This is a genomic window from Bacillus spongiae (assembly GCF_037120725.1).
Lineage (GTDB): Bacteria > Bacillota > Bacilli > Bacillales > Bacillaceae_K > Bacillus_CI > Bacillus_CI spongiae.
Window position 1 is genome coordinate 230,685 of sequence record NZ_JBBAXC010000003.1, and the last position, 57,671, is coordinate 288,355.

Annotated in this window: 57 protein-coding genes and 1 other annotated feature (2 of these 58 cut by a window edge); of the genes, 35 read left to right on the forward strand and 22 right to left on the reverse strand. The window is 36.3% G+C overall.

All coding sequences use genetic code 11. The features are described 5' to 3' along the window. The 5 genes from lepB to WAK64_RS05375 form a co-directional block, all read left to right on the forward strand. Window positions 1-478, forward strand: the 3' portion of a protein-coding gene (gene lepB, locus WAK64_RS05355) for a signal peptidase I (protein ID WP_336585914.1). Its footprint begins 59 nt before the window's first position; the window shows 478 of its 537 coding nt (coding positions 60-537); its start codon lies off the left edge, out of view; the stop codon is at window positions 476-478. Window positions 479-677: 199 nt separating this feature from the next. Beyond that, on the forward strand, window positions 678-1,622 hold the full coding sequence (locus tag WAK64_RS05360) for a phosphotransferase (RefSeq protein ID WP_336586014.1): 945 nt from the start codon (window positions 678-680) through the stop codon (window positions 1,620-1,622). A 369-nt stretch (window positions 1,623-1,991) separates the two neighbouring features. Beyond that, the gene (addB, locus tag WAK64_RS05365; RefSeq protein ID WP_336585915.1) at window positions 1,992-5,471 is read left to right on the forward strand and encodes a helicase-exonuclease AddAB subunit AddB; all 3,480 of its coding nucleotides are present in this window, start codon (window positions 1,992-1,994) and stop codon (window positions 5,469-5,471) included. After that, window positions 5,464-9,195, forward strand: a complete 3,732-nt coding sequence (gene addA / locus WAK64_RS05370; protein WP_336585916.1) for a helicase-exonuclease AddAB subunit AddA — start codon at window positions 5,464-5,466, stop codon at window positions 9,193-9,195. Before addB ends, addA begins: the two co-directional genes overlap by 8 nt. A gap of 133 nt (window positions 9,196-9,328) precedes the next feature. Continuing rightward, on the forward strand, window positions 9,329-9,787 hold the full coding sequence (locus WAK64_RS05375) for a MarR family winged helix-turn-helix transcriptional regulator (RefSeq protein WP_336585917.1): 459 nt from the start codon (window positions 9,329-9,331) through the stop codon (window positions 9,785-9,787). A 96-nt stretch (window positions 9,788-9,883) separates the two neighbouring features. On the opposite strand, the gene WAK64_RS05380 is transcribed toward WAK64_RS05375, so the two are convergent. From WAK64_RS05380 to WAK64_RS05405, 6 genes are read right to left on the reverse strand one after another with little or no spacing between them, the layout of a single operon-like run. Continuing rightward, window positions 9,884-10,102: a spore germination protein gene (locus tag WAK64_RS05380; protein ID WP_336585918.1), complete on the reverse strand. Its 219-nt coding sequence runs from the start codon at window positions 10,100-10,102 to the stop codon at window positions 9,884-9,886. Between the two features lie 59 nt (window positions 10,103-10,161). Further along, window positions 10,162-10,536 (reverse strand): spore germination protein GerPE, encoded by a 375-nt coding sequence (locus WAK64_RS05385; protein ID WP_336585919.1) that lies wholly within the window; start codon window positions 10,534-10,536, stop codon window positions 10,162-10,164. Window positions 10,537-10,538: 2 nt separating this feature from the next. Continuing rightward, a complete protein-coding gene (locus WAK64_RS05390; protein WP_336585920.1) occupies window positions 10,539-10,718 on the reverse strand; it encodes a spore gernimation protein GerPD in 180 nt (59 codons plus the stop codon). Then, a complete protein-coding gene (gerPC, locus tag WAK64_RS05395) occupies window positions 10,693-11,325 on the reverse strand; it encodes a spore germination protein GerPC (protein WP_336585921.1) in 633 nt (210 codons plus the stop codon). The genes WAK64_RS05390 and gerPC overlap by 26 nt, the downstream gene beginning before the upstream one ends. Window positions 11,326-11,347: 22 nt before the next feature. Next, window positions 11,348-11,566 (reverse strand): spore germination protein GerPB, encoded by a 219-nt coding sequence (locus WAK64_RS05400; protein WP_336585922.1) that lies wholly within the window; start codon window positions 11,564-11,566, stop codon window positions 11,348-11,350. 12 nt (window positions 11,567-11,578) lie between these two features. Beyond that, window positions 11,579-11,800, reverse strand: coding sequence for a spore germination protein (locus WAK64_RS05405; protein ID WP_336586015.1), 222 nt, complete (start codon window positions 11,798-11,800; stop codon window positions 11,579-11,581). A 149-nt stretch (window positions 11,801-11,949) separates the two neighbouring features. Here WAK64_RS05405 and WAK64_RS05410 point away from each other — a divergent pair, with 149 nt between their 5' ends. The 3 genes from WAK64_RS05410 to WAK64_RS05420 all read left to right on the forward strand — a co-directional run bounded on the left by WAK64_RS05410 (window position 11,950) and on the right by WAK64_RS05420 (window position 14,489). Then, the gene (locus WAK64_RS05410) at window positions 11,950-13,134 is read left to right on the forward strand and encodes a DUF418 domain-containing protein (protein WP_336586016.1); all 1,185 of its coding nucleotides are present in this window, start codon (window positions 11,950-11,952) and stop codon (window positions 13,132-13,134) included. Between the two features lie 14 nt (window positions 13,135-13,148). Then, window positions 13,149-14,048 carry a fumarylacetoacetate hydrolase family protein gene (locus WAK64_RS05415; RefSeq protein ID WP_336585923.1) on the forward strand — a complete coding sequence of 300 codons (900 nt, stop codon included), beginning with the start codon at window positions 13,149-13,151 and terminating at the stop codon, window positions 14,046-14,048. Between the two features lie 81 nt (window positions 14,049-14,129). Beyond that, window positions 14,130-14,489, forward strand: a complete 360-nt coding sequence (locus WAK64_RS05420) for a YisL family protein (RefSeq protein WP_336585924.1) — start codon at window positions 14,130-14,132, stop codon at window positions 14,487-14,489. 30 nt (window positions 14,490-14,519) lie between these two features. Here the strand turns inward: WAK64_RS05420 and WAK64_RS05425 are convergent, their stop codons facing one another. Further along, the gene (locus WAK64_RS05425) at window positions 14,520-15,080 is read right to left on the reverse strand and encodes a DUF2777 domain-containing protein (protein ID WP_336585925.1); all 561 of its coding nucleotides are present in this window, start codon (window positions 15,078-15,080) and stop codon (window positions 14,520-14,522) included. A 320-nt stretch (window positions 15,081-15,400) separates the two neighbouring features. Here WAK64_RS05425 and asnB point away from each other — a divergent pair, with 320 nt between their 5' ends. Continuing rightward, window positions 15,401-17,251: an asparagine synthase (glutamine-hydrolyzing) gene (gene asnB / locus WAK64_RS05430; RefSeq protein WP_336585926.1), complete on the forward strand. Its 1,851-nt coding sequence runs from the start codon at window positions 15,401-15,403 to the stop codon at window positions 17,249-17,251. Window positions 17,252-17,403: 152 nt separating this feature from the next. Here asnB and WAK64_RS05435 read toward each other — a convergent pair whose 3' ends face one another. The 3 genes from WAK64_RS05435 to WAK64_RS05445 form a co-directional block, all read right to left on the reverse strand. After that, complete coding sequence (locus WAK64_RS05435; protein ID WP_336585927.1) at window positions 17,404-18,174, reverse strand: carbon-nitrogen hydrolase family protein; 771 nt, start codon at window positions 18,172-18,174, stop codon at window positions 17,404-17,406. Window positions 18,175-18,609: 435 nt separating this feature from the next. After that, the gene (locus tag WAK64_RS05440; protein WP_336585928.1) at window positions 18,610-19,986 is read right to left on the reverse strand and encodes an ammonium transporter; all 1,377 of its coding nucleotides are present in this window, start codon (window positions 19,984-19,986) and stop codon (window positions 18,610-18,612) included. A 13-nt stretch (window positions 19,987-19,999) separates the two neighbouring features. Beyond that, window positions 20,000-20,341 carry a P-II family nitrogen regulator gene (locus tag WAK64_RS05445; RefSeq protein WP_336585929.1) on the reverse strand — a complete coding sequence of 114 codons (342 nt, stop codon included), beginning with the start codon at window positions 20,339-20,341 and terminating at the stop codon, window positions 20,000-20,002. A gap of 233 nt (window positions 20,342-20,574) precedes the next feature. On the opposite strand from WAK64_RS05445, the gene WAK64_RS05450 reads away from it, so the two are divergent. Further along, the gene (locus WAK64_RS05450; RefSeq protein WP_336585930.1) at window positions 20,575-21,288 is read left to right on the forward strand and encodes a nucleotidyltransferase domain-containing protein; all 714 of its coding nucleotides are present in this window, start codon (window positions 20,575-20,577) and stop codon (window positions 21,286-21,288) included. A gap of 143 nt (window positions 21,289-21,431) precedes the next feature. On the opposite strand, the gene WAK64_RS05455 is transcribed toward WAK64_RS05450, so the two are convergent. Continuing rightward, window positions 21,432-23,216: an alpha-glycosidase gene (locus tag WAK64_RS05455; RefSeq protein ID WP_336585931.1), complete on the reverse strand. Its 1,785-nt coding sequence runs from the start codon at window positions 23,214-23,216 to the stop codon at window positions 21,432-21,434. Window positions 23,217-23,545: 329 nt separating this feature from the next. Here WAK64_RS05455 and WAK64_RS05460 point away from each other — a divergent pair, with 329 nt between their 5' ends. Then, complete coding sequence (locus WAK64_RS05460; protein ID WP_336585932.1) at window positions 23,546-25,060, forward strand: alpha-amylase family glycosyl hydrolase; 1,515 nt, start codon at window positions 23,546-23,548, stop codon at window positions 25,058-25,060. Window positions 25,061-25,316: 256 nt separating this feature from the next. After that, complete coding sequence (locus WAK64_RS05465; protein ID WP_336585933.1) at window positions 25,317-27,107, forward strand: S9 family peptidase; 1,791 nt, start codon at window positions 25,317-25,319, stop codon at window positions 27,105-27,107. Between the two features lie 151 nt (window positions 27,108-27,258). On the opposite strand, the gene WAK64_RS05470 is transcribed toward WAK64_RS05465, so the two are convergent. The 3 genes from WAK64_RS05470 to WAK64_RS05480 form a co-directional block, all read right to left on the reverse strand. After that, window positions 27,259-28,128, reverse strand: a complete 870-nt coding sequence (locus WAK64_RS05470; RefSeq protein ID WP_336585934.1) for an SDR family oxidoreductase — start codon at window positions 28,126-28,128, stop codon at window positions 27,259-27,261. A gap of 186 nt (window positions 28,129-28,314) precedes the next feature. Then, window positions 28,315-28,446 (reverse strand): DUF3941 domain-containing protein, encoded by a 132-nt coding sequence (locus WAK64_RS05475; protein ID WP_336585935.1) that lies wholly within the window; start codon window positions 28,444-28,446, stop codon window positions 28,315-28,317. A gap of 58 nt (window positions 28,447-28,504) precedes the next feature. Then, on the reverse strand, window positions 28,505-29,359 hold the full coding sequence (locus tag WAK64_RS05480; protein WP_336585936.1) for a DegV family protein: 855 nt from the start codon (window positions 29,357-29,359) through the stop codon (window positions 28,505-28,507). Window positions 29,360-29,590: 231 nt separating this feature from the next. Between WAK64_RS05480 and WAK64_RS05485 the strand changes: the two genes are divergently transcribed. Then, window positions 29,591-30,343, forward strand: a complete 753-nt coding sequence (locus WAK64_RS05485; RefSeq protein WP_336585937.1) for a BsuPI-related putative proteinase inhibitor — start codon at window positions 29,591-29,593, stop codon at window positions 30,341-30,343. A 33-nt stretch (window positions 30,344-30,376) separates the two neighbouring features. On the opposite strand, the gene WAK64_RS05490 is transcribed toward WAK64_RS05485, so the two are convergent. The 3 genes from WAK64_RS05490 to WAK64_RS05500 form a co-directional block, all read right to left on the reverse strand. Beyond that, window positions 30,377-30,574, reverse strand: coding sequence for a DUF3813 domain-containing protein (locus tag WAK64_RS05490; protein ID WP_336585938.1), 198 nt, complete (start codon window positions 30,572-30,574; stop codon window positions 30,377-30,379). Window position 30,575: 1 nt separating this feature from the next. Beyond that, a complete protein-coding gene (locus WAK64_RS05495) occupies window positions 30,576-30,728 on the reverse strand; it encodes a hypothetical protein (protein WP_336585939.1) in 153 nt (50 codons plus the stop codon). Between the two features lie 96 nt (window positions 30,729-30,824). Beyond that, window positions 30,825-31,637 (reverse strand): Cof-type HAD-IIB family hydrolase, encoded by an 813-nt coding sequence (locus WAK64_RS05500; RefSeq protein ID WP_336585940.1) that lies wholly within the window; start codon window positions 31,635-31,637, stop codon window positions 30,825-30,827. A gap of 278 nt (window positions 31,638-31,915) precedes the next feature. Between WAK64_RS05500 and WAK64_RS05505 the strand changes: the two genes are divergently transcribed. Further along, window positions 31,916-32,224: a metal-sulfur cluster assembly factor gene (locus WAK64_RS05505; protein WP_336585941.1), complete on the forward strand. Its 309-nt coding sequence runs from the start codon at window positions 31,916-31,918 to the stop codon at window positions 32,222-32,224. Window positions 32,225-32,319: 95 nt separating this feature from the next. On the opposite strand, the gene WAK64_RS05510 is transcribed toward WAK64_RS05505, so the two are convergent. Together WAK64_RS05510 and WAK64_RS05515 are read right to left on the reverse strand one after the other, a co-directional pair. Next, entirely contained in the window at window positions 32,320-33,012 is a 693-nt protein-coding gene (locus WAK64_RS05510; protein WP_336585942.1) for a Crp/Fnr family transcriptional regulator, read from the reverse strand. A gap of 64 nt (window positions 33,013-33,076) precedes the next feature. After that, window positions 33,077-33,898 (reverse strand): undecaprenyl-diphosphate phosphatase, encoded by an 822-nt coding sequence (locus WAK64_RS05515; RefSeq protein ID WP_336585943.1) that lies wholly within the window; start codon window positions 33,896-33,898, stop codon window positions 33,077-33,079. 173 nt (window positions 33,899-34,071) lie between these two features. Here WAK64_RS05515 and WAK64_RS05520 point away from each other — a divergent pair, with 173 nt between their 5' ends. Beyond that, the gene (locus WAK64_RS05520; RefSeq protein WP_336585944.1) at window positions 34,072-34,251 is read left to right on the forward strand and encodes a YjzC family protein; all 180 of its coding nucleotides are present in this window, start codon (window positions 34,072-34,074) and stop codon (window positions 34,249-34,251) included. A 204-nt stretch (window positions 34,252-34,455) separates the two neighbouring features. Here the strand turns inward: WAK64_RS05520 and WAK64_RS05525 are convergent, their stop codons facing one another. After that, window positions 34,456-34,638 carry a YjzD family protein gene (locus WAK64_RS05525; protein WP_336585945.1) on the reverse strand — a complete coding sequence of 61 codons (183 nt, stop codon included), beginning with the start codon at window positions 34,636-34,638 and terminating at the stop codon, window positions 34,456-34,458. A gap of 207 nt (window positions 34,639-34,845) precedes the next feature. Between WAK64_RS05525 and WAK64_RS05530 the strand changes: the two genes are divergently transcribed. From WAK64_RS05530 to WAK64_RS05565, 8 genes are all read left to right on the forward strand, one after another. After that, the gene (locus tag WAK64_RS05530; protein ID WP_336585946.1) at window positions 34,846-35,589 is read left to right on the forward strand and encodes a hydrolase; all 744 of its coding nucleotides are present in this window, start codon (window positions 34,846-34,848) and stop codon (window positions 35,587-35,589) included. Window positions 35,590-35,620: 31 nt separating this feature from the next. Then, complete coding sequence (locus WAK64_RS05535; RefSeq protein WP_336585947.1) at window positions 35,621-36,373, forward strand: hypothetical protein; 753 nt, start codon at window positions 35,621-35,623, stop codon at window positions 36,371-36,373. A gap of 299 nt (window positions 36,374-36,672) precedes the next feature. Then, window positions 36,673-36,864 carry a ComZ family protein gene (locus WAK64_RS05540; protein WP_336585948.1) on the forward strand — a complete coding sequence of 64 codons (192 nt, stop codon included), beginning with the start codon at window positions 36,673-36,675 and terminating at the stop codon, window positions 36,862-36,864. A gap of 257 nt (window positions 36,865-37,121) precedes the next feature. Continuing rightward, complete coding sequence (locus WAK64_RS05545) at window positions 37,122-38,057, forward strand: beta-ketoacyl-ACP synthase III (RefSeq protein WP_336585949.1); 936 nt, start codon at window positions 37,122-37,124, stop codon at window positions 38,055-38,057. A gap of 60 nt (window positions 38,058-38,117) precedes the next feature. Then, window positions 38,118-39,362 carry a beta-ketoacyl-ACP synthase II gene (gene fabF, locus WAK64_RS05550; RefSeq protein ID WP_336586017.1) on the forward strand — a complete coding sequence of 415 codons (1,245 nt, stop codon included), beginning with the start codon at window positions 38,118-38,120 and terminating at the stop codon, window positions 39,360-39,362. A gap of 126 nt (window positions 39,363-39,488) precedes the next feature. After that, entirely contained in the window at window positions 39,489-40,253 is a 765-nt protein-coding gene (locus WAK64_RS05555) for a DUF2268 domain-containing putative Zn-dependent protease (protein WP_336585950.1), read from the forward strand. Between the two features lie 156 nt (window positions 40,254-40,409). Then, window positions 40,410-40,628 (forward strand): YuzI family membrane protein, encoded by a 219-nt coding sequence (locus WAK64_RS05560; RefSeq protein ID WP_336585951.1) that lies wholly within the window; start codon window positions 40,410-40,412, stop codon window positions 40,626-40,628. An 88-nt stretch (window positions 40,629-40,716) separates the two neighbouring features. Then, window positions 40,717-41,457, forward strand: coding sequence for a YjbA family protein (locus WAK64_RS05565; protein WP_336585952.1), 741 nt, complete (start codon window positions 40,717-40,719; stop codon window positions 41,455-41,457). 87 nt (window positions 41,458-41,544) lie between these two features. Here WAK64_RS05565 and trpS read toward each other — a convergent pair whose 3' ends face one another. Together trpS and WAK64_RS05575 are read right to left on the reverse strand one after the other, a co-directional pair. Then, a complete protein-coding gene (trpS, locus tag WAK64_RS05570; RefSeq protein WP_336585953.1) occupies window positions 41,545-42,537 on the reverse strand; it encodes a tryptophan--tRNA ligase in 993 nt (330 codons plus the stop codon). Between the two features lie 62 nt (window positions 42,538-42,599). Continuing rightward, window positions 42,600-42,834 (reverse strand) — a binding site (T-box leader). Between the two features lie 40 nt (window positions 42,835-42,874). Continuing rightward, on the reverse strand, window positions 42,875-43,258 hold the full coding sequence (locus WAK64_RS05575; protein ID WP_336585954.1) for a DUF3899 domain-containing protein: 384 nt from the start codon (window positions 43,256-43,258) through the stop codon (window positions 42,875-42,877). A gap of 481 nt (window positions 43,259-43,739) precedes the next feature. Between WAK64_RS05575 and WAK64_RS05580 the strand changes: the two genes are divergently transcribed. The 12 genes from WAK64_RS05580 to pepF all read left to right on the forward strand — a co-directional run. Further along, window positions 43,740-45,389, forward strand: a complete 1,650-nt coding sequence (locus WAK64_RS05580) for a peptide ABC transporter substrate-binding protein (protein WP_336585955.1) — start codon at window positions 43,740-43,742, stop codon at window positions 45,387-45,389. 166 nt (window positions 45,390-45,555) lie between these two features. Then, the gene (gene opp3b, locus WAK64_RS05585) at window positions 45,556-46,485 is read left to right on the forward strand and encodes an oligopeptide ABC transporter permease (protein WP_336585956.1); all 930 of its coding nucleotides are present in this window, start codon (window positions 45,556-45,558) and stop codon (window positions 46,483-46,485) included. Beyond that, window positions 46,485-47,519 (forward strand): oligopeptide ABC transporter permease, encoded by a 1,035-nt coding sequence (gene opp3C / locus WAK64_RS05590; RefSeq protein WP_336585957.1) that lies wholly within the window; start codon window positions 46,485-46,487, stop codon window positions 47,517-47,519. Before opp3b ends, opp3C begins: the two co-directional genes overlap by 1 nt. 20 nt (window positions 47,520-47,539) lie before the next feature. Continuing rightward, window positions 47,540-48,613, forward strand: a complete 1,074-nt coding sequence (locus tag WAK64_RS05595) for an ABC transporter ATP-binding protein (protein ID WP_336585958.1) — start codon at window positions 47,540-47,542, stop codon at window positions 48,611-48,613. Continuing rightward, window positions 48,610-49,554 (forward strand): ABC transporter ATP-binding protein, encoded by a 945-nt coding sequence (locus tag WAK64_RS05600; protein ID WP_336585959.1) that lies wholly within the window; start codon window positions 48,610-48,612, stop codon window positions 49,552-49,554. The genes WAK64_RS05595 and WAK64_RS05600 overlap by 4 nt, the downstream gene beginning before the upstream one ends. Before the next feature lie 231 nt (window positions 49,555-49,785). Then, window positions 49,786-50,994: a putative glycoside hydrolase gene (locus tag WAK64_RS05605; RefSeq protein WP_419465894.1), complete on the forward strand. Its 1,209-nt coding sequence runs from the start codon at window positions 49,786-49,788 to the stop codon at window positions 50,992-50,994. 147 nt (window positions 50,995-51,141) lie between these two features. Next, window positions 51,142-51,717, forward strand: a complete 576-nt coding sequence (locus WAK64_RS05610) for a GNAT family N-acetyltransferase (RefSeq protein ID WP_336585960.1) — start codon at window positions 51,142-51,144, stop codon at window positions 51,715-51,717. A 212-nt stretch (window positions 51,718-51,929) separates the two neighbouring features. Beyond that, window positions 51,930-52,325: a transcriptional regulator SpxA gene (gene spxA, locus WAK64_RS05615; protein WP_336585961.1), complete on the forward strand. Its 396-nt coding sequence runs from the start codon at window positions 51,930-51,932 to the stop codon at window positions 52,323-52,325. Between the two features lie 291 nt (window positions 52,326-52,616). Continuing rightward, window positions 52,617-53,273, forward strand: a complete 657-nt coding sequence (gene mecA, locus WAK64_RS05620) for an adaptor protein MecA (RefSeq protein ID WP_336585962.1) — start codon at window positions 52,617-52,619, stop codon at window positions 53,271-53,273. 191 nt (window positions 53,274-53,464) lie between these two features. Next, window positions 53,465-54,982, forward strand: a complete 1,518-nt coding sequence (gene cls / locus WAK64_RS05625; RefSeq protein WP_336585963.1) for a cardiolipin synthase — start codon at window positions 53,465-53,467, stop codon at window positions 54,980-54,982. 201 nt (window positions 54,983-55,183) lie between these two features. After that, window positions 55,184-56,398 carry a competence protein CoiA gene (locus WAK64_RS05630; protein ID WP_336585964.1) on the forward strand — a complete coding sequence of 405 codons (1,215 nt, stop codon included), beginning with the start codon at window positions 55,184-55,186 and terminating at the stop codon, window positions 56,396-56,398. Window positions 56,399-56,472: 74 nt separating this feature from the next. Then, window positions 56,473-57,671, forward strand: partial view of an oligoendopeptidase F gene (gene pepF, locus WAK64_RS05635; RefSeq protein ID WP_336585965.1) — the 5' portion only. The gene runs 622 nt beyond the window's last position; 1,199 of the gene's 1,821 nt are visible here — the first part of the coding sequence; its start codon is at window positions 56,473-56,475; the stop codon falls past the right edge of the window.

Sequence of the window (57,671 nt, forward strand, 5' to 3'; positions counted from 1 at the left end):
CATTCTTTTTATCCTCATCCGCTTATTTTTATTCGATAATTATTCTGTGATTGGTCAATCAATGGTACCTACCATTCGTGATGGGAATAAGCTGATCGTGAATAAAATTGGCTATTTTATTGGAGATATTGACCGGTTTGATATTGTTGTATTTCATGCAAATGGAGAAGAGGATTATGTTAAAAGAGTCATCGGAGTTCCAGGCGATACAATCCAGTACCAAAATGATGTATTATACGTGAACGGTGAACCGCAAGATGAGCCTTATTTAGACCAGTCTAAAAAGCAATTATTGTTCGATAGACTAACCGGGGATTTAACAGTTGAAGTTCCTGAAGGGAAGCTTTTTGTTCTTGGAGATAATAGAAGGGGCAGTACAGATAGTCGCCATTTTGGGTTTGTAGATATTGACGATGTGGTAGGGGAAGTAGGTTTACGGTATTGGCCAATTGACGATTGGGAATTTAGTATAAAGTAGGAGGACTCGAGATTTGAGTTCTTTTTTCATTGAAAAAGCTAACTAGACGCTATATTACTTATACTTTCGTAGGCATTTATTAAAGCTGATCCTTGATATGTATTGCCCAAAGGGATGTAAAGTAGGTCCTGTTCGAAGTTCGAAAAGCTAACGGGACATAGATACAGTAATTCTTTGGAGGAGAAGAGTGGTGAATAAGATGAAGCTGACACTTGAAGCCGAAAGATGGATAAAGAGAGAAGTAGAAAATGTTAAGGCAATACCAACCGCTACAATGGAAGAGATAAAGGCAACCGATTTAACAGTCATCCAAAAAATATCCACGAATAAAGGAACTTTCTATTATAAAGACAGTGGAACAATAGCTAAATTTGAAGGGAAATTAGCGCACCATTTGCATTCGTTTTATTCAGATAAATCAGTTGAAGTAACAGCATTCCATCCGGCTAAACCGTGGTTGTTGATGAAGGAACTACAAGGGCAGCCATTACGAGAAGTGAAGGATAAGAAGGTATGGAAGCAAGCACTTCAAGAATATGCTGAGCTGCAGGTGAATGAAACGAAACATGTGGAACAGCTGATTCAACTAGGAGTTCCAGACCGCCGGTTACCAATACTTAAAAGAGAGATTCAATCAAATCTAAACGAGATGTGTCAAACCGGACTAAGTCATGAGAAAACGGTGACCATTATGAACATTCAAGAAGAGCTATTAGAGATGTGTGACAAGATAGAAGGAATTGTCCCCTGTTCTTTGGATCATGGAGATTTACATTCAGGGAATATTCAATTAGTGGAGGGAAAACCCATCTTTTTTGACTGGGGAGATGCAGCAGTAACACATCCATTTTTTAGTACAAGGGTATTTTGGAATGTTCTTCATGAGTGGGCTCAGTATGATTCAGAATGGCTAACGATTATAAATGAATTTAGACCGAGCTATTTAGAACCATGGACGAAATTTGCGCCGATGAAGGAGCTAGAAGAAATATTGAAGATTTCAGATCAACTAGCTTGTGTATACAGAGGATTAGGGTGGCTTCTATATATTAATCGATATAGAGCAAACATTGAAGAATCGGAGCAAAGGCCTGCACAGTGGCTAGAAGTTTTGTTAGAACATCGTGAATTAGTTAATAGTTAAAGAAGTCAATGTTCACGAAGTTTATATATGTAAGAGATAATAAGCGAAACTACCATTTATTTTGTCTCATTTAAATTGAATATGACTTCAAATGAGATTCCTTGTAGTGTAAAATCAAGGGATTAACTAGTATTGCATGTCATCTTTACTATGAACTTTGAAGTTATAGAACCTGCTGGTTGTATTCGTTTTTCAATGTACTAAAAGAAGCGGACGCAGAGTAGTAAGATGTGAAGCAGTATGGAAAATAAAATGAGCAATGATATTAGTAGAATCTTATAGAACGGTAGGAGCGTCCTTTTTATAGGGCGCCTTTGTTTCATATTTTATCGATTACACTATACATATGAAAGAAGAAGGAGTGAGAGGATGGCGGTTCAGTTTATTGTTGGCCGTTCCGGTAGTGGGAAAACATTTAAGATACTGGAAGAAGTTCGTCATAGTCTTAGAACAAACCCGAATGGAAAACCAATTATCTATTTGGTTCCTGATCAAATGACGTTTTTATCTGAGTATGCACTCGTAACATCCCCTGAGTTAAAAGGAATGATTCGGGCACAAGTGTATAGCTTTACTCGTCTAGCTTGGCGTATTCTACAAGAGACAGGTGGTATGGGGCGATATCATCTTACCAATGTAGGTTTAAATATGCTGATTCGAAAAATTATCGATGAAAAAAAGGATGAACTCACGCTATTTAAGAAGGCCTCAGATAAAATAGGCTTTGTTGGGCATGTTGAACAAATGGTAACCGAATTTCGTCGATATTGTATCTCACCTGAAGAGTTAGTTCAGAAAACCTCTACTGAATCAAGTAAAGCGTTACAGGATAAATTACATGATTTAGAGTTGATTTACAAAGCTTTTGAGGAGTCTGTTGTTGGTAAATATATTGATACAGAGGATTATTTTCAATTACTGTCTGAAGCCATCGATCAATCATCCTATATTCAATCAGCAGATGTTTACATAGATGGTTTCCATAGCTTTACTCCTCAAGAGTATATGGTCATACAGAAGCTAATGAAAAATTGTGAGAATGTAACGGTGGCGTTAACGATAGATCGGGCTACTCATCGAGCGGGTGGTCAAACGAAATCCCTTTTCCGAATGACAGAAGAGACATACGATGTACTTGACAATATAACGAAAGAATTAGGTATTACAAGACAAGATGATATCGTGTTAAAGGAATCTGAGCGATACAACCATCACAGTATTGAACATATTGAAGAGTATTGGGAAGACCGTCCAGCTGTTCCATTTATCGGAGAAACGGCCATCAAGTTAATTGAGGCCTCCAATCGACGTGCAGAAGTGGAGGGGGTCGCTAGAGAAATTCGCCGGCTAACTCGTGAGGAAGGTTATCGTTATAAAGAAATAACGGTCTTAGTCCGAAACAGTGCTGAATATCAAAGCATAATGGAAACAATATTCTATGATAATGAAATCCCATATTTCATTGATCAGAAACGAACAATGCTGAATCATCCATTAATTGAACTGATTCGTTCCACTCTAGATATTATGAATACGCATTGGCGTTATGAACCTGTATTTCGTGCTGTCAAAACAGACCTTCTATTTCCGCTTGACCGCAATGCCTCACAGCTTCGTGAGCAGATGGATCGCTTGGAGAATTATGTACTTGCCTATGGCATAAAAGGAGATGCGTGGTTAAAGAAGGATCGCTGGAAATACCGTCGCTTTCGTGGATTAGAGCTCACGTCGGTCGCTCAAACAGATGAAGAAAAACAAATTGAGCATGAAATTAATGAATTACGACTATTCATCGCTGCTCCAATTCTTCGCTTTTTCCGTCGCTTAAAGAAGAAGGCAACAGTGAGAGAATTGTGTGAGGTGCTCTATTTATACTTAGACGAGCTCGATATCCCTGATAAGTTGGAGCGACTTGCACAAAGGGCTGAAGAAAAAGGAAATCTTGTAGTCGCTCGTGAGCATAACCAGGCATGGAATGGGGTAATGGACTTGCTCGATCAGTATGTAGAAATTCTCGGGGAAGAAGAAGTCACGCTCAAAAAATTCACTTCCATTCTTGAAGCTGGAATTGAATCAATGAAATTCTCCCTCGTTCCACCAGCCATTGATCAAGTAATCGTTGCAAATTTAGAGCTTTCTCGTTTAGCGGATATTCGTACAGCTTTTGTGTTAGGTGTTAATGACGGTGTCCTTCCAGCAAAAATTCCAGAGGAAGGCGTGTTGTCTGACGAAGATCGTGAAGTGTTAATCTCTTCTGGAATGAACATCGCACCGAGTAGCAAAACGAAGCTTGAGGATGAGGAATTTATTGCTTACAAAGCGTTCACATCACCATCAGAACGATTATATGTATCTTATCCAATTGCAAACGAAGAAGGGAAAGCATTGTTACCGTCCCCATATATAAAAAAGTTTCAAGACATGTTCCCAGAGGTGAACAAAGAATTTCTCGTTCAAGAACCATCTGAGCTTACTGCAGAAGAGCAAATGCAATACATTTCTCACCCGAACGTCACCATTTCGTATTTGACTGCACAGTTGCAACTGAAGCTACGAGCGTACCCTGTTTCAGATATGTGGTGGGAAGTATACAATTATTACATGAAAGATAAGACTAGAAAGGTGAGTGCAAAGCATATTTTATCTAGTCTGTTTTATCAAAATCGTGTAAAACGATTAACGAAAGAAACGAGCGAAGCGCTATACGGTGAAACAATTTTAGCGTCTGTTTCACGCATGGAATTATTCCATAGCTGTCCATTTTCTCATTATGCTTCACACGGCTTAAAACTTCGTGAAAGAGAAGTTTTTCGTCTGGAAGCACCAGATATTGGTGAGATGTTTCATGGGGCTCTTAAATGGATTGCTGATGTCATTAACACGGAGAGAAAAGCATGGTCTGACTTATCAAAGGATGAATGTTTAAAGCTTGCAAAAGCAGCGGTCGAGTTTATTGCACCTAAGCTACAAAATCAAATATTATTAAGCTCGAATCGTCATCATTATATTAAAAGAAAATTAGAAAATATTATTGGACGAGCATCGATGATATTAAGTGAGCATGCTAGGGTAAGTGGTTTTTCACCTGTTGGACTTGAGCTTGGATTCGGTCCCAATGCAGAACTCCCTCCATTTGCTCTAACATTAACTAATGGAACCAAGATGCAGCTTCAAGGGAGAATCGATCGAGTTGATAAAGCAGTTGATGATTCAGGAACATATTTACGTATTATTGATTACAAGTCCAGCATCAAAGAGCTTGATTTCACCGAAATGTATTATGGATTGTCCCTACAAATGCTCACTTATTTAGATGTCCTTCTAGAGCATTCTAAAACGTTGGTTGGAACTGAGGCCAACCCAGCAGGGGTTTTATACTTCCATGTACATAACCCACTTGTAAGCAGCAAAAAACGGCTAACACAAGGTCAGATTGAAGAAGAGATATTTAAGAAATTTAAGATGAATGGCTTGGTTCTCAGTAATCCAGAAATTGTGAAGTTGATGGACGGTACACTTGAGAACGGAAACTCGAATATTATCTCTGCAGGGTTAAAAAAGGATGGTTCATTAACGTCAAGGTCAAAAGTTGCATCTTCACAGGATTTTGATGTAATGAGAAAATATGTCCGAAATAAATATCGAGAGTCTGGTCAACAAATTATTACTGGAAATGTGGAAATTACACCTTATAAACTGAATGATCGAACTCCATGTCAATTTTGTTCTTATCGGTCGGTTTGTCAATTTGACCAATCGCTTAAGGATAACGATTACAAAGTTTTAACACCACAAAAAAATGATGAAATTATTGCGTGTATGAAAGAGGAGGTCTTGGCTGATGAGTAAAGCCGCGGTTCCAACAAAGCCAGATAATGTTATTTGGACAGAAGACCAATGGAAAGCCATTTGGTCAAAAAATCAAGATGTGCTAGTTGCTGCTGCTGCTGGATCGGGAAAAACGGCTGTACTTGTTGAACGTATTATTCAGAGGCTACTCTCTGAGGAAGACCGAATGAATGTCGATGAATTACTCGTTGTCACGTTTACGAATGCAGCAGCAGCTGAAATGAGGCACCGAATTGGGGAGGCATTAGAAAGGGAGATTGAACAAAACCCGTCATCGGATCGAATTCGAAAGCAGCTGCATTTATTAAATAAAGCGTCTATCTCAACGCTCCATTCCTTTTGCTTAGAGGTCATTCGTAAGTATTATTATTTAATTGATATTGATCCGAGCTTCAGGATTGCTGATGATATAGAAGGAGAGTTGCTTCGTGACGAAGTGATGGATGAGCTATTTGAAGATGAGTATGGAAAAGAGGAAAATGGGGCGTTTTATACGTTAGTTGATACGTTTACAAACGACCGAAGCGATATCACACTTCAAGAAATGGTAAGGGAGCTCTATTTATTCTCGCGTTCTCACCCTACACCAGAGAAATGGTTAGATGATATCGTAACATTATATGACGTTAATGAACATGTCGATCAAGTTCAACAGTTACCTTTTTTTAATGTGATAAAAAGAGAAATTCGTTTAAGTTTAGAAGGGGCAAGAGCAGCTTATGAGCGCGGAATGGAATTAACAAGGGAATCAGATGGCCCTGCTCCGTACGGAGAGAATTTTCAACAAGACATGGATATTGTGGAGGGGTTAAGCCAGTCATTAAATACTTCGTGGGAGGAGCTGTACGTCCGTTTTCAAGAGCTGAAATTTTCTCGGTTAAAGCCTTGTAGAGGAGAGGAGTATTCCACGAAGAAAATAGATGAAGCGAAAGCGTTGCGTGCACAAGGGAAAAAGTTAATTGAAAAAATAGCTGAGGAATTCTTTTCTAGACAACCTGAAAGTCTTTTGAAAGACTTAAGAGAAATGAAGCCTATTATTCTTTCATTAGCGAATCTTGTAAAAGAGTTTTCTTTGCGTTTTCAAAATGTAAAATTGGAGCGAGGATTAGTTGATTTTTCAGATCTCGAGCATTTCACCCTTGAGATTTTACTTAATGAAGGAGCACCGTCTGATGCTGCCATATCTTATCGGCGTCAGTTCAAGGAGGTGCTTGTTGACGAGTATCAAGATACGAATATGGTACAAGAAACTATTATTTCTTTAATAACGAAAGATGGTGAAGAACAAGGAAACCTTTTCATGGTAGGAGATGTAAAGCAGTCTATTTATCGCTTTCGTTTAGCAGAGCCGAATTTATTCTTAAGTAAATATAATCGGTTTTCCTCCAACGAGGCACGTACAGGTCTCAAAATCGATTTATCTCAAAATTTTCGTAGTCGCAAAGAAGTATTATCGGGGACAAATTTTTTATTTAAACAGATTATGGGAGTGGAAGTGGGAGAAATCCATTATGATGAGGAAGCAGAATTAAAAATAGGAGCGGACTATCCTAAGGAGGAAGAATATCCGGTAGAGCTCGCGTTGATCGATCTTGATGAAAAAAACGAGGAAAATGTAAATGAAGGGGTCGAATTTAATAAGCTAGAGCTTGAAAAATCACAACTTGAGGCTCGATATATGGCAAGGAAAGTGAAGGAACTCATTGATAGTCAATCCGTTATTTATGATAGCAAGAAGAAAAATTATCGACCAATTCAATATCGTGATATTGTCATTCTTCTACGCTCCATGCCGTGGGCACCAGAAATTATGGAAGAATTTAAAGCTGAGAATATTCCGATATATGCAAACCTCTCCACTGGTTATTTTGATGCAGTAGAAGTATCGATGATGGTTTCATTGTTAAAAGTAATCGACAATCCGTATCAAGATATTCCGCTTGCTTCAGTACTTCGTTCACCAATCGTTGGAATGGACGAGGAGGAACTAGCAGCCATTCGGATTTATTCCCGGTCAGGCTCCTTTTATGAAGCTGCCCAACAGTTTTTGAATAAAGCATCGAAAGAAGAAAGTGCTTTTGGAAAACTTCAACTATTTTTTGAGTGTTTGACTAAATGGAGAACGAGCGCGAGACAGGGTGCCTTATCCGATTTAATTTGGCAGTTGTATCGTGATACAAAATTTTATGATTTCGTCGGTGGAATGCCAGGTGGAAAACAACGTCAAGCTAACTTACGAGCTTTATACGATCGTGCCCGATCATATGAAGAGACATCTTTCCGTGGGCTATTCCGATTTCTTAGGTTTGTGGAAAAAATGCGTGAACGAGGAGACGATTTAGGGACTGCTAGGGCATTGAGCGAACAAGAGGATGTAGTCCGCTTAATGACCATCCATTCTAGTAAAGGCTTAGAATTTCCAGTTGTGTTTATAGCGGGCTTGTCAAAGCAATTTAACTTAATGGATTTGAATCGGCCTTACCTCTTAGATAAAGAATATGGATTTGGAACGAAGTACGTAAATGCTGAAAAACGCATTTCCTATCCATCTATTGCTCAATTGGCATTAAAGCGTAAAAAACGGATGGAAACGATAGCCGAAGAAATGCGTGTTTTGTATGTTGCTTTAACCAGGGCAAAGGAAAAGCTATATTTAGTTGCCACAATGAAAGATTTGGAAAAGAGTATACTAAAATGGAAAACGGCTCTTCAGCAAACGGATTGGCTACTTAGTGATTTTGAACGAGCAAATGCAATTAGTTATATTGACTGGTTAGGCCCCTCCCTTGTCCGACACAGAACATGTGAATTTATGCATGAGGGTCAACTTGAACAAAGTAAGGTCTCTCCGAACATTATTAACCACCCATCTTGCTGGAAGGTAACTTTTTTTCCGAAGGGTGATTTTAGTGACGGATCAAGCTTGTTAGATGAGGGTGAGCAAGAATGGAAGGAAATTGTTCAAAAAGGACAACCTGTAGAATTTGAATCGAGTACTAAAGAGGAAATTGAGCATCGATTAAACTGGCTTTATCCTTATAAAGAGGCTGTGACAACAAAATCGAAGCAGTCTGTATCTGAAATCAAAAAAATGTTCCAAATGTCAGACGAAGCATCTGGTGGGGATCTCTTAAATCAAATTCAAAGGCCAATCATGCAACGACCTAAATTTTTACAGGAAAAAGCGCTTTCGCCTGCAGAAAGAGGGACAGTAATGCATACTGTAATGCAGCATATATCACTATCGATGGAGCCGACTGAGCAAAGTATTACGGCATTGTTAGAAAGGCTAAATCAAAAAGAAATTTTATCATTGGAGCAGGTAGAAGTAGTAGAAATAGAGAAAATCGTTGCCTTCTTCGCTACACCAATTGGTCAAAGATTACTTCGAGCAAAGCGCGTTCAGCGTGAAGTACCATTTAGCTTAGGGGTGCGCGCGCAAGAAATATACCCTCATTCAACAGATGAAGAAGAAGTTATTCTTGTCCAAGGAATCATGGACTGTTTGTTTGAAGAGGAGGATGGACTTATACTGATAGATTATAAAACAGATAATATTACGGAACGTTATCAAGGAGATTTTTTAAAGGCTTTGCCGACCCTAAAAGAGCGCTATGATACTCAACTAAAGTTGTATGAAAAAGCGGTTGAGGAAATTATGGGAGTGGAGCTTAAAGCAAAATATTTATATTTCTTTGATGGGGGTCATGAACTTAAAATGTAGTGAATTCTTTTTAAGTTGTTTATAGAGTGATTATTGCTTTTTTGTTGTATGTCTTATCGAACTAGGATAATATTTAGTTTAGTTATCCTTACAGTAAAATGAAGGTTACTAAGATTTTGTAGGAGGGAATAGTATGTATCAGGGAGATGAACAAAGTCAACTTGATTTAAAGCTTTTCCTAGTTTTGAGAAAAGCATCTCAAGCGGTATTTGCGAATGCGGGAAGGGATATGATAAACAAGGGAATTACTCATGAGCAATTTATGATTCTCGAGCTTATTTACAATAAAGGACCACATCCTATCCAAAAAATTAGTGAAAAGTTTTCTATTCCTAGCGGGAGTATTACTTACGTTGTGGATAAGTTAGAGAAAAAAGGATTCATTAAACGAGAGCAAAGTCCTCGTGATCGCAGAGCTTCAAATGTAGTTCTTACCCAAAAAGGACAAGAGTTATTTGATGAAATTTTCCCTAGTCACGTAGAAGCAATATCTAAAAATTTTGCTTCTATTGCTAATGAAGAAAAGCAGTTTTTAATTGATAAGTTAAAAGAAATAGGACATACTGCTAAATATCTCCAAATAGAAGATTGAACTGATTAGGAGCTAGAAATTATTTTCTAGCTCCTAATTTGTGTAATCAATAAAAATAACTTGGATTCCCACTTCGAAAACTGTCCTCTCAGTTGTTTAATTATTTCCAACAATCGGCTGATCAACTCCGTCAGCATCAAGGGTAGAAGTGATACTAAATCCATTAAAGGTCACGATAAATGGTCCAGTATTAAAGGCTCCAGAACCAGCGAATGATTTACTACTAGTTTTAGGAGAAATGACAACAGCATCACCAAATTGTACACTTCCTCCACCTACGTTTAATATTTGAACAGGACCAACTATAGCAGGCATACGAAACATCCTTTATAAAAATAGATTCACTTTATCCTATGATTGAAGCAAAATTCTGTTCATTCTTCTTTATTTTCAAGTTGACGTATATGTTTTATTCTTGATTCAAGCCGAACGTCTCCTATGTTTCCTATATGAATAATTCCTACGGTAGATGCCCCAATTACGTCAATGACTCCGACCCGAATGGCAGGGGTTAAGTCAATTTTAGAAAACTCCGTCGGTATTGGTGCGGATAGAAAAGGAATCGGCTCATTAAAAACTCTAAATTGAGATAAATGGTCCCCTTCATTGCCAAAAAAACATTCTTTTTCTCGTTGAACAGCAAGAACCCTAGCGTTTCCGTTAAGGTATTGCGTGTCCCCAGCTTGCACGAGGGATGAAAAAACAATTGACCTTACTTTGACACCATCGACAAACGAGTATCTACTCATCATTAACCTTTTGGAGCAATTGGCACAAACGGACCAATAATTAAAGATTCAGGTGGAGTATCAAAAGTTGATGCTAGTTGGATTGTATTTGCATCCCCTACTAATATCATCGAAGAACTGGCAACACCTGATACTCTCATATTACGTACATTGAGGTCACGATTGATGACTTGGAGGTTCATTTCCATCATCCTTTCTGTTCATTCCGGAGGGCATTTGTGAAATAAAAGCGAATACAGCTTGATGAATATCATTTTTTAATTTATAGAAAATTTTATCGTACGCTCCTTGAGGATTTCCTTTTTCATAAGCAGAGGCAGGGAAGGTTTGTAAATAAAAATCAACTCGTTGAGGGAGTTGCTTTTCTAGATCTCCTCGGATTAAATCATAGTAGGAGGAATCTAACGTTCGCTGTAGTTGCGTTTCTGTGTCTTGAATCAATGCGATTAAACCATCTTGTAAATAGTGTTGGATGCTCTCAATTAACTGTTGGCGTAGTTCTTTATTTTCAATAACCTCTGCACTTGCATTTGCCTGGTTGACAGCAAGTTCCTCAATCCCACTTAAGTCATTTGGGTTCATTCCAATATTTAATGTCCCTTCAAGTGTATCCACTTTTAATTGGTCAAATTTGTATTCAATTTTTTCTACGTTCATCATTGGCTTTTCCTTCAATTCGTTTACTTCAACTTGTAGGTCGTTTAGCATGTCTTCAAGTTGTTTGATTTTTACATTTTGTGCTTCGATGTATTTCATCACTTGTTGCCAGTTCGATGGAGTTTGATACATGCTTTCACCTCTTTTTAGAATACTAGGAAATAGACAACGGCACGAATGTCCCTTCCTCTTGGAATTCTTGAATTCCATTTTTCTCAGCTAATGGGGCAGGTTTAATAAAACCACCAGTATTAAATAAGTTTGAAGCTGCCTGGATGGAACCAGATGTGCCAATTTGTAAAACGGACGAATTGGATACACTGCCAATTCTTAAAGTATGGATTTGAATGGTTTGTTGTACATAAATGTTCATAAAATATCACACTCACAATGTAAAAGTTATAGGTTGATCCACTCCATCTGTATCATTTACATTAGTATTAGAAAGTTCATTGTAAACTTGAAGACCATCTCCTGTAATAAAGGATCCAGCTCCAGAAAATGTCTTTGCTACTGCTTTCGGTTGAAGTTGGAAAACATCTCCTATGTGTACAATACCACTTGAGCTGACCGTGACTACTTGAATGATCCCAACAAATCCTGGCATCATTATTCACACCCTTTATGTTGCATATATGTTAGCCTATGAAATAGGTGAAAAAACGTGACTATAGCCTAATAGGTGAAAAATGTTAGAATAAAAGGGAAAATGGTTTTGAAGAAAAAGAGAAAGGTAGAGGAAGATTATTGACAAGTATGAGACCGATTGAAGAAACGGCCCGAATTGATTCCTTAGATATGATCAGGGGGATTTCTCTCTTGGGGATTTTTCTTATTAATATGATGTCATTTCATTCTCCATTTATGTATTACAATCCATACCAATGGTGGAGTGAATCAGGAGAGAGCTCTCTCTATATGTTTTTGGATATTTTTGTCCAAGCAAGTTTTTACCCCCTTTTTGCAATGGTCTTCGGTTACGGACTAGTGATTCAAAGAGAACGTTCACTTGAACGAGGAGTTTCTTTCCTTCCGTTAGGATTTAGAAGGTTATGCGTGTTACTCGGATTTGGGATTATTCACGCTTTTCTAATTTGGTCTGGGGATATTTTAATTAATTACGCTTTATTTGGCATGATTTTATTAGTCATGTTGAGATGGTCAGGGAAGATACTTTTGATTTTAGGAATAGTATTATTTTTCATTCCTCAGTTATTAATTAGTGGGTTATTTTTATTATCGTACTTTGTTGAACCTAATCAAATGCTTTATTTTACGGATATGAAAGCGGTCGAAAACGCTGTTACTGCTTATTCAACAGGCAGCTTTATGGATATTTTTTCGCAGCGCTACAAAGACTGGTTCTTAGTAAATGGACCGATGAACTTACCATTTTTATTGCTGTCTATATTGCCGATGATGATGATTGGAGCGGGCGCTTCTAAATTAAATATGCTCCAAAGAGCACGAGCAATGAAAAGAGTATGGGTGGCCATTTTGATTGTTACGTTAACAATCGGGATTGGAATTAAAGCACTGCCATTTTTAATCGAAGCAAATTATTCATTTGCCATTATTCAAGACTTACTTGGAGGTCCTTTTTTATCTGTTGCATACGCAGCTATTATTGTTTTATTAAGTATGAACAATGTAATGAATAAAATACTACGTCCTTTTGCAAAAGCTGGGAAAATGTCACTGACAATATATTTATCTCAATCTATTATCGGTACATTTATTTTTTATTCTTACGGTCTTGGTTTATACGGAGAGGTAACGCTAATTACAGGGGCATGGCTTGTAGTAGGGATATTCTTGATTCAAGTTATTTTAGCTGAAATATGGCTTTCACGTTTCCAGTATGGCCCAATGGAGAAGCTTTGGAGGACCTTAACGTATGGAAGTACTAAACGTAGGCTAAATAACGAACAAACAAAGTAAGGAGGGCTAGTGAAATGAAGTTCGTAACCTATCAAAAAGATAATGTGGAATCAATTGGTATTGTATATGAATCTAGAATGATAAGTTTGAAGTCCCTGGAGAAAATATATGCAAAAGAAGGTTTTTATCCTTCAGAGCTCATTGCGATGATTACTTCTTTCGATTATTTTCGACCATTTCTAGAACGTCATCTACATCAAGTGAAAGCAGATAGAAAGGAAGAAGAGGTTACATTATCAAGAGAGGAAGTAAGAGTATTAGCTCCTATTCCAACTCCTCGAAAAAATATTATGTGTGTTGGGAAAAATTATCGTGATCATGCGATTGAAATGGGTAGTGCTGCTGATATTCCGGCGGACTTAATTGTGTTTACAAAGTCTCCGTCTTCAGTGGTAGGGCATCTTCATCCCGTTAACTCTCATTCAACTATTACAAGTCAGCTTGATTATGAAGGAGAACTGGCGGTTATTATTGGCCGAAAAGGGAGCAATATATCACATAATCAAGCACTAGATTACGTGTTTGGGTACACAATTATGAATGATATTACTGCTCGGGACTTACAGAAAAAACATAAACAATTTTTTATAGGGAAAAGCTTAGACACATTTTGCCCGATGGGTCCTGTAGTTGTGACAAAGGATGAAATGAATCATCCAGAAGAACTGTTTATTAAAACCGAGGTAAATGGACATCTTCGTCAGCTTTCTAATACAAAGCATTTGATTTTTCCTATTCAAGAAATTATTTCGACATTATCTCAAGGAATGACTTTAGAGCCGGGTGATATTATTGCGACCGGTACCCCTGCTGGAGTGGGAAAAGGAATGAATCCACCTAGTTATTTAAAAAATGGTGATAAAGTGACGGTTACAATTGAAGGAATTGGCGAGTTAACAAATATTATAGAATAATAAGAGGCTTGTCCTTTTATCCAGTTGAAAATCTATGGTAAGATAAGATAGGAATTTTTTATGTGAAATGGAGGTCTTTAAATGGTAAATCAAACGCACGCACATATTACAACATGGGTAATAGCACTTATTTTGTTTTTTGTAGCCTTTGCCCTGCATCGAAGTGGTAAAGCACAGGGTATGAAAGTAGTTCATATGGTATTACGCTTGTTCTACTTACTCATTATTATAACTGGTGGAGTATTATTTATTAACCATCAAACTATTCAACCAGCAGTGTATGGCATGAAGATGCTCGTAGGGTTATTGGTGATTGGGATGATGGAAATGGTATTAGTACGTCTGACTAAAAACAAATCTACAAGAATAGCTTGGATTTTATTTGTAGTCTCCTTTATCGCTGCATTGTACCTTGGATATGTTGGGAAATTAGGATTTTAATGAATAAAAAGCTGCCATTTGGCAGCTTTTTTATTCAAACCTTTCAATAATGATTCGCTTTCCAGTACTTTTTGTAAATTCAAACCGGTCACGTTGTTTTTGATAATAACTGAAATGATGCTGAACACCACAGATTTCATCTCCATTATCGAAGGTAATAAAATTGACTCCCTGCCGAACTTTCCTTTCCTCTAAAAATGAGAGGTGGTTATGGCAGAAGATGCAGTCATAAATGGAGAATTGGAGAGAATTGAGAGTGGTGATAAACTGAAGGAAAGCATCATCATTTAATTCATCTAACAACATTTCTAAGGAAAGAGTTAAATTTTTTCGAATCCTTACAGAATCATTTTCACGGAGCGAAAATGATTCAGCTTGAAATTTGAGCTCTCCATTTTCTTGTAATATTCCCCGTTTCCAATGGCCGTGGTAATAGACTTCAATCTCATGACTCGTAAAAAAATCTAACATAGTGGCTTCGTCGCTCTCATCATCAAAAAAGACCCATTGGTTATTCATATACTCTACAGTACCTGTTATATAGGCTCGAGACTGCCCTTCTAATAACAAAGTTCGGTGATGGTTCTCCAATAATTCCCCTCCTTCCTGTTTGTCACTTTCGTTATCTGTTTGCTCAATTTGATGGTCTTTCATACCAAAAAAGCTAAAACGGTGAAAATGTATCGTTCTTTTATTTGAACGTATTGCCTCATTGTGATTATGTGCCACAGTTTTGTGAAAGCATAAGAAGAACTTTCAACTCGTTTGTATATGAAAAAACTTCTCCTTATTAAATTAGCTAAAACCACTATAAAGTTTCGCCTATTGTGAGTTAACTATTTTTCTTCCTAAGCATAAAATAATCATGTATTTGAAAAAGCCCACTTTCTAATAAGAAAGGATGATAACTCATGTGTGGCATAGCAGGCTGGATTGATTATAAACAAAATGTGATTGCCGAAAGCAGATGGTTAAAAATAATGACAGAAACATTAAATAAACGGGGACCTGACGATTCAAACATATGGTTGGACCGACATGTTGGCTTCGGCCATAAGCGTTTAATTGTTGTAGATCCAATTGGTGGGGTTCAGCCTATGACAAAAATCAAAGGAGAAAATTCATTTACCATATGTTACAATGGAGAACTTTATAATACAGAAGACTTACGCAAAGTTCTCCATACTAAAGGATATTCGTTTAACGGTCATTCTGATACAGAAGTCCTGTTAACAGCTTACATTGAGTGGCGTGAGCGATGTGTAGAGCATCTTAATGGGATTTTCGCTTTTGCTGTGTGGGATAGTGAGAAGGAGGAAGTGTTTATCGGTCGAGATAGAATGGGGGTAAAACCGCTGTTCTTTATCGAAAAAAGCGGAAGCCTCCTCTTTGCATCTGAGATTAAAGCCTTATTAGCCCATAAAGATGTGAAAACGGAAATTGATCGAGAAGGTTTAGCTGAAATATTAGGGTTAGGTCCTTCCAGGTCTCCGGGAAATGGCGTGTTTAAAGGAATAGAAGAATTACGTCCCGCACACGCATTAATATTTTCAAAAAACGGAAAAAAAATATGGAGGTATTGGAATGTAAAAAGCGCAAATCATCAACATTCTTTTCAAGAGACCGTCGATCAAGTACGTTTTTTAGTGACGGATAGTATCACAAGGCAGCTTGTGTCAGATGTACCCCTTTGTACCTTTTTATCGGGAGGGGTAGATTCTAGTGCAATAACTGCCATTGCAGCGAATAGCTACAAAGAGAACGGGAAAGGGCCGTTAACCACGTATTCAATTGATTATGAGGGGAATGATCAATTTTTTAAAGCAAACAGCTTTCAACCGAATGCAGATGGGGCATGGATAAAGCTGATGAGTGAGACGGTGGGAACTTCTCACCATAATTGTGTTATCACACAACAACAGTTAAGAGATAACCTTGTTGAGGCGGTTCATGTTCGAGATTTACCGGGAATGGCGGATGTCGATTCTTCCCTATTGTGGTTTTGTAGAGAAATTAAAAAGGATTTTGTCGTAGGATTATCCGGAGAATGTGCAGATGAAATTTTTGGAGGCTACCCGTGGTTCCATAGACAAGATGATTTTAATAGAGCTGGTTTTCCGTGGATGAGGTCAACAGAAGAAAGGCAAAAGCTCTTAAAGGATAACTGGAGCAAAAGGTTGAATTTACAAGAGTACGTTCAATTAAAATACCAAGAAACTGTGAATGAAACACCTCGCTTAGAAGGAGAAACTCCTTTGGAAGCTAGGCGGCGCGAGCTTTTCTATTTAAACATGCTATGGTTTATGACAACGTTATTAGATCGTAAAGATCGAATGAGTATGGGAGCAAGCCTGGAGGTACGTGTTCCATTTGCTGATCATCGGCTTGTTGAATATGTGTGGAATGTTCCATGGGAGATGAAGATGCATGATGGGCGGGAAAAAGGAATTTTACGCAAAGCGTTAGAAGGTACCTTACCAAATGAAGTATTGTATCGAAAGAAAAGCCCATACCCGAAAACACATCATCCTGAATACACTCAATTAGTGACGGCGTGGCTTAAAGATATTTTGAGTGATCGAAACAGTGTTCTGCATGAGCTATTTGATAAACAGAGATTGGGGCATATTGTAGAGTCAGAAGGGAATTCTTTTCAAGTTCCTTGGTTTGGTCAATTAATGACAGGACCGCAGCTTTTAGCACATTTAGCACAAATTCACGTATGGTTTCATGATTATAATATCAATATTATTGAAAGCTAACGAGGGCTAAAGTGCATCCATTAACTAAATGGAAACAAAAAAGGGGGAATGTACATAATCCCCCCTTTTTTTACAAATCGTATCATGAATGAATGGATAAATGAAAAATAGATGAAGGTAAAACACTAGTCATCGCAAGTTACTATCTTCTATCATTCCATTAAATCGTTTAATAATTCCGGTTTAAAGCGTTTGGCTAGTAGCCGAGTGGCTTTTTCTGTGTCAATATCATATACGAGTAGCTCTTCGACATTGCTCTTCCCTTCGATTAGTCGTTCACCTGAGGGAGAGATTAAAGAAGTGCAGCTTCCTTGATTTTCAATTGCATAATTAACGCTAGCAAAAAATATATTATTTTCTAAGCTTCTGCACACCATCGCATTGTTAAAGAAGTGAGGGTTAGTGACATTTCCTGTGAATTGAGGATGGAAGACGATACTCGCTCCTTGAATGGCTGCCCATCTAACCGTCTCTGGATATCTTATCCCTTCGTGGCAAATGACGATACCGAATGTGACATTATTGATTTCAAATAAACGTCGCCCATCCCCAGGTACATAGCCGAAGGAATCTTCATCAGGATCGATCTGATTTTTTGTTTGATACCCTAAAATTTCTCCAAATTGATTAATAACAAAAGCTACTAGGTGATATCCTAGATCATCCTTCCATTCCATTGGTAAAATGACAGCAATCTTTGCTTGCTTTGCTAATGCACAAATTTCATTTATGGCTCCAGCTTGAAAATGATGGTCATATTTATCAACTTTATACCCTACCCCTCGAAGGCCAGGGATGATCGATTCTGGGAAGCAAATAAGCTCACAATGTTGCTTATGAGCCTGAATAATCATCTCTCTCACCGTATTTACTCCCATTGTTGCTGTTTTGGGGAACTTAGTTTGCGCTAATCCGATTCTCATTGTATCTCCTCCTACAACATATTTAAATATGTATTTATTCGTGTTCTAGAAAATAACACTTCTAACAAATGGCTATTCCTAGCAGCTAGATTTGGAAGACGGATATTGTTTAATTGTAAATGGTCTGTCTTTAAAGCCAACACAATTTAAAAGCGTTATTTTCTTAGAATTTCTTAGCTTTTCTTCAAGTGTAAGGGGGAAGCCTGTATGTATTAAGTGTCATAGATGATAAATATATAGGTTGCTGTTTCCATAGATAGTTCATAAATAATATTGATACATACCTAAACCATAAATATTCGCTCAATCTCTTCTATATCCTTCTTTGTCATTAGAGAAATAAGGGCTTATTTGTTTTCGATGAATTTGTAGAAGGGGTGTTAGGGGGAGATTGAAAAAAACACTCACGTCGATCGTGAGTGCTTTTTCAATCTTTTAATGCAATGTCTTATTGACAGTCTCAGAGCTTCCTAAGCCGTTTAATCGTTCAACTAAATCCTTTCCAAAAGGTGCAGTTGGTGTTGACTTTGAATCGAATATTGTTTCATTCAACTCATAGGCACTTGAACCATGTTCAGCAAAATCAAGACCAGCTATTTCTTCCTCATGTGAAACGCGGATTCCGAAGGCTTTTTTGAGAATATACACTAAACCACCAGATGTTAGGACGGTCCAGCCAATGACAGAGAGTACGCCTGTCAGTTGAACTAAAAGGAGTGATGCGCCTCCTCCATAAAACAATCCACTTGAAACATCAAATAATCCAACTGCAAGAGTTCCCCAAATTCCACAAATTCCATGTACAGCAATGGCTCCCACGGGATCATCTATTTTTGCTTTTACATCGATAAAACGAACGGCTTCAACTAAAATGATTCCAGCCACTAACCCAATAATGATCGAACCAAAAATCGAGACGTTAGCACATCCAGCTGTAATCCCAACTAAACCACCTAATGCACCGTTCAATGTTAGAGATGCGTCGATACGATTAAATCGTATTTGAGTATAAAACGCAGAGGAGATTATCGCTCCCGAAGCAGCTAGAAGAGTAGTGGTAATGACGTGTGGGACAAGTGATGGATCCGCTACTAAGGAGCTTCCTCCATTAAAGCCAAACCATCCGAACCATAAGATGAAAACACCTAATGCGCCAATAGGGATATTATGTCCAGGAATGGCATTGACTCCCTTTTCGGAATATTTTCCAATTCGCGCTCCTAGAAAGAAAACAGTAGTCAACGCTGCAGCTGCCCCTGTTAAGTGAACGACGGAAGAGCCAGCAAAATCAACAAAACCAAGTTTTGATAGCCATCCGCCTCCCCAAATCCAATGGCCAACAACGGGATATATGATACCTGTCATAATAATAGTTAGCAATAAATAGCTTTGTAGTTTCATCCGTTCAGCTACAGCACCGGAAATAATCGTTGCACAAGTGGCTGCAAATACTGCTTGAAATAAGAAGAATCCAATGTTTTCAACATTAGCTAAAATGAAACCGTCTGTGCCAATTACACCATTGAATGAAGTTCCAAACATAATGCCATAACCAATTAAAAAATATAAAACAGATGCAATGGCGACAGTTAAAAAGTTTTTCATTAAGATGTTTAGCGTATTTTTGCTTCGGGTAAACCCTGCTTCAACCATTGCAAACCCTGCATGCATGAAGAAAACTAAAATAGCAGCGATCATCACCCATATCGTATCCACAGATGCTTGGACCGTTTCGATAGTAGGGGATGCAGCAAAAGTAGGAGCAGAAATTAGCATAAAAATGGAAAATAAAAATATCATTTTTCTTTTCATTGTATATTCCTCCTTATAATACGGCTTCTCGTCCACGTTCACCAGAACGAATACGAATTACATCTTCAACAGGGTAGATAAAGATTTTTCCATCTCCAACCGTATTGGTTGAACAGTGAGACATAATTACATCAATAATTTCATCAAGCTTTTCTTCTTCAACAATCATTTCAACTTTTACCTTTGGGACCAATTGTATTTCAAAGGTCGTTCCGCGAAAAATTCCTTGTTTTCCTTTTTGTTTCCCACATCCTGCCGCTTCTGAAACGGTCAACCCACTAATTCCAACTGCAGATAACCCTTCCCTCAAATGTTGAAAGGCTTCTGGACGAATAATTGCTTCAATCTTTTTCACAGGATACCCTCCTTATGTTAGTTTTATTAACATTAACTTGTTATAATTATTATCATATTCAGAAATTACTAAAAGTTCAAGTGTTTTTTATTATAAAAACGCTTTCATGTTAGAAAAAGTGACATTTATTTATTTTTTTATAATTTAAACAGGTAATTGACTTGTTATTTAGAAAGGATATAGTAATTATTAAGATTGATGAACGATGTAAAAGTTGTAAAGGAGAATTAGAATTGAATAGATTAAAACCAACAGAAGCAGCAGCAAAGATTATTAATAAATACTTTTTTCAATGTGATGGGGCGATTCTCGCCGGAAGCGTTGTAAGGAATGAGGCAACATCAACTTCAGATCTAGATATCGTTGTTTTTGATGCAAATGTTCCTAACGCTTATCGGGAATCTCTAATCGATTTTAATTGGCCAATAGAAGTGTTTGTACATAACTTCACTTCATATAAAAAATTTTTTCAAAGTGATGTTGAGAGAGCGAGACCTTCTTTACCGAGGATGGTTTCGGAAGGGGTTATTATAAAGGGAGAGGGAACGGTTAAAGAAATCAAAAGAGAGGCAGAAGAAATCCTTACACTTGGCCCAGAGGCATGGACTGAAGAAATGATCGATTTAAAGCGGTATTTTATAACAGATGAGTTGGATAATTTTATTGGTACATCTAACAGGAAAGAAGCTCTTTTTATTGCAAATTCCTTAGCTGAAAAACTTCATGAGTTTATGTTGAGAGTAAATGGACAGTGGGTTGGGTCTTCTAAGTGGATTGTTAAATCTTTAACTCAATACGACCCCAAAATAGCGGATGATTTTATTGAAGCATTCGACAGCTTTTATCGAAATGATCAGAAGGAGAAGGTGATTAAGTTAGTAGACGACTTCTTGACTCCTTACGGTGGTCGCTTATTTGATGGCTTTTCAATAGGGAAAGACTCATAAGCATTCCGTAAAAAGCAGGGAATGAATAAGAAAAGAGGACGTTTGGAAACCTCCTCTTTTTAAATGGTTATTGCATGTTCTAGCTTATTTAATTTAAGGTCAAAGAAAAGACATACATGTTTTATTTCAATCTTTTTTCTGCTTTATTTACTGAGGGGGTGGTTCAGCAATGATATGAAAAGGAAACAGAAACCATAAGGGTCTAAAGTAGCAACCAATGTATCAGAGTTAGCAGCATATTCTTTGTTATTCCAAATATCATGAATGACTTTTCCATGTAAGTTGAGTGGAATGGTATAGTTTGTTTTTGTTCCTCGTGTATTTAATAAAATTAATATAATATCATTATCCTTACTTCTCGTATAGGCTACGACATCTTTGTTTTCTTCCACTTGAATGAAACGGAAGGTTCCTTCGTTAGCAAGCAATGTATATTCTTTTCTAAGGCCTAATAACTTTTGGATATGCTTGAACAAATCTTGATCTTGTTTTTCTTTCTCCCATATCATACATTTACGGCATTCTGGGTCTTGAGTGCCTGTAAGTCCTATTTCATCTCCATAAAAGATGCAAGGTGTGCCAGTAAAAGTCAGCAATAGGTTAAAAATTTGCTTTAAACGAGCTGTATCTTCACTACATTCTGTTAAAATACGAACAGTATCATGACTTCCTACAAGATTAAAGGAAACTTCATTTATAGGACTAGGATACATATGGGTTACATGGGTCATCTTTTCAATAAATTGATTGGCATCAATGGTTTGCTTTGCAAAAAGGCTTATAACATTATTAGTAAATGGATAATTCATGACTGCATCAAATTGATCTCCTCTTAGCCATGGCATCGAATCATGCCATATTTCTCCTAAAAGAAATAAATCGGACTTTATCGCTCGAACCTCTTTACGGAACTCTCTCCAAAAATGATGGTCTACTTCGTTTGCGACATCTAATCTCCAGCCATCAATGTTAAACTCCTTTACCCAATACCGTCCTACGTTTAATAAATATTCCTTTACTAAGGGGTTTGCCGTGTTTAATTTAGGCATGTCCGCAACAAAACCGAAAGTATCATAGTTTGGATGAGGTTGAGTTTGAATTGGGAATTCTTTTATATGGAACCAATCTTTATAAGGGGAGTTTTCTTGATGTTTTAACACATGCTGAAATTTTGAGAAATAAAACCCGCAGTGATTAAATACTGCATCAAGCATGACTTTTATTCCGTTCTCATGACATGCTTTCACCAGTTCTTTCATTTCTTCTTTTGTTCCAAGTTGTGGGTCAATTTCAAAATAATCAATAGTATCATATTTATGATTAGAGTGTGCTTTGAAAATCGGAGTTAAATATATCCCGCTAATTCCTAGTTCCTTTAAATAGGGTATATTTTTTGAAATACCATTTAAATCGCCACCGAAAAAATTTGTCGTTGTTGGATTTGTACTTCCCCACGGTAACGTACCTTCAGGATCGTTAAATCTGTTGCCATTAGCAAAACGTTCGGGGAAGATTTGATACCAAACAGTATCTTTTACCCATTTCGGTGCATTAAAAACACTTGAAGGATGAATAAAGGGAAAACAGAAATAATAGGCTACATCTGTCCAGCGATTATCACCAAATCCTTTATCACCTAGATATAACTTGCTTTGATTGTCTTCTAGAAGAAAGCCGTAACGTAAGCGGCGATATGGCGGTGTGACAACAGCTAACCAATAATCTGCTAATTCATCAGAGCCGGTTTTCGACATGGGCATCTCAGCGTGCACCCAGTTATTTTCTTTGACTTCAAAAGGATCACCGTATAGTAAAGTTATGTTTTTTAAATCATTCTTTTTGGTACGAATTCTTATATGTAGCTTATCAATACTGTAAGCGTATGCATAATTATCTGTAGGGCGGTGGTAAATGGACGCTCTATCCATAGAAGAAACCTCCTTTTAAAAGTCAATGATTTATTATGATTATGGCGAAAATGTTAAATTGATAAGCATCAATTGTAGATAAACCTAGAAAACCTCTTGTGAAAAGGAAGAATGGAAGTATAATAAAAGTATTGTTTATATACTATCGTCTCGTTGGTCATCAAAATATTATATTCTTTTTGTAATAATTTCTAATAAGTTGAGACGCTCAACTCACTTTTAGTTGTTCCCATTATGATATGATTCTAGAAGTGCTTTGTATCTAGATTGACGGCTGGCGATACAAAAGGTTAATCTATAACAAAATAGTCGAATAAGGAGGAGCGGAGATGAAAAGAATATATTGCATTCTTTTAATCCCGTTTCTTCTTTTTTATGCTCTCCCAACTGGAGCAGCTGAAAAAGAAGAACGAAAATGGCAAGATGAAACAATGTATTATGTTATGGTAGATCGCTTTTTAAACGGAGACAATACGAACGATTATGAAGTAAACATTAAAGATTTGAACGCATACCAAGGCGGAGATTTTAAAGGTGTTTTGAGTCAACTTGACTATATAAAAGACATGGGGTTTACTTCAATTGGCATTTCACCTGTTTTTGACAATGATGAGGGTGGATATCACGGTTACTGGGTGACAGACTTTTATAATACAGAAGAACATTTTGGAACATTAGATGACTTTAAACAATTAGTCGAGGAAGCCCATAAAAGAGATTTAAAGGTTGTTTTAGATTTTGTTGTTAATAGTGTTGGTCCAAATCATTCATGGTTTTCTGCCCCTGAAAAGAGCGATTGGATTCGTGGTGAAGAGTTGGTCGCTAACGAAAAAGATAATCTAAATAACTTAAATACTGAAAATCCAGAAGTGCAAGCGTATATATTGGATGCTGCGAAATGGTGGATTGAACAAACGGATATTGATGGATATCGCCTGGACGCAATACAGCAGGTCACTCCGGCTTTTTGGGAAGAGTTTTCGCGAGAAGTAAAGTCAGTTAAAGATAATTTTTATTTACTAGGAGAGATTGACAATACTGACCCTAGTAGTATTGGAAAATATACCGATATGGGAATCGATGGTTTTCTTGATTATCCTCAAAGCGAAGAACTTCGAAATGTATTTAAAACATACGATATTTCTACGGATGAATTACCTAATTTTTGGGAAGTGAATCAGGAAAATTATCGTGATCCATACGTAATGGGGACGTTTATTGATAATAAAGATATGTCTCGGTTTACAATGTTTGCAGCAGATGAAAATCAATTTCCACCAACTCGATGGAAACAGGCGTTTACTTATATGTACACCGTCCCTGGGATTCCTATCAGCTATTATGGGTCTGAAATAGCCCTTAATGGTGGAGAATCACCTGAAAATCGTAAAATAATGAATTTTAAAACCGAAAAAGAACTTATCGATCATATTTCCCTATTAGGAGAGTTACGACAGAAACTTCCAGCACTTACTAGAGGAAGTATTGAAACCATTTCTAGTAATGAGGGTATGCTTGTTTATAAGCGTCAATACCAAGATGAAACGATTATTGTTGCAATCAATGATAGTAGTGAAACGAAATCGGTAAAAGTTGATGCCAATCTCTTTGAAGAAGGCAAAGAGTTACGAGGGTTACTTGCTGGTGATATCGTAAAAAATGATAAAGGTGAATTTGACATCGTTTTAGATAGAGAAACGTCTGAAATTTATGCTGTTGCCGATGAAAGAGGATTAAATATGGGTTTAATTTTGTCCTTAGTAACGGTATATGTTTTATTTATACTTTTTATTTACTTTGTCCGCAAGAAAAGTAAAGAAAATAAACAGCGGGATAAGGAATAACCTATCCCACTCATTGTTCCAACAGGGGTAATTTATAAGAATGAAAAGACTGTAAACTGAATAGAATTTTAGTTGTAAAGAACATCAAATGTGAAATACATCCAATACGTATGGAGTATATATCATGTTTGGTGTTTTTTATATTAATTAACTTAGAAATGACTGTTTATATAGAGAAAAGGAGCTTTTAATAAAGTAGTAATTCAATCTAGTTTATTTCTTCTATATGAAATAAAAAATGAGAGGGGAATGGATAATGATAATGTTTCCTAAGCCTGATCCAGAATCATTTTTTTTAACGGTTAGAATTGGTGATTTTGCTGTAAGCCACGATGAAGATCAACTAATCTATTCAACTAACTTAAATGGAAAATTCAACATTTGGGGAATGGATTTACCTAATCACTCTCCCTATCAAATGACAAGTATTAATCAATATTGTCATCACCTATCTTTTGAAAAAGAAGGAAGGTTTATATTAACAAGTTTTGATCAAGACGGTGATGAAAATAGTCAAATTTATGCTTTATCCAGAAATGGGGGGGCGTTAGTACCACTTTGTAGTGAGAAAAGCGCACGCCATTTAGCACCAATTTTATCAAATGATGGAGAAAGAGTTTACTATACTTCAAATAAGAAAAATAAATCTTACTTATCAAGTTTTGTTTATCATATTTCTACGAAAGAAGATCAATTATTGCTAGATGGAGAGCATACTACGACTTATTTAACAGCAGTAAGTCCAGATGAATCTCATTTTGTTTATTTAAAACAGTTTTCAAGTACAAATATTAATTTTTTTCTCCATTCCAATGATGAAAAATTCACAATCCTACCAAAAACAGAGCAGGAATATACAGTTGGAGATGTGATATTTACTAGCAATCAGACAATGTATTTTACAACTAATTTTGATGCGGATGTATCATACTTGATGAAATACAATCTGAAGCGAAAGCAATATTCTAAAATCGCCCATATAGAAGGCTATGAAATGAAGCATCTGCAATGGGAAGAAAAGTCTAATCGCTTGTATGTTTATGGTTCAAGTGGAGTCAGAAGTCGTGTCTTCCAGTTAGATCTCGATGAGGAAGAGATAAATGAAGTCGTTATTCCAGTCACTTCTATTACTAAGTTTTTAGTAGGAAATAGAGGTAATTGTTATATTTTAGGAAGTACAGACACTCGTCCAGATAATATATATATGCTCCCAAAAGAAGGAACTGAATGGAAAGAGATTACGAATCATCAAGTGATAGGAGCATCAAGAAAAATTTTTGTTGAATCTGAGGTCGTACATTATCCATCTTTTGATGGTTTAATGATTGAAGGGTTGTATTATCGTTCGAAAAGTGAGGTTGAGAATGGTTATACGATAGTTTGGCCTCATGGTGGTCCGCAATTTCATGAGCAACAGCAGTTTAAATCATTTATTCAATTGGCCACCTCAAAAGGATACAATTTTTTTCAGCCTAACTTTCGAGGGTCAACAGGGTATGGTCTCTCCTTTTCGAAAATGGTCGAAAAGGATTGGGGGTACGGCCCCCGTTTGGATATCGTACACGGAATTGAATGGTTAGCTGCATCGGGGAGATCCGATTTAAATAAAATATTTTTATTAGGTGCAAGTTACGGAGGGTATATGTCTTTATTGTTACACGGACGTCATCCTGAATATTTTCAAGCAATTGTGGATATATGCGGACCGAGCAATTTATTTTCATTTATCAATAGTGTTCCAGACTTTTGGAAACCTTTCTTGGAATCAATGATTGGGCACCCTGAAAAAGACAAAGAAAAGTTGATTGAAGATTCACCCATTACTTATTTAAAGTCGATGAAAAAGCCTATGTTAATTATACAAGGTGCAAACGATCCAAGTGTTGTGAAAGAAGAGTCAGATCAAATTGTGGAAAGATTGTGGGAGTATGGGAGAGAAGTTGAATACATCATTCTAGAAGATGAAGGCCATGGTATCAATAAAAAAGCGAATGAAATCAAAGTATTTAAGAGAATCTTTGATTTTTTTCAAGAGAATCAGAAATGATAATAAAAATGTGGGTGGCAGTTGATTCCAATAGCCATTTATTGAGAATAAGGTTAAACGGAAAATAATATCCAAGATTTAATAAATTGTTTTATAGGAGCCCCTTCTTGAGGCTCCTTTTATTTTATGTTTATTTGATCAGATATTTTGGTCATGTATTTAAAAAGGCACCGCCATTTACGTGTATCATTTGTCCGCTTACATAACTCGAATCTTCACTAGCAAGATACACAAAAGCTGGAGCTAATTCATACGGTTGACCTGCGCGTCCCATTGGCGTGTTTGAACCAAAGGTTCTTACCTCCTCAGCAGTAAAAGTAGAAGGGATTAGTGGCGTCCATATTGGACCTGGAGCAACTCCATTAACGCGTATTCCTTGACTAGCTAAAGATTCAGAAAGTGAACGAGTGTAGCTAACAATGGCCCCTTTCGTTGAAGCATAATCAATCAATGTTTTATGTCCTTTGTAAGCGGTGATGGATGCTGAATTGATTATTGTAGAACCTTGCGTTAGATGGGGAAGAGCGGCTTTAGATAAATAAAACATGGAAAAAATATTCGTTCGAAATGTACGTTCAAGCTGCTCACTTGTGATATCTAATAGACTATTTTGAGGATGCTGTTCTGCGGCATTATTCACTAATATATTAAGCTGCCCTAATTCATTAATCGTTTTATTAATGACATCTTTACAAAATGTTTCGCTCCCAATATCTCCGCTAAGAAGGACACATTTCCGTCCTTCTTTCTCTACAAGTATTTTTGTTTCATGAGCATCTTCGTGTTCTTCTAAATAGACGATGGCCACATCTGCGCCTTCTTTTGCAAAATAAATAGCAACAGATTTTCCAATACCGCTATCACCACCTGATATCAGCGCAACTTTATTTTGTAATTTTCCACTGCCTTTATAATTTGGGTCAACATACTTTGGTTGTGGATTCATTTCTTTTTCCGTTCCAGGCTGATGGTTTTGATGTTGTGGAGGAAAGGTTTGGTGCTGGCTTTGATTATTAGCCAAATGAATCACTCCTTAATCTTGGATTTCGAAGTACATCACTTCATAATAAATAGTCTTTACCTATTAGTTCTGAACTATTAAGAAGAAAACCAGAGTGTTTGATCCCTTAAGGAAATGAAAAAGAACTAGTCAACATACCTAGTTCTTCTTAGTGTATAAATGGTCCTTTACTTTTATTAGCCTTGATTAGAGGTGATCCGTTTTTTTAGAATACTGTCGTTTCCCTGCTTTTTGATTTTTATCTTTTTGCATGTTCTGTTCATGTCTAAAAGCTTGTTTATCTTGAGCTTTTTTATCGTTGTCTGAAGTATGAGGCATTTCGTTTTACTCCTTTCACTTTTAATAGTAGTTTTCCGTAGAAGGCAGATAGTATGTATTAGCGTTTATTTAAGAAAAAAATAGCGAGTGTTCCAGGGCCGGCGTGTGCACCAACAGCACTTCCAATCAAATTGATATAAAAATCCTTCGTGCCAAATTTTTCTTGAATGAGTTGTTTCATCTCCATAGCTAGTTCAAGATCATCTCCGTGGCTAATACCAACAACCTGATTTTCAAGCGTATCGCCACGTTCTCCCATTAGTGTTAAAAGTCGATGGAGTAATTTCTTTCTCCCGCGTAGCTTCTCAATAGGGACAAGCTTCCCATCTTCTACGTGAAGCAAGGGCTTGATATTAAGTAGACCTCCAACAAAAGCGGAGGCTTTACTAACACGACCTCCTTTTGCCATATAATCTAAGTCTTCTACAGTAAATAAGTGTTCCATATGACTAACTCGGTCATTTATTATGGAAAGGATTTCGTTCTTTGATGCCCCTTTTGCGATCAACTCTGCTGCTTCTTTGACAACTAATCCATATCCTAGTGATGCGCATTTTGAATCGACAATGGTTAAGTCAAGGTGTGGGTAGTTTTCTTTTACTTGTTCCTTTACCATTACAGCTGTTTGGTAAGTTCCAGATAATTCTGATGAAAAGGCTATATAAATACCGCTTTCCTTTTTCTCGGCAATTGTAGTGAACAGTTTTTCTAGCATAGCTGGAGATGCTTGAGAGGTTATGGGCCTTTTTCCATTTCGAATGGCTTCATAAACCTTCTGTGGGTTAATCGTAATGAGATCTTCATATTCTGTATCATCAATATGTACACGAAGTGGTATTAACTCGGTGAATTCTTTTTCAAAAAAATGTAACGGTAAGTCAGAGCCACTGTCGGCTAATAATTTGATTGTCATAATGACACCTTCTTTATTCTTATTTGTATATCTATAGAAAAGCGAATAACTTTTGATACTAGTGTAGCGATTTTGAACGAAAATAACAAAGTTTTTTTCGTTCAAATTACGGTAGTACTCTAGATATTACAACGATTATAGAGAGAAAAAAACGATATAGCTCCATATAGACTAAGATAAGGAAACAAGCCAATACTAAAAGAGGATATATTTAATTAGGAGTGAATCCCCTTGAAGAATAAATGGCTCTGTTTCTTTTTTTGTATAAGCTTCATTTTGGTTAACAGTATAAATGTCAGGGCAGTTAGTGGTCAAAAAGTGGTGTGGAAAGTCGAGCCGACTGTAGTGGGAGATGAAGTCAAAATTAACCTTTCCTTGCATAACAATAGTAGTCGTGAAGTATTGTTTCAATTTGCAACAAACAAAATGTATGATTATGTGATCTTGCATGATGGAAAGCGTGAGGTATATCGATATAGTTTAAATAAGAAGTTTTCTAAGTCGGATCATACATTAAAAATTATGCCAGGTCAAACAAAAGTATGGACAAGCATTTGGAAGAATGAAACACCGGTACATTCAGGCTTGTACAAAATTAAAGCTCGGTTTCTTCCTACGAAAACAGATCCGAACATTGTGTTTGAAAAAATAGCTGATAATCAGTTTATTTTAAGCAATGGCAATGAAGTTTTTCGAAATATTAAAATTAAACAGTTGGAAAAAGGAAAGTATAGAGTAAAAGGTGAAGCAAGGACGAGAGAAGGGAGTTTTTATTACTCCGTAGACGATGGTCACCATGAATTGATGGGTGAAACGTTAGTTAAAGTTAATAAAAAGGAGCCTAATTGGTCAAAATTCTCCTTTAATTTGACAGTTAAAAATTTAAAACATACGAACAAACATATATTAACGTTATATGAACGAAATCAAAACGATGGAACTTTTCTTCATCAATATTCCATCTTGTTAAAAAAGGATCAATAAAAATAGAAGCCCCTTTTGAAGGGGCTTCTATTTTTATTGAAGCTGTTGAAGTTCTGTCTGCATTTGACGTAGTTGTGCCTGTTCATGCACATTGCTATTTGCAAAAGCACTTGATAGAGCATTTTTAGCCTTTGCGATATAAGCTTGTTTTTCCTCAGCATTGCCTGATTCACACGCTTGTACAGCTTGTTGGACAAAGTCACGTGCTTGTACAAACAATGGGTTTGTCATACTAAATCCCCCCTAAAGAGGAATCTTTTACGTTTTGCAATTTTTGTGCTTCTGCTTCTGCTAAGGTTAGATGATAGGGAATACGGTCATCATGTTTGGAAACCGTATTTTTTCCTTGTTGAATAAATCGCTTTGACTTATTGCTTTTTCCCAATACAAACACCCCTTCTTGGCTTCTAGGTGAAGAAAACTCACCCATTCATAGTATTTGCGAAAAGAAAAGAATTAACGGACATAATAATTGGAAGTTTTAATTGAGTAAAAAACGTTTTTCCAAATAAACACCGATTCCATCTTCTTCATTAGATAAAGTTACTTCATTAGCCAAGTCTTTTAATGGGGGAATTGCATTTCCCATCGCAACCCCTGTTCCAGCATATTCAATCATTTCTATATCATTGTCTTCATCTCCAAAAGCAATGATGTTTTCTCGAGGTATGCCAAGCCTTTTGGCTACAATTTCAATTCCTATTGCTTTGTTTAATCCTTTTTTGACAATTTCAATGACATGCCAAGGAGCTGCCCAGCGTCGATGGTCAATAACTTCAGCATGAACCTTACTTAAATGTTTACGTATCATCGGTACAATGCTCTCTTCTGCGTGTATGAGGAGGGAGGTGGGATGGTCCGTTAATATCTTTTTTAAATCTCCCGTTGCAATCGTAGGATTACCAAAGCTAAAAATGTCAATTAGACGTTCATCATGATAATGAAAATACACTTCGTCCATTATCTCAGCAATAATGTTATGAAAAGAGAATTCCTTGCAAGCTTCCACAATTTCTAATGCTACGTCAAGGTCCATCGGTTCATGAAACATTCCCCAGCTATTATCTAACGGGTGGTGAACAAATGCACCGTTGAAATTAACAATGGGTGAAGTTAAACCCAATTCATTATAATACGTTTCACTAGCACGATATGGTCTCCCTGTCGCAATCATGACTTCGTGACCTTGTTTCATTAATGTATGTAAAACATTCTTCGTCTTGGTAGATATTTTTTTATCATCAGTAAGTAATGTTCCGTCTAAATCGAGGACAATTAAGTGTTTTTCTGTCATTATTTTCGCTCCTTATGTATATTTGTTTTCTATAGTGTATATGTTTGATTGAAAAAATGTCTACCTGTTAGTCTTAACTTGCAAAAAAATAAGGTGTTTTTTTACTTAGTGAACCTGTAAGTAGGAACAGAGGGAAATATATTTTCTGTCTTAAGGAAACATCTACTTAAACTATAGAAAATACGATTCGTTAGTTAATTTCAATAAAAAATACAAGTCATGTAATTTTGATAGGCGCCACTAATTTGATATGATAAAGAAGAAAGGGAGTGATTATAATGGATCAAGAAATGAAAGATAGTATGATGGGTGCATTAGAACAAGTGGTGGATCCTGAATTAGGTATAGATATAGTGAACTTAGGGTTAGTTTATGATGTTTCACTTGACGAATCAGGACAAGCGAAAGTGACGATGACATTAACATCAATGGGATGTCCACTTGCAGGTACGATTGTAGATCAAGTAAAAGTAGCACTAAGTGAATTACCTGAGGTAAAAGAATCGGAAGTAGATATCGTTTGGAGTCCACCTTGGAGTCGTGATATGATGTCACGTTACGCGAAAATCGCTTTAGGTATACGATAAAAACAAAGGGGCAAACCAATAAGTCGATTTTTTGACGATTGGTCAGCCCCTTTTTGGACTTTTAATAAGTAGTGTGTTTTGTTTTCGCAAAGAGATTAATCGATTCGACATATCTCAATGGGGCAATCTTCACAGTCAATTTCATTTTTTAAATGAGACAGCTGGTGAATGGTTATGATTCCTTTTTCAAAGGATATAACCTTGTCTCTTTTTAAATCATTGAGCATCCGATTTACTACTTCCCTTGAAGTACCACAGAAATTAGCCAATTCTTGATTAGTTAACGAAAGTTCAATGACAATACCTTTTGGAGTTAAGGTACCGTAGCTATTGGAAAGTCGTATTAATGTAGAATAAAGGGCCCCTTTTTTACCATGTAATATTAGGTCCCGAAATTTCGTTTGATTTTTTTGGTTTTGTAGTTGCACATATTTTAGCCATTCCAAAGTTAGATGAGGTGTGGAGCTCAATTTATCTTCAAAAATTACTTTATTTATGGCCAGGACTTCTACATTCTCAATACATTTTGCATTCAGCATATAAGAAGAGGAAGAACAAAATAGCGATAAATCTCCAATTACATCACCAGGAGCTGCAATTTTAATTGACAACTCTTTGCCATCAGGAATGACTTTGCTTATTTGGACTTTACCTTTAAGAATATAATATAACTCAGATGCAACCATTCCCTCTTGATAAAGGTAGGTTCCTTTATCGAGTATCTTTTTATTATTTGTAGCTTCAAATAATTGCTTTAATTCTGCAGAAATTTTCATAGGCGTTTGCATAGTGTTCACACCCTTACGATTTAATCAACTCTATTTAATTATAGCATAGATAAGAATAAAATTTTTAAGTTAAAGTTAGTACGAGTGTTCCTACAATGAAACAATAAATAGCAAAGTATTTTAAGTTCCCTTTCGCCATGATATTCATAAACCATTTCAAGGAAAAGTAGGAGGCGATGAGTGAACCGAAAAAGGCTAGAGAATAGGGAATCGCTAAGCTCAAGATGGATTCGTCCGCTACTAAATCACCGATGGATTTCAACGTTACCCCTAAACTAATAGGGATGTACAATAGGAATGAATAACGAAGTGCCGTTTCTTGCTTCATTCCTCGTCCCATTGCTGCAACAATCGTTGCTCCTGAACGGCTTATTCCAGGTATTAACGCAACGGCTTGGGCTAATCCGACAATGATAGCATCCTTCATTGATAATTCTCCGTCGCTTTTTTTTCCTTTCAAATTGCGAATCAACCATAGAGCAATCCCAGTGACAAGTAAGGCAATGGCTACAACTTTAATATTGTTTGCAAGTTGCCCTTCGATAAAATCACCAAAAACAACTCCAATTACTCCGGCAGGAATGGTTCCAATGATTAAGTAAATAATAAAGTTAAAATCAGCCTTTGCAGCATTGTCTCGGGTTGAGAGATAGCTGACACCGTTTTTGATGAGGCGAAGTAAATCTTCACGATATATAATTAAAACAGCGAGAAGGGATGCTGTATTAACGAGAATATCGAAGGTTAACCCATTATACTCAATGCTGAAATATTCCTTTGCGATTTGAAGATGCCCACTAGATGAAATGGGAATGGGTTCTGTAAATCCTTGAAAAATACCTAATAGTAAATATTTGAGTAATTCACCTAAATTATCTGTAATCATGAATATCCTCCGTCATTTTTGTTCACATCTTATAATTTAACATGATGAAGCAATGATGTGTAAAGTAGTTTTTCTAGGCTTTAAAGTAAGAGTAGTAAATTTCATCCGTATGAAACAACCGTTTACGACGAATAGTAATAGTAAATCTAGGTACAAAGGAAGGAGGAAGTAAAATGGGGCAACCGCGACATTTTCGTGGAGGAGACAAAGCACCGAATAATGGTATTTACATTGAGATTGGTGAAACTGGAAGTAATGTGAAGAATCCCAAAAAAATAAAGTTGAAGTCTGGTGATCGTTTCCCGGAAAATTCAAATCATAATCGCCATTGGACTTATTTACCAAAATTTTAATGGAAGGGTGATCATCGAACAATCCTTTCGGCAATCCCTTTTATTCGTCCATTTAAGACGTGAAAAATATTTTCGTCGCTTACTTAATTATGTATGTGGAGTTAAAATAGCCCATTTAGTAATTCTAACTAAATCTCTTTTATATGAAGTAAATTATAAAAAGCTCATCACTTGGATGAGCTTTTTATGGTTATATCAAAGAGATTAATGTTCCTCCACGGAGTCATTAGGGATGACAGCGGATACAACAAATAGTAACAATGTCGTTATAACGGCTAGAATTGCTGCTGCTTCCGGATTGAACTCTATACCATTCATTGAACTAACGACATATGAGAGCATCTCAACTAATAATAGTGTCCAAAAGAAAGTCCAAAAATATCTCACTACTCTCACCTCACCTTTTATGTAAACATAACATATCTCGTATTTACATGTTTCATCATACCATAGCTTTATGTAATAATAAATATTTTTCCGTATCTAATCACGAAACATATAGGAGCTTTTTACTCTATTTTGGGCGAATGACATTTCCTCGTTCTAACAATTACATACAATAATATGACTTAGTACGTAAAAGGAGAATTATAAATGAGGGAGCGGAGATTTCAAATCGAAAACGAATGGTGCATGGTGCATTACCCTGAAAAACCGAACGGATTTGCTGTGATGATTTTAGGGGACTTTAATCACTATGTTGATGAGATCAGTAGCTTTTGGATGCAACATGAAACAAGAAAAAAAATAATCGAGGAATTAAATGCAAATGGTTATTTAGTATGCTATTCAAATCTTTATGGATGTCATTGGGGACATGAAAAGGCGGTTCGTTTAGCCAAAAGAGTATATCACTACATTATCAGAAATGAAATTCTCAATGATCGAATTCACATTTTAGCGGACGGGATGGGAGCTTTAGTGGCCGAGAAGCTCGTTCCATTGCTAAATGAAAAAATACGGTCGATGGTTCTTTATTCTCCATGTATCTCCATACCGATGCATTTAGAACATGAACATGAGCAGAAGTTTTTTTATAAAAAAATCCTTCATGAACTTGCTAAAGTATATGAAAAAAGTGTGGAAGAATGTGAAAGGGAGTTTAATATTGCTGATACAGAGGCCTACTTTATTGCAAAAACGGATATTCCCATTTGTATAATTCAGTGGATTGGTTCCAACCGTTATAAATCTCAATTTCATCTCATAAAAGATATATATGTAGAAAGAATGGGGAATTCAAGACGAGTGGAACTTAATTACTTAGTTCCTGAGAAAAATAGAACCGTTAGCAATAAACTTATTTTATTTTATCGAAAAGAAGAAAAAATTCTTTAGTTTTTATGAAATGGAAAGGGAGATGCTTTTATTGAATAGAGTCATTGTGTTTGCTGCCCAGCAATTTTTAGGGTTTGAGCTTTGCAAAAGTTTATTAGAGTATGGATATGAAGTAGAAGGGTTTGATGAGGGAGAGCAAGGGGAGAAATGGCTTGAAATTGGTCGTAATGCTAATGTAAATTACGCTGCTTATCCCTTTCAACAAAAAGAAGAGAAAATAACTCATATGGTATTTCCATATTTTGATTATGAGGAAGGTCATCACGAAAGTTTAACAAAAGAAATCAAAGGCATTGAGCCTATGGAAGACATCCATTTTCACTTCCTGTTTTCTACTCATATGCTAAGCAAACGTTATAAGGAGGAACACATTGATTTAACTAAAGTGATTGAAAAATTAAACATAAAGAATAAAACTTCAATTATATATTTACCTACTGTTTATGGCCCTAGTCAACCAGCAAACTACCTGTATGCCTCAATATTAAATAATAATCACGAAGAAATAAGCATCGAAGGTTTACGGGATGATCCAGAGGATGTGTTATTTGTAAGGGATGTGGCTAATACATTCGTCCATCAATTGGATAAGGAAGGGGTATATCTGTATGTGTCAAATAAAGAAAAGGAGTGGGAACGGGGAATTAGCGAACTAACTGACATTGATGTTCAATTATCTCCTCTTAACTTTATTCGGTCATACGTTCAGCAAAAGGAGGTAATTCCGTCATCTATTTCAATAAAAGAAGGACTTAGGCTACAGGAAAAATCATATCAGGATTGATAGTAGCTTTTTTATAAAAAAGACATTTCAATCCTGATTTTACATACTGTTTAAAACGAATGTTCAAAAAGCACCTGTTATAATGATAGAATTTAATGGTATCTTCAGTAAAGGGTGAGAAAGTAGCTTCTTTTGTGTAAAAGTATCGGTTAAGTATTCAATAAGTAGAGTGGTGATTCTTCTTTTCTTAAACCAATGAATAGGCTATAATATTGACATAATTAGTTAATATAGCTTTAAATGTTCTAGTTAGACTAAACATTCAAATAGCGAGTAGGGATTGGAGGAATTGAGTAATAATGAATGATGATAAAACCATGCAGTTTATGCAAATTGCAATGAAGCATTTTCCTGAAGCGAAAACGAAAATGGATGAAGCAGGAATAGAGTTTTCAATGGATATGCTTCAACCTTTTATGACGCTTTTCAATCAAATAATGTCAGAAGCGTATGAACTCGGAAAGCAAGAGGCAAAAAAAGAAATGAATTAAGCTAAACCGCTCTGATTTGGGCGGTTTTTTTGTGAAAAAATAAGTTAGTAGAGCTAGAAAGCAACCATCAGCAAATGGATGCAACATACACCAAGGAATATAGATAGACTTTTAGCCTAAACATAATCAATGAGGAGAAAGCAGTTGCCAAATTGATTTTTTTTCGATAAAATTAGTACCAAGTCATAATAATAAATAATATAAATAGATAATAGGTTTTGCAATAAAGGTAATGATAAAATGGAAGGGGTATTGATATGAACGCAGGTATAATAGGTATTGGGAAATATGTCCCTGAAAAAGTTGTCACTAACCACGATCTTGAGAAAATAATGGATACGACAGATGAGTGGATTAGAACAAGGACGGGAATTGAAGAACGAAGAATAGCGCCTGATCATATGGATACGTCAGACTTGGCTTATGAAGCTGCAAAAGTAGCAATTGAAAACGCATCGATTCATCCAGAGGAGATTGATCTCATTCTTGTTGCTACGGTAACACCAGATCAACCTTTTCCTTCAGTTGGGTGCATGCTACAAGAGAAGTTAGGTGCGAAAAATGCAGCAGCGATGGACATAAGCGCAGCCTGTGCAGGTTTTATGTACGGAATGATTACAGCGAAACAATTTATTGAAAATAATGCTTATAAACATATCCTAATAGTAGGAGTAGAAAAACTTTCAAAAATTATGAATTGGGAAGACCGAAATACAGCAGTCTTATTTGGAGATGGTGCTGGGGCAGCAGTGATGGGACCTGTTTCAAAAGATAGGGGAATTCTTTCATTTGAATTAGGGTCAGACGGTTCAGGTGGAAAGCATCTTTATCAGGAGAAGGACATCATTCAAATGAATGGACGCGAAGTTTTCAAATTTGCTGTTCGCCAAATGGGAGAATCAAGTATAGCGGTGTTAGATAAAGCTGGATTAACAAAGGAAGATGTAGACTTTTTAATTCCTCATCAAGCAAATATACGAATTATGGAATCAGCACGACAACGGTTAGAGTTACCTGAAGAAAAAATGTCTAAAACCGTTCATAAATATGGAAACACATCTGCTGCTTCGATTCCAATCTCAATTGTGGATGAAGTAGAAGCTGGAAAAATTAATGATGATGATGTTATTGTTATGGTTGGATTTGGTGGTGGCCTTACATGGGGAGCTATCGTGATGAAATGGGGAAAATAATCACATAATTTTTAATAAACAAGTTTTCTTAAAGTAAAAAAAGGAGATGGACATAACATGATGAAAAAAAGACGAGTGGTCGTAACGGGTGTCGGTGCCGTGACACCTTTAGGGAATGATGCGGAAACTACATGGGAAAATATTAAGGAAGGAAAATCAGGACTTGATGTTATGACAAGATTAAATCCTGATGATTTTCCAGCAAAGGTAGTCGGTGAGGTAAAAGAATTTAATCCAGAAAAATGGCTAGAGCGAAAAGAAGCAAGAAAGATGGATCGTTTTACGCAATACGCTGTAGCAGCTTCCTTAATGGCTGTAAAGAATGCACAATTGACTATTAATGATGAAAATGCTCATCGAGTAGGTGTGTGGATAGGCTCCGGTATTGGCGGTATGGAAACCTTCGAAAAACAATATGAAGTTTTCCAGAAACGAGGATATCGACGTGTAAGTCCGTTCTTTGTCCCAATGATGATTCCGGATATGGCAGCTGGACAGGTGTCTATTACTCTTGGAGCAAAAGGAATGAACTCCTGTACAGTAACCGCTTGTGCAACAGGAACCAATTCCATTGGGGACGCATTTAAAGTTATAGAGCGTGGAGATGCTGACGTAATGGTTGCAGGTGGAACGGAAGCGCCAATCACGTCAATGTCTATGGCTGGTTTTAGCTCAAACACGGCTTTATCGACTAACCCAGACCCAAAAACAGCTAGTCGACCATTTGATGCGAATCGAGATGGCTTCGTGATGGGTGAAGGAGCGGGTGTGCTCGTTCTAGAAGATTTAGAACATGCCCTTAATCGAGGAGCAAATATTTTGGCTGAGATTGTAGGGTATGGCTCAACGGCTGATGCCTATCATATCACTTCACCATCTCCAGAAGGAGAAGGCGGAGCGAGAGCTATGAAGCTTGCGATAGAAGATGGTAACCTTTCACCAACTGATATTGATTATATTAATGCTCATGGTACAAGCACAGACTATAATGATAAATTTGAAACGATGGCAATAAAATCTGTTTTTGGAGAGCATGCCAATAAGTTAGCGATTAGCTCTACTAAATCGATGACTGGTCATTTATTAGGGGCAGCTGGTGGAGTGGAAGCAATATTCACCGTTCTAGCATTAAAGGAAGGAATCTTGCCACCAACTATAAATTATGAAACGCCAGATCCAGAATGTGACCTTGACTATGTTACAAATAAGGCGCGAAAACAGGAAATAAACGCGGCCATGAGTAATTCATTAGGTTTTGGTGGACACAATGCAACAATCGTATTTACTAAATATGATAATGAATAAATGCTGAAGGAGCTCTGATGTGAGCTCCTTTTTTGTATTGTTTTCAGTTCAAAGTAGGAATACAAGATAACGGACCTTTTAACTCTTTCGTTCATATGATGAGGAGAGGGAAGGAGGGTTACGACCTTGTCGGTTATTCCTACAAACAAACTGTTAAAAAAACATGGAGAATCCCCTGAGAAATTACTAGCCTCATGTGGAGTTAATAAAGATGAAGCGAGAAGTTTATATACGTACTTAAAGGGATTTGGAATGTATAGTCGAACGACAGGAATTTTAGATACTGTTGATGAATTAATTGAAAAAGAATATTGGACACACCTCGAAAAGATTGAAAAGAAATATAAGAAGAAATGGAGAGGTCCAAATGTGCCCATAATGATCTTTCCTTTGGATCAAAGAAGAGAGGGGAAGATGTCTGGAGTATCATTTAAGGATAAAATATTTTTATTTTTAACTCCGTCCGTGTCGAGAAAAAAGCTGGAAGCTTTATTTATTCATGAATATCATCATTGTGTCAGAATGAATAAGCTCTTGAAAGTGAACAAAGAATTCACATTGCTGGATTCGATTGTATTTGAGGGTTTAGCAGAATCAGCAGTTAAGGAGTATTGTGGTGAAGAATACATTGCTGATTGGTGCAAAAAATATAAACAGCCACATTTACAAAGAATGTGGAACACGTCAATTAAACCTAACCTTGATGCCAAAAAAGGAGAGAGAGTCCATGAGAGCTTATTATTTGGAAAAGGGTTTGCGCCAAGAATGATGGGATATGCGGTGGGCTATTACCTTATACAACAATGGTTGGCAGACCATCCAGCTTCCACGGTTAAAATGCTTTCCTTACCTTCAGAAACGTTTATACTAAAAGAAGAAGAAAAGAGTTAAAGGGGTTAAAAAAGACGAGGGAAGGAACCGAATATCCTTCCTCGTTTGTGTAAAGAAGCTCTAAACGTATACGTAATTTTATCATAATTTTTTTTTCTATACATATGATGAACTAGAGCATGGACATGCTCATTTCTTTATGGAAGGGAGAACGAGATGGTATTTAGGCTGTTTTTGCTTCTCCTTGGATTTGGACTAGCTGTTTCTGGGGGCGTAAGTTTAATTGTCTATTTAAATTTATTAACAACGGGTCTATCTGTGCAACAATTTATCGATATGATGAAAATGCGAATGGAAGGCTATTTATTTATTATTGGAACGCTCTTTATTACTTTAGCGATCTACCTACCCACTAGCAAGGACAAACATAAATAGAAAAAAATTTATAATGAAATATTGACGAATATTTTTACCAATCGCTGCCTATACTGAATGACAAATAGGTCTGAAGCGAGGGGTCGAAATGTTATATCTTCACGACGTATGGGTGAATTGGTTCGAAGGCGAAGAAAATGGATACAATGTATGTCATTTTCATGAATGGAGAAAAGAGGACGTTATCGAGCTGTTAGATCAAGTCCCACTTATTAAAGTATCGGAACCTTTATTTCATTACATCGAAAACAATCTATCAGAGATTCCAGCAGAATTGTTAAAAGAAATTTATCAAAAAGCTTATTTACGAAAAAATCATGAAAGAGTTCAACTAGATTATTGCTTCGTCGTGACAGATGGAATTGGGATTATTGCGATCGATACGATTGGTTATACTGTACCAATTCGAAAAAGTCGTTTAATTCCTAGGCAAGAGCAATTGGTCTATGAAATGATTGAATGTCATGAACCGAAAGACTTTTGTTTTCAATTGGAGAATAAGGATTACCACATCCTATCACCTGAACCAAAGGTGATGAGTGGCTTAACAAGGAAGGAAAGACAGCTGAAACAATTGTTATTTATGGCACTAGACCAATTAAACTCATCAAATAATACAGCAGAAGTACGTTATTGGTACACAGAGTGGGCACCTGAAAACTATAGAATCATTCAAGGAATGACATTTGATGAGGTGTGGAAGAGTTTGTATGAAGAAACAAAATGGGGATGGAGTAGGAAACATGCGAGCCTATGTGAACGAATTATTAAAGGTCAACCATTTTTTGAAAAGCTATGGGACATGGAGCATGGGTCTAAAGTGAATTAAAAAAGAAGCCTTAGTGGCTTCTTTTTTTGTATATTGCTCTCTTCACCCCATAAAGAAAGGGGAATGTCTATAATTTTTGGGAAGGCTTTATCGTTTTCTTTTTCTGCCTAGTCCCATTGCATTTTCCATTTTCTTAATCATTTTACTAGCGACCTTGTTGGCTCTATCTGCTCCGTCATCTAAAATTTGATCAAGTTCATCTGAGTCTATTAGTTCATAATATCGTTCCTGAATAGGTTTAATAGCATTGACAACAACAGCGGCTAAATCGGTTTTAAACTGGCCGTATCCTACCCCTTCATACTTTTCTTCTAATTCCTTAATTGAGATATTCCCTAAAATAGAGTAAATCGAAAGTAAATTGGCAACACCAGGTTTGTTCTCTTTATCGTATTTCACAATTCCTTCTGAATCTGTTACTGCTGATTTGATTTTCTTTTCAATCTGCTTAGGATCATCAAGTAAAGTAATGGTTGCCTTTTTATTTGGATCAGATTTACTCATCTTCTTCGTCGGTTCTTGCAGAGACATGATTCGTGCGCCAACTTCTGAAATTCGAATTTCTGGAATAGTCAAAATGTCGTTATACTTTTTATTAAATCGCTCTGCTATATCACGAGTTAACTCAATATGTTGCTTCTGATCATCTCCAACTGGTACTAGGTCAGTGTTGTATAATAAGATATCCCCTGCCATGAGTGGTGGGTAGGTTAATAAACCAGCTGTAACGGCATCTTTACCTTGAGACTTGTCTTTAAATTGGGTCATTCTTTCTAGTTCACCGATATAGGTTACGCATTGTAGCATCCAGCCTGCTTGTGCATGAGCAGGAACTTCAGATTGGATAAAAATTGTTGATTTCGTAGGGTCAATCCCAATAGCAATGTGCATGGCAGCAAGTGATTTGATACTTTTTCTTAATTCAAGACGGTCTTGTGATACCGTTATCGCATGTTGATCGACCACACTGAAATAACAGTGATAGTCATGTTGTAGCTCAATAAACTGCATCATTGCTCCAATATAATTTCCAAGGGTAATGGTTCCACTCGGTTGGATACCTGAAAAAATCGTTTTCATCTTTGTTCCTCCTAATACTAATTATTTATAAAAACATAAAAAACCATTCATCTCTATTACAAAATAGGGACGAATGGTTAATTCCGCGGTGCCACCCTAAGTGCTCAAAAAAGCCATCTTAGTATCTATGCGAGCATAGACTCCTATTAACGCTAGGTTACGCCACAAACTACTTACTTTCGCTTTTGCAGGTGGAGCTCAAAAGTCCATTCCATTTAGGATAGTGTTTGTTTTCACCAGCCACAAACTCTCTAAGAGCTATCACTTAAATGTACTACTCTTCATCAACGCAATTTTTATAAAGTTAAAAGAATTATACATAATATATTGAAAACAATCAAGCTAGATAATAAGCTGCAACGATTGAAATGAAGGTCAATAGTCCTCCGACAATTAAGAAAGGTTGGGTAATGGACACGGTTCTTTTGACGAGATACTCTTCATGAATCGGCTTTGTGCTATCTAGGTTATCATATTTTGAAAAAAACTTTCCTGCTTGGGTGCTTTTTCGAAACCGTTTAATACTGTATATGATGCCATTAAAAAAGCCTTTTTCTACAACAAACGTAAATGATCCAATCATTAATAATAAAAGCCCCATGACAAAGAAAGAATTAACAAAAGCAATAAGGAAAGGAAGGTTGGAAAAAAAAGAATAAAGGAAAGAAATGATAAAAATTCCAATAATTAACCATAAAATTCGAGGTAAAATATTTTTCACGTAAGATCACCGTCACTATAAAATAAGATGTAAGTAGTATACAGGATATGATGGGTAAAAGAAATAGGAAAGGCATAACTTCCATATATAGAAGATGTTGGTTTGTGTTGCATAAGTGTACATATATCTTTTTCTGGTGGACAAATTATCATTGAAGTGATTGTATCTATTTTATAAGGGTTGTGAGGATATGAAATAAAGAAGCAAAAAGAATGTTTATACCTTCAAATGGATAAAAAAACAAAAAATAAGGTATGATTATAGCGAATAGATTAATAAATAGTTTACCAAAAATAAAAAAAAAAAAAATATATTGCCCTAAAATAGGCAGGAGAAAATCTACATTTTAACGTCCTTTATGTCATTTACACAAAAAAACTGTTAAATATATATTGCAAAAAAAATCAGATGCGATATAATAGGTAACGAATCTTCTGACAAATTAGAAGGTTAATATTAATACGAGGAGGTCGATTTCGGGATGAAGAAAAAACTATCATTCCTATTAGTTCTTCTTCTTGCTCTTTCCACATTTTTAGCAGCTTGTGGTGGAGATACTGATGAAGACACACAGAAAGACACAGGCAACGACACAGATAAAGAGAGACCACAGGTACTTAATTTAAGATCGGGTGAAGAAATTCCTAAAATGAGCCCAACTAAAGCAAGTGACTCCGTTTCATTTGAAGTAATGAACAGTGTATATGAAGGTTTATACCGTTTAGGTGAAGGTGATGAGCCAGTTCTAGGTATGGCAGAATCAGAGCCAGAAATCAGTGAAGACGGTAAGACATATACGTTCACTATTCGTGATGCGAAATGGTCTGATGGTTCACCAGTAACAGCGCATGATTTTGAGTACGCTTGGAAAAAAGTGTTAGACCCAGAAACTGAAGGTGTACAATATGCGTACATTATGTATGATATTAAAGGCGCATACGAGGCTCATGAAAAAGGTGGAAGCCTTGATGACGTTGGGGTAAAAGCAACTGACGAAAAAACATTAGTAGTAGAGCTTAATAGTGTAGCTCCATACTTCAAAGGTTTACTTTCTTTTGCAACATTCTACCCGCAAAAACAAGAATATGTTGAAGCACAAGGTGAAGAATATGCTTTAGAAGCAGATAAATCACTTTACAATGGTCCTTTCGTTTTATCAGAATGGAAACATGAGCAAAGCTACCAATTAAAGAAAAACCCAGATTATTGGGATGCAGATACTGTTAAACTAGAAGAAATTAACTACAATATCGTTAAAGATACTTCTACTGTAGTAAGTTTATATGAAACTAATCGAGTTGATATTGCTGGATTAAACTCAGAGTACGTAGACAAATGGAAAGATGATCCAAACTTCTACACTCGTGAAACATCAACTTTATTCTACCTACGCTTTAACCATACAAACGATATTCTTAAAAACGTAAATGCTCGTAAAGCAATTTCAATGGCTATAGATAAAGAATCTGTAGTTGACGTATTACTAAATAACGGATCTGTCCCTGCAGATTACTTTGTACCAGCTAACTTCGTAACTGGTCCAGATGGCAAAGACTTCCGTGAAGTTAATGGTGATATGAACGTAATGAATCTTGAAGAAGCTAAGAAGCTTTGGAAAACAGCGAAGGAAGAAGAAGGAATTGATTCTTTCGAGCTTGAATTATTGAACTATGATGGTGAGAATGCTAGAAAATTTGGTGAGTATATTAAAGAACAGTTAGAGGGTAACCTTGAAGGTTTAACTGTATCAATTTCTCAACAGCCGTTTAAACAAAAACTTAAGCGTGAAGAAGAGTTAGATTATGACTTCGCATATTCTGGTTGGGGACCAGACTATCCAGATCCAATGACATATATGGATATGTTTATTACAGATGGTCCAAACAACCAAACTGGTTGGTCAAATGCTGAATTTGATAGCCTAATTGAGCAATCAAAAGGTGAATTAACAAATGATTTACCAGCACGTTGGCAAGCAATGGCTGACGCAGAGAAACTATTATTTGATGAAGCGGTTATTTCTCCTATGTACCAACGAGGATCCTCTTACTTAGAGCGTGAATTTGTTAAAGGTGTTATTCGTCACTCCTTTGGAGCAGATGTTTCCTTTAAATGGGCATATATCGAGTAACATTTGAGTAACAGCACATCAAAAGGGAGAGTGTACGCAAAATTGCGTATACTCTCCCTTTTCCACGAAACAACAATTATCTAAATTTAGCGAATATATTTAAAAAAACCACACTATTAGAAATATGATATAATAAACGAAAAATCTTTTAAAAGGGGGGCTTGGCATGGTCAAATATACTATTCAACGAATTGCCTACATGATCATCACTTTGCTCATAATAGCTACTGCAACATTCTTTCTAATGAAGCTCCTTCCTGGATCACCACTAACAAACGTAGAGAAACTCTCTCCAGAGCAACAGGAACTCATTCTGGATAGATATGGTTTGAATGATCCGATTCCAGTCCAATATGTGAGATATATGACAAACTTAGCCCAAGGAGACTTAGGGGTTTCATTTATTTATGATGGTCGTTCTGTAACGAAAATTATTTCTGAACGAATTGGACCTTCTGCACAACTGGGCTTTCAAGCGTTAGTCATTGGAACAATTATAGGACTAGCCATGGGGATTATCGCAGCACTTAAGCACAATACAATTTTCGACTACGGTTCAACCTTTATAGCCGTTATTGGTATTTCGGTTCCAGGTTTCGTATTCGCTGCCTTACTTCAGTATTATGTTGGGGTTGAGCTTCAATGGCTGCCAGTTGCCTTATGGGAAGGCTGGGAATATAGTATCCTTCCGACAATCTCTTTGACGGTTATCGTTATAGCTAATATTGCTCGTTTTATGCGCTCAGAAATGCTTGAAGTATTGGGTTCTGATTACATTCTGTTAGCGAGAGCGAAAGGGATAAGCTCGGCTGCCATAGTTATTAAACATGGAATTCGAAACGCATTAATCCCAGTTATTACGATTCTTGGTCCGATGACCGTTGGATTAATGACAGGTACTCTCGTTATTGAGCAAATCTTTGCTGTTCCTGGATTAGGGCCTCAATTTGTTCAATCCATAAACACGAATGATTATCCAATTATTATGGGAATAACTATATTCTTTAGTTTCCTATTTATTGCCGTTATTTTCATAGTGGATATTCTGTATGGAATAGTTGATCCGCGTATTCGCTTAGCAGGGGGGAAAAAATAATGAAGAACAATAAAGACCAACAAGACCTTAAGCAAAACTTATCGCCCACCCTGTTTGAACAAACGAAGGTTAGTGACGCTGAGACTGAGGTGATAGCAAGACCAAGCTTGAATTTTTGGCAAGACGCTTGGATTCGTCTTCGCAAAAACAAGGGCGCCATCATTGGAATGATCTTAGTTATGATCACGCTTTTATTTGCTTTAGTTGGACCTTACATGAACGAATATTCTTATAAAGACCAGAATCTTCGTCATGCCAAATTGCCTCCTAAAATACCAGTATTAGAAAACATAGGATTCCTTCCTTTTGACGGTAAAGACCGTGAAGGAGACGATATGTATGAGCTAAAAGGTGTCGATGAGTATTATTGGTTTGGAACAGACGATTTAGGGCGCGATATTTGGACAAGAACTTGGGAAGGAACACGTATTTCCATATACATTGGTGTATTAGCTGCCATAATCGATTTATTTATCGGTATTGCCTATGGTGGTGCGTCGGGTTATTACGGTGGCCGAGTCGACAATATCATGCAAAGATTTATTGAAATCCTAATTGGTATTCCGAATTTAATTGTTGTAATCTTGTTCATCATCATTTTTGAGCCAGGACTTTTCACGATAACAATGGCGATGGTTATTACTGGTTGGACAGGAATGGCCAGGATTGTACGTGGACAAATCTTACAATTGAAAAACCAAGAATTTGTATTGGCTTCTAGAACGCTGGGGGCATCGAATAATCGCTTAATTTGGAAGCATTTACTTCCTAACGTTTTGGGCCCGATTATCATTACGACGATGTTTACTGTACCAGCAGCAATCTTTACCGAAGCATTTTTAAGTTTCATCGGTTTAGGAATTCAACCACCTTTAGCTTCATTAGGATCATTAGTAAATGATGGGTTCCGTTCTTTACAAACGTATCCACATATGATGGCATTCCCAGCAATTGTTATTTCAGTTATTATTTTAGGTTTCAACCTAATGGCTGATGGACTTCGAGATGCACTTGATCCGAAGATGCGTAAGTAATTAAGGAAGGGGAAATAAAAATGACAAGGTTATTAGATGTGAAAGACTTGCACGTCTCCTTCACAACGCATGGAGGAGAAGTTCAAGCTGTTCGTGGAGTAGATTTTCACTTAGATAAAGGGGAAACATTAGCGATTGTTGGAGAGTCTGGGTCAGGAAAATCTGTCACAACGAAAGCAATCATGCGTTTAATTCCCAACCCTCCAGGTTTCATCAAGCATGGTGAAATGAAATTTGAAGGGCAAGACTTAGTCCAACTAACTGAAAAAGAGATGCAGAAAATTCGTGGAAAAGACATCTCAATGATTTTCCAGGATCCAATGACGTCCTTAAACCCAACAATGACGATTGGGAAACAAATTATGGAGCCATTGTTAAAGCATCAAAAACTGAGTAAAGCAGACGCTCGTAAAAGAACGGTTGAATTGTTAAAGCTCGTGGGTCTTCCAAATCCAGAGGCTAGAATTAAGCAATATCCTCACCAATTTTCTGGTGGACAACGACAGCGTGTGGTTATTGCCATCGCTTTAGCTTGTAATCCAAAGATTCTTATTGCAGATGAACCGACAACGGCTCTTGATGTAACGATTCAAGCACAAATTTTAGAACTAATGAAAGATTTACAGAAAAAAATAGATACTTCTATTATTTTTATTACCCATGATTTAGGCGTGGTGGCGAATGTTGCTGATCGCGTTGCGGTAATGTATGGTGGACAGATTGTCGAATCAGGAACAGTAGATGAAATCTTTTATGACCCGAGACACCCTTACACTTGGGGCTTATTATCGTCGATGCCAACATTGGATACAGAAGTAAAGGCGAAGCTTAAGGCGATTCCAGGTACACCACCTGATCTTTTAAACCCTCCTAAAGGAGATGCTTTTGCTCTACGAAGCGACTATGCGTTAAAAATTGACTTAGAAAAAGAACCGCCGATGTATAAAGTTTCTGATACCCACTTTGTTAAGTCGTGGTTGTTACATCCGGATGCTCCTCAGGTTGAGCCTCCTGAAGCGGTGAAAATTAGACAACGCACAATGCCTTCTAACTATGAAAAGCCAGTGCTATTCGAGGAGGTTAATGCAAAATGACACAAACGAAGGAAAAGCTATTAGAAATTAAAAATTTAAAACAATACTTTAATCCAGGAAAACCTAATATGGTTAAAGCGGTGGATGATGTATCATTTGACATATATAGAGGAGAAACGTTAGGGCTTGTTGGCGAATCTGGTTGTGGGAAATCCACGACTGGTCGTACGATCATTCGCCTTTACGATGCAACAGACGGTAATGTGTTATTTGATGGTGAAGATGTGCATGGGAAGAAGTCCCGAAGCAAGCTAAAAAAATTCAATCAAAAAATGCAAATGATTTTCCAAGGTCCATACGCATCATTAAATCCACGGATGAAGGTTTCAGATATTATTGCTGAAGGCATCGATATTCATGGTTTAGCTAAGAATAAAGAGGAACGTTTGAACAAGGTTTATGAGCTCCTTGAAACAGTTGGTCTTAATCGTGAGCACGCTAATCGTTTTCCTCACGAATTCTCAGGTGGACAACGTCAACGTCTTGGTATTGCGCGTGCATTAGCTGTTGACCCTGAATTTATTATTGCAGATGAACCAATTTCTGCTTTGGATGTATCGATTCAAGCTCAAGTGGTGAACTTACTGAAGGATTTACAAAAAGAGAAAGGGCTAACCTATTTGTTCATTGCCCATGATCTATCTATGGTAAAGTACATTAGTGATCGTATTGGTGTAATGTATTTTGGTAAACTTGTAGAACTTGCTCCAAGTGATGTCCTTTACAAGAACCCTTTACACCCTTATACGCAATCGTTATTATCTGCTATACCTTTACCAGACCCTGATTATGAGCGTACACGTTCAAGAAAATCGTATGACCCAAATGTTCATAATTATTCAAACAACGATAAGCTTGAAATGCGTGAAGTTGCTCCGGATCATTTTGTATATTGTTCAGAGAAGGAATTTGAACAGTACAAAGCTCAATATAAACATTAAAAAAAACGATCTCTTTGAGATCGTTTTTTTAATGTTACTATTGAATGAATGACTTACATATAATATATAACTATCTATTTTCACATGAATTTTTGCAGAATCTACTAAGATTGTTTTCTAAATAGCGGAATACTGCTAGAATAATAGAAAAAAGCTTTTCTTCATTTTTCCACAAATTTTTTGGATGAATGGCTTATATTCAGTGAACATTACAATTGAGGAGAGATTAATGTGAAAATAAAACAAATAGTTAAAGTATTAAGTGTAAGTATGCTCCTCCTCCTCCCTACACAAAATGAGACCATGGCAAAAGAGAATGATACGCTAGAAGTTGAATATCATGTCAAAAGAGAAGCATTTGCTTCCTTAAAAAAAGAATTGCCAGCAAGAATCCCGCGTTTTATTTATGATTCTGGTCTCGTATTTGAATACCCAGATGCTATTAGAGGAATTTACGTAACTGGACATTCTGCAGGTGGAGGCCGTTTTAATGATTTAGTCTCTTTGGTAAATAAAACAGATTTAAATGCGATGGTGATTGACATCAAAGACGATTGGGGAAATGTCACCTTTAAACCGGAAGAGTCTTCTCCTTACGCAAAAATTGGGAAGGACTATATTAAGGACCCTATGAAGACCCTTAAAACACTTGAAGCTGAAAACATCTATCCAATTGCACGAGTTGTTGTATTTAAAGACTCTGTATTAGCAAAAGAACATCCAGACTGGTCCTTTAAAGAAGGAGATACTGTGTGGAAAAATGGTCGGAATGAATCATTTGTTAACCCGTTTTTGAAAGAGGTGTGGGATTATAACGTTGGAATTGCAATTGAGGCCGCAAAAATGGGTTTCCAAGAAATTCAGTTTGACTATGTACGCTTTCCAGAAGGATTTGAGCTAAGAGATGATGAGCTTATATATAGTCAAGGTGACTTTCAAAATTCCTCTGAGGATAATATTCAAAAACGAGTAGAAGCAGTCACAAGTTTTGTAAAGTATGCGAAAGAGCAGTTGGAGCCATATGGTGTTAAAGTGTCTGTCGACATTTTTGGTTATACAGCAACACTGCCTGAAGCACCTGGAATTGGACAAAACTTTTCAAAAATTTCAAAGCATGTAGATGTTATTTCATCAATGATCTATCCTAGTCATTGGACTTCCTATTTCGGAATAAGTAAACCTGATCTTGAGCCTTATAAATTGGTGACAGAATATGCTAAAGTTGAAAATAATACGTTAGCTCAATTGGAGAACCCACCAATCTCAAGACCTTGGATTCAGGATTTTACGGCTACTTGGCTCGGCTCAGGAAACTACAAAGTGTACGGTAAGAAGGAAGTTGAAGACCAAATTAAAGCACTGAATGACCAAGGGATTGAGGAATTTCTAATATGGAACGCAGGAAATAAGTATACAAATGGGGTAGACTATACTCCGTAATAAACAACCTAATACAAATGTAGAAAAACTCGGTGTTCCGAGTTTTTTGTTTATGCTCTAAGAAACGGGGCACAATAATAGTTGTCTAATATAATGAAAAGAAAAATTTTGTTTGAATAGGATAATTGAATTAAAAGGAGCACAAATATGCATTGGTATGATAAATTAAATCAGTATTTTCCAGTTGAAGAGATGAAATCACAGGCACATATGGAGTCATTATTAAAGGAGAAGGGGGACATATATCATAAAGATGAAGGACCTTATCATGTCCTAATGTATGTGGAATTTGAAGAGTTTACGTTCATTGATTATTTATTTGTGTCAAAGGATGCAAGAGGACAAGGGCTTGGCCATAAACTTATTCAAAAATTAAAAGAAAAAGGAAAGCCGATTATATTAGAAGTGGAACCAATTGATTATGAAGATACGGATAGCGAGAAACGGCTTCGTTTTTATAAACGCGAGGGCTTTGAACATGCTAAAAGTATTGGTTATCGTAGAAGGTCACTTGCAACGAATGAAATTAATCAGTTAGAGATTTTATACTGGTCACCAAAGGGCGAATCGGAGGAATTAATTTTTGAGTCAATGAGAAAAACGTATCGACTGATCCACACATACAATGATAAAAAATTTTACGGTACTTCTTATCAACCTGTTGAAGAGGTCTTATCAATTGAGGAAAATCGAGAGCAAGACGTATTACAGGATATCGAGTAATAATTGTACTTTTTAGTTAAGGGCAATGTTTCATACGATAGGAGATAAATGTACACAAGTTGTACATATTATCGAACAATTTAAAGAAAACTATATTCATAGTGGATTAAATAAGGTATAATACATAATAGATATTTCTTCTTTAAATTAATTATAAAGTAGTTAACGAAGGAAATCTAATATAAATTCCATTAAGGGAGTGTGAATGGTTCATGGTAACATTGTTCACGTCACCTAGTTGTACGTCATGTCGTAAAGCGAAAGCATGGCTTGAAGAGCATGAAATTGCGTATACAGAGAGAAATATTTTTTCCGAACCTTTAAGTATAGAGGAAATTAAAGAAATTTTACGAATGACTGAAGATGGTACAGATGAAATCATCTCAACTCGTTCAAAAATATTCCAAAAGCTTAATGTAGATCTTGAAACATTACCTTTACAAAATCTATTCGAGCTTATTCAGCAAAATCCTGGTTTATTGAGAAGGCCGATTATTATGGATGAAAAGCGTTTGCAAGTCGGATATAATGAAGATGAAATTAGACGCTTTCTCCCTAGAAAGGTTCGTACTTTCCAACTATTAGAAGCACAAAAAATGGTGAACTAATTAAAAACCTTCTTCATATGAAGAAGGTTTTTAAATTGGAGAATTACTTAGACTTGCAGTTTTTTCGTCCTTCCGTTAAAATTCACACAATAGCTATGTCTTCCTGTTGAATATGGGCAAATAAGGATTTTTCAAAAAATAGGCAAATATATTTCCCTTTCTTATACTTTTATCATAAAATAGAAGTACAAGAGTAAAGAGATTTAAATTTTTTATATTAATTAGACATAGCTATGCTTGAGGGTATAGCCCCTTCAACCATAATTTAAAATGAGAAGGGAGAGGTGAATAATGGAAATTGAACGTATTAATGAAAATACAGTTAAATTTTATATTTCTTATATTGATATAGAAGACCGTGGCTTTGACCGTGAAGAAATATGGTATAATCGGGAAAGAAGTGAAGAACTCTTTTGGGAAATGATGGATGAGGTGCATCAAGAAGAAGACTTTGCTGTAGAAGGACCGCTATGGATTCAAGTACAGGCCTTAGATAAAGGTTTAGAAATTCTCGTAACAAAAGCACAAGTCTCTAAAGATGGACAGAAATTTGAGTTACCTATTCCGGATGAAAAGCTTAAAGAACTCCCAGTAGATGAGAGAATTGAAGAATTTTTGGATGAACATTTTCAAATAAAGCAAAATGAAGAGGTTGAGAATTCCTTACACTTTATGTTGAAATTTGATGAATTTGACGATGTAATTGCATTATCTAATCGAATTCAAGAAGATCTTTTCTCTACCTCATTATACTCGTTCGAGGATAATTATTACTTATTTGTTGAATTTGACGATCAGGAATTTAGTGAGGAGCAAATTGAGAATACTATCAGTATTTTATTGGAGTATGCATCAGAGACCTCTTTAACTGTCCACCGTCTTGAGGAATATGGGAAAATAATTATTAACGAAAATGTATTTTCTACTATTCAACAGTATTTCTCGTAAGATTGACTGATGTTTTCAACCGATTTCTTATTATAGAAATCGGTCTTTTTTAAAGGAACAGAATTCAACTACCTTAGGGTCCGTTTATAGCCCTCATTAGACGATCAATTCTTCTGAGGTTAATTATTCGGCCTATGAGTTTAGTTTTCTTATTTCAAGTATAAAAAAAACTTGCTAATGAAGGTGTAATTATGAAAAATACGGTAAAAGTCATTATCTTTATAAGTATTTTAATTAGTGTCTATTATTTCTTTATTAACCCTTACGTTAGCGGGGTGCTGAAATATGGTAGTATGCTTTTTTCGCTTTCGGTGGTGTTTATTGCTTTTATCATTTTCTTTGAAAATCGACACCCTACTCAAACCTTAACGTGGTTAGTAGTGCTAGGAAGCTTCCCTTTAGTTGGCTTTATATTTTATTTGCTTTTCGGCCGTAATATTCGAAAAGAAAAAATGTTCCAGAAAAAATACATATTAGACAAGCAAACATTTCAAGAATTTGAACCTTCTATTCCGAATATTAAAGAGCGGTTAAAAAATATAAAAGCACTACATCATGAGAAGCACCTTCTACTTGCTCAAAGACTGGGAAATGGATCTATTTCGTTTAATACTTCTACGAAAGTATTAACGAATGGGGAGGAAACGTATCATTCAATTCTCCAATTGTTGAAGACAGCTACTCATCATATTCATATGGAATATTATATCGTTCGTCACGATCACATTGGACAGGAGATTAAAGACATCTTAATTCAGAAAGCTAAAGACGGGGTAAAAGTTCGTTTCCTTTATGATGCTGTGGGATCATGGCAGCTTTCGAAGGATTATATTGAGGAATTAAGACAAGTTGGAGTTGAGATGGTTCCATTTGGACCTGTAAAATTAGCTTTTTTAAATAATAAATTCAACTTTCGAAACCACCGTAAAATTATAGTAATTGATGGGCGAGTAGGTTTTATGGGAGGGTTGAATATTGGTGATGAATATTTGGGGAGAGATAAACATTTTGGTTTTTGGCGAGATACTCATTTAATGGTTAAGGGAGAAGCTGTTCGAACCCTTCAACTAATTTTTTTGCAAGACTGGTATTACATGACAAACGATAGTTTTTTTACTCCAGGCTACTTAAATCCAAGCACTCCAGATAAAGAAATTCAAGATGGAGGAGTTCAAATGATTGCTGGTGGGCCTGATAATGAATTTAGTATTATAAAAAATATCTTCTTTTCCATGATCACATCTGCTGAGAAGTGTGTTTGGATCGCATCTCCTTATTTTATCCCTGATGAGGATATTTTTTCAGCTCTAAAAATTGCGGCCTTAAGTGGGATTGACGTTCGTCTACTTGTACCGAAACGGCCTGATAAACGAATCGTCTTTCATGCATCACGTTCTTATTTTCCAGAATTATTAGATGCAGGAGCTAGGATATTCGAATATGACAAAGGGTTTATGCATAGTAAAATCCTTATAGTCGATAAAGAGCTAGCCTCTATTGGCACGGCCAATATGGATATGAGGAGCTTCCATCTCAATTTTGAGGTAAACGCTTTTCTGTATGGAACTAATAGTACGGTTACATTGGTGAAAGAATATGAACGAGATTTATTGCATTCCTATGAACTGAAGAATGAACAGTTTTCAAAACGTCACTTAGGTTATCGAATATTAGAGTCAACTTCTCGATTGCTTTCTCCACTATTATAAAATGTAGTTGTGATAAAAAACGGTAGCCAAATTAAATTGAGCTACCGTTTTTTTATCCTCAATGTTTTATCATAGGAAGAGGGTAGAAAAGAAAGGACTAATCTGCACATAAACAATTCTTATAAAAAAACTGAAGAAATAAAGGACTTTGATAATCGTCCATTGAATTTAATAACAATCCAAATGAAAGGGTGTGTAAGATTGTTAACGGCAAATATGGACAATGGAAAAAGAATCTCATTAGCTCCTTATTCTAGGAAGGAACTGTTGTTGTTAAAAAAGCATTCTTTTACGTGTCCTGACTGTGGTGATTTTGTCATTCTTAAAATTGGTGAAACAGTTGTTCCCCATTTTGCGCATAAATCCTTATCCGCATGCTTCGGTTTTTCTGAACCAGAGTCAACTTTACATTTAAACGCAAAGAAAGAGCTTTTTCATTGGCTTATTCAACAGAACGAGTCTCCTCAAATGGAACAATACACCCCAGATAAACGCCAAAAAGCTGATATATTTGTAAAAAATGTACATGGTCGTTTTGCCATTGAATATCAGAGCTCTCCTATCGCGTTACAGAGCATGCTGAAAAGAACAATAGGATATAAATCAGTAAACATTATGCCTCAATGGATATTTGGATGCACAAGTAAAAATAGAAAGAAATTCACTACCCCAATTACTTCGTTAAAGGAAAGCCACCTTCTTTTTCTTCAATATAATAAACAATATGGTTTTTGGTTTCCTACCTTTACTCCGAACACTTCTTTTTTATTTGTTTTTAATCCCTTCCCTTTAAGTGCTACGAAATACATAATCCATTCTCAAGAATATCAAAAAAGTGACCTGAAGATTCCTTTATCACCACCTAAGTATTCACCAAAAATGGATAAGAACCTTTTTACAACAATCTGGTTAAAAGAAAAAAATGCTTGGCTAAGGCAAAAAGTAGTTAGTAGGAAGAAAAAAAGAGATTTGTTTTTAGACCTATTGTATAAAGATGGATATTATCCTTACCTATTGCCTGAATATATTGGTGTGCCAGTTGAGTTTATGATTACAATCAAAACCCATCCTATTATTTGGCAATATTTTGTTTGGAGAGATTCATTTATCCACAAAAAAGAAAAAGATCTAATAACGCTTGGAGATATATTAGTTAAGTTTGAACAGAGGGTAAAGAAACAGTTCATTCAAATACGTCAGCTACCATTGTGTGCTAACATTGATTATCGGCAGGCAGTATACCAATACATTCAAATTTTGAAAAGAGCGACCATCTTAATAGAAGTGAAAAATAATACATTTAAACTCTTACAAGGCTGGAGTCCATGCAAATCAGAGGAGGAGGCAAGGAAGAAGGAGAAGGGATTTTTTTTAAGACAAAAACATATATTAAAGTTATTCTCAGTGAAAGGTTAGTAAGCTGAATTATTGCAGGAATATTAAAAATAAGCGAGAATGTACTATGTATCTAATTTAGAAAGGATGATAATATGACGGGTCAGATGAGAGGACAAGAAATTCCTGCGCGTAAAGAAGTTCCTGAAGAACTTACATGGAGATTGGAGGATATTTTTCCATCAGATAATAAATGGGAAGAAGAATTTAAAGAAATTCAAGAACTTGTGAAACAAGCAGGGACTTATCAGGGAACTTTAGGAGAGAGTGCAGATTCTTTATACAATGCTATATCTTTTCAAGATCATGTAACAGAGCGAATGGGAAAATTATATACATATGCTCATATGAGATATGATCAAGATACAGCAGATTCAAAATACCAAAGCTTAGATGATCGTGCCAAAAATTTATATACTCAAATTGCTAGTAGCTTTGCTTATGTTATTCCAGAAATCTTAGCGATTGATGAGAGTAAAATTCAACAATTTATTGAAGAACATTCGGAGCTTCGTTTATACAGGCACCAATTAGATGAAATTAATAAACAACGACCACATGTATTATCTGCTGATCAGGAGGCATTACTTGCACAAGCAGCTGAGGTAATGGGTACAGCTAGTAATACATTTGGAATGCTTAATAATGCAGACTTAGAGTTTCCAACTATCAAGGACGAAAAAGGTAATGATGTTCAAATTACTCATGGACGATATATACGTTTCTTAGAAAGTGATGATAGAAGCGTAAGAAAATCAGCTTTTGAAGCCGTTTATGATACTTATGGAAAATATAAAAATACGTTTGCAAGTACGCTGAGTGGATCTGTTAAGAAGGATAATTTTAATGCAAAAGTTCGCCAGTATGATTCAGCGAGGCATTCGGCATTATCGGATAATCAAATTCCAGAAAGTGTATATGATCAATTAGTAAGTACGGTAACGGAGCATCTACCATTACTTCACAGATATGTGAAGCTACGAAAGAAAGTATTAGGCTTAGAGAAGCTACATATGTATGATTTATACACACCACTTGTTAAAGAAGGAAAAATGGATGTTTCTTATGAAGAAGCAAAAGAGTACATTTTAAAAGGTTTGGAACCATTAGGAGAAGAATATAATGCTGTTCTTTCTGAAGGGTTTGATAACCGCTGGGTAGATGTCGTTGAGAATAAAGGAAAAAGAAGCGGAGCCTATTCCTCTGGAACATATGGAACAAATCCATATATCTTAATGAATTGGCAAGATAATGTAAATAATCTGTTTACTCTTGCACATGAATTTGGGCATAG

What these genes read in the sequence shown, in the direction of transcription:
- WAK64_RS05405 (WP_336586015.1), bottom strand. Translation starts at nt 11,800, where the DNA reads ATGCCAGGATTTGTTGGGATCATTCAAGTAGTCACGGTCAGCTCAAGT.
- opp3b (WP_336585956.1), top strand. Translation starts at nt 45,556, where the DNA reads ATGGTCAAATATACTATTCAACGAATTGCCTACATGATCATCACTTTG.
- opp3C (WP_336585957.1), top strand. Translation starts at nt 46,485, where the DNA reads ATGAAGAACAATAAAGACCAACAAGACCTTAAGCAAAACTTATCGCCC.
- mecA (WP_336585962.1), top strand. Translation starts at nt 52,617, where the DNA reads ATGGAAATTGAACGTATTAATGAAAATACAGTTAAATTTTATATTTCT.
- trpS (WP_336585953.1), bottom strand. Translation starts at nt 42,537, where the DNA reads ATGAAAACGATTTTTTCAGGTATCCAACCGAGTGGAACCATTACCCTT.
- WAK64_RS05515 (WP_336585943.1), bottom strand. Translation starts at nt 33,898, where the DNA reads ATGATTACAGATAATTTAGGTGAATTACTCAAATATTTACTATTAGGT.
- fabF (WP_336586017.1), top strand. Translation starts at nt 38,118, where the DNA reads ATGAAAAAAAGACGAGTGGTCGTAACGGGTGTCGGTGCCGTGACACCT.
- WAK64_RS05610 (WP_336585960.1), top strand. Translation starts at nt 51,142, where the DNA reads ATGCATTGGTATGATAAATTAAATCAGTATTTTCCAGTTGAAGAGATG.
- WAK64_RS05480 (WP_336585936.1), bottom strand. Translation starts at nt 29,359, where the DNA reads ATGACAATCAAATTATTAGCCGACAGTGGCTCTGACTTACCGTTACAT.
- WAK64_RS05400 (WP_336585922.1), bottom strand. Translation starts at nt 11,566, where the DNA reads ATGAACATTTATGTACAACAAACCATTCAAATCCATACTTTAAGAATT.
- WAK64_RS05455 (WP_336585931.1), bottom strand. Translation starts at nt 23,216, where the DNA reads ATGGATAGAGCGTCCATTTACCACCGCCCTACAGATAATTATGCATAC.
- addA (WP_336585916.1), top strand. Translation starts at nt 5,464, where the DNA reads ATGAGTAAAGCCGCGGTTCCAACAAAGCCAGATAATGTTATTTGGACA.
- WAK64_RS05500 (WP_336585940.1), bottom strand. Translation starts at nt 31,637, where the DNA reads ATGACAGAAAAACACTTAATTGTCCTCGATTTAGACGGAACATTACTT.
- WAK64_RS05520 (WP_336585944.1), top strand. Translation starts at nt 34,072, where the DNA reads ATGGGGCAACCGCGACATTTTCGTGGAGGAGACAAAGCACCGAATAAT.
- WAK64_RS05505 (WP_336585941.1), top strand. Translation starts at nt 31,916, where the DNA reads ATGGATCAAGAAATGAAAGATAGTATGATGGGTGCATTAGAACAAGTG.
- WAK64_RS05380 (WP_336585918.1), bottom strand. Translation starts at nt 10,102, where the DNA reads ATGCCTGCTATAGTTGGTCCTGTTCAAATATTAAACGTAGGTGGAGGA.
- WAK64_RS05415 (WP_336585923.1), top strand. Translation starts at nt 13,149, where the DNA reads ATGAAGTTCGTAACCTATCAAAAAGATAATGTGGAATCAATTGGTATT.
- WAK64_RS05360 (WP_336586014.1), top strand. Translation starts at nt 678, where the DNA reads ATGAAGCTGACACTTGAAGCCGAAAGATGGATAAAGAGAGAAGTAGAA.
- WAK64_RS05460 (WP_336585932.1), top strand. Translation starts at nt 23,546, where the DNA reads ATGAAAAGAATATATTGCATTCTTTTAATCCCGTTTCTTCTTTTTTAT.
- WAK64_RS05530 (WP_336585946.1), top strand. Translation starts at nt 34,846, where the DNA reads ATGAGGGAGCGGAGATTTCAAATCGAAAACGAATGGTGCATGGTGCAT.
- WAK64_RS05595 (WP_336585958.1), top strand. Translation starts at nt 47,540, where the DNA reads ATGACAAGGTTATTAGATGTGAAAGACTTGCACGTCTCCTTCACAACG.
- WAK64_RS05580 (WP_336585955.1), top strand. Translation starts at nt 43,740, where the DNA reads ATGAAGAAAAAACTATCATTCCTATTAGTTCTTCTTCTTGCTCTTTCC.
- asnB (WP_336585926.1), top strand. Translation starts at nt 15,401, where the DNA reads ATGTGTGGCATAGCAGGCTGGATTGATTATAAACAAAATGTGATTGCC.
- addB (WP_336585915.1), top strand. Translation starts at nt 1,992, where the DNA reads ATGGCGGTTCAGTTTATTGTTGGCCGTTCCGGTAGTGGGAAAACATTT.
- WAK64_RS05560 (WP_336585951.1), top strand. Translation starts at nt 40,410, where the DNA reads ATGGTATTTAGGCTGTTTTTGCTTCTCCTTGGATTTGGACTAGCTGTT.
- WAK64_RS05540 (WP_336585948.1), top strand. Translation starts at nt 36,673, where the DNA reads ATGAATGATGATAAAACCATGCAGTTTATGCAAATTGCAATGAAGCAT.
- WAK64_RS05545 (WP_336585949.1), top strand. Translation starts at nt 37,122, where the DNA reads ATGAACGCAGGTATAATAGGTATTGGGAAATATGTCCCTGAAAAAGTT.
- spxA (WP_336585961.1), top strand. Translation starts at nt 51,930, where the DNA reads ATGGTAACATTGTTCACGTCACCTAGTTGTACGTCATGTCGTAAAGCG.
- WAK64_RS05375 (WP_336585917.1), top strand. Translation starts at nt 9,329, where the DNA reads ATGTATCAGGGAGATGAACAAAGTCAACTTGATTTAAAGCTTTTCCTA.
- WAK64_RS05510 (WP_336585942.1), bottom strand. Translation starts at nt 33,012, where the DNA reads ATGCAAACGCCTATGAAAATTTCTGCAGAATTAAAGCAATTATTTGAA.
- WAK64_RS05490 (WP_336585938.1), bottom strand. Translation starts at nt 30,574, where the DNA reads ATGACAAACCCATTGTTTGTACAAGCACGTGACTTTGTCCAACAAGCT.
- gerPC (WP_336585921.1), bottom strand. Translation starts at nt 11,325, where the DNA reads ATGTATCAAACTCCATCGAACTGGCAACAAGTGATGAAATACATCGAA.
- cls (WP_336585963.1), top strand. Translation starts at nt 53,465, where the DNA reads ATGAAAAATACGGTAAAAGTCATTATCTTTATAAGTATTTTAATTAGT.
- WAK64_RS05600 (WP_336585959.1), top strand. Translation starts at nt 48,610, where the DNA reads ATGACACAAACGAAGGAAAAGCTATTAGAAATTAAAAATTTAAAACAA.
- WAK64_RS05410 (WP_336586016.1), top strand. Translation starts at nt 11,950, where the DNA reads ATGAGACCGATTGAAGAAACGGCCCGAATTGATTCCTTAGATATGATC.
- WAK64_RS05440 (WP_336585928.1), bottom strand. Translation starts at nt 19,986, where the DNA reads ATGAAAAGAAAAATGATATTTTTATTTTCCATTTTTATGCTAATTTCT.
- WAK64_RS05465 (WP_336585933.1), top strand. Translation starts at nt 25,317, where the DNA reads ATGATAATGTTTCCTAAGCCTGATCCAGAATCATTTTTTTTAACGGTT.
- WAK64_RS05385 (WP_336585919.1), bottom strand. Translation starts at nt 10,536, where the DNA reads ATGAGTAGATACTCGTTTGTCGATGGTGTCAAAGTAAGGTCAATTGTT.
- WAK64_RS05420 (WP_336585924.1), top strand. Translation starts at nt 14,130, where the DNA reads ATGGTAAATCAAACGCACGCACATATTACAACATGGGTAATAGCACTT.
- WAK64_RS05435 (WP_336585927.1), bottom strand. Translation starts at nt 18,174, where the DNA reads ATGAGAATCGGATTAGCGCAAACTAAGTTCCCCAAAACAGCAACAATG.
- WAK64_RS05565 (WP_336585952.1), top strand. Translation starts at nt 40,717, where the DNA reads ATGTTATATCTTCACGACGTATGGGTGAATTGGTTCGAAGGCGAAGAA.
- WAK64_RS05390 (WP_336585920.1), bottom strand. Translation starts at nt 10,718, where the DNA reads ATGAACCTCCAAGTCATCAATCGTGACCTCAATGTACGTAATATGAGA.
- WAK64_RS05475 (WP_336585935.1), bottom strand. Translation starts at nt 28,446, where the DNA reads ATGCCTCATACTTCAGACAACGATAAAAAAGCTCAAGATAAACAAGCT.